At 57.9% G+C, this 57,671-nt stretch carries 49 protein-coding genes and 9 pseudogenes (2 of these 58 cut by a window edge); 33 read left to right on the top strand and 25 right to left on the bottom strand.

Annotated elements, in window-relative coordinates; all coding sequences use genetic code 11:
* A protein-coding gene (locus tag AC6I6X_RS11210; RefSeq protein WP_497930602.1) for a zinc-binding dehydrogenase crosses the window boundary here: on the top strand, positions 1–484 show its 3' portion. 653 nt of this gene lie to the left of the window's left edge; only the last 484 of its 1,137 coding nucleotides appear in the window; its start codon lies off the left edge, out of view; the stop codon is at positions 482–484.
* A gap of 523 nt (positions 485–1,007) precedes the next feature.
* Here AC6I6X_RS11210 and AC6I6X_RS11205 read toward each other — a convergent pair.
* Complete coding sequence (locus AC6I6X_RS11205; RefSeq protein WP_497930601.1) at positions 1,008–1,937, bottom strand: DMT family transporter; 930 nt, start codon at positions 1,935–1,937, stop codon at positions 1,008–1,010.
* 499 nt (positions 1,938–2,436) lie between these two features.
* Positions 2,437–3,228, bottom strand: a complete 792-nt coding sequence (locus tag AC6I6X_RS11200) for an IclR family transcriptional regulator (protein WP_497930600.1) — start codon at positions 3,226–3,228, stop codon at positions 2,437–2,439.
* Positions 3,229–3,673: 445 nt separating this feature from the next.
* Here AC6I6X_RS11200 and AC6I6X_RS11195 point away from each other — a divergent pair, with 445 nt between their 5' ends.
* The 4 genes and pseudogenes from AC6I6X_RS11195 to AC6I6X_RS11180 all read left to right on the top strand — a co-directional run.
* Positions 3,674–4,981 (top strand): SAF domain-containing protein, encoded by a 1,308-nt coding sequence (locus tag AC6I6X_RS11195; RefSeq protein WP_497930599.1) that lies wholly within the window; start codon positions 3,674–3,676, stop codon positions 4,979–4,981.
* A gap of 170 nt (positions 4,982–5,151) precedes the next feature.
* Positions 5,152–6,630: a CoA-acylating methylmalonate-semialdehyde dehydrogenase gene (locus AC6I6X_RS11190; protein WP_497930598.1), complete on the top strand. Its 1,479-nt coding sequence runs from the start codon at positions 5,152–5,154 to the stop codon at positions 6,628–6,630.
* A 193-nt stretch (positions 6,631–6,823) separates the two neighbouring features.
* Positions 6,824–7,431, top strand: a pseudogene (locus tag AC6I6X_RS11185) (IS6 family transposase).
* A gap of 41 nt (positions 7,432–7,472) precedes the next feature.
* Positions 7,473–7,798, top strand: a pseudogene (locus AC6I6X_RS11180) (LUD domain-containing protein); the annotation flags it as partial.
* Here AC6I6X_RS11180 and AC6I6X_RS11175 read toward each other — a convergent pair.
* Positions 7,785–8,012, bottom strand: a pseudogene (locus AC6I6X_RS11175) (zinc ribbon domain-containing protein); the annotation flags it as partial. The pseudogenes AC6I6X_RS11180 and AC6I6X_RS11175 sit on opposite strands and share 14 nt — an antisense overlap.
* On the opposite strand from AC6I6X_RS11175, the gene AC6I6X_RS11170 reads away from it, so the two are divergent.
* The 3 genes and pseudogenes from AC6I6X_RS11170 (at position 7,963) to AC6I6X_RS11160 (ending at position 9,971) form a co-directional block, all read left to right on the top strand.
* The gene (locus tag AC6I6X_RS11170; RefSeq protein ID WP_497930597.1) at positions 7,963–8,109 is read left to right on the top strand and encodes a hypothetical protein; all 147 of its coding nucleotides are present in this window, start codon (positions 7,963–7,965) and stop codon (positions 8,107–8,109) included. The pseudogene AC6I6X_RS11175 and the gene AC6I6X_RS11170 sit on opposite strands and share 50 nt — an antisense overlap.
* A gap of 988 nt (positions 8,110–9,097) precedes the next feature.
* Positions 9,098–9,622, top strand: a pseudogene (locus AC6I6X_RS11165) (Cdc6/Cdc18 family protein); the annotation flags it as partial.
* Between the two features lie 97 nt (positions 9,623–9,719).
* Complete coding sequence (locus AC6I6X_RS11160) at positions 9,720–9,971, top strand: hypothetical protein (RefSeq protein ID WP_497930596.1); 252 nt, start codon at positions 9,720–9,722, stop codon at positions 9,969–9,971.
* 486 nt (positions 9,972–10,457) lie between these two features.
* Here the strand turns inward: AC6I6X_RS11160 and AC6I6X_RS11155 are convergent, their stop codons facing one another.
* Complete coding sequence (locus AC6I6X_RS11155) at positions 10,458–10,973, bottom strand: PIN domain-containing protein (RefSeq protein WP_497930595.1); 516 nt, start codon at positions 10,971–10,973, stop codon at positions 10,458–10,460.
* Complete coding sequence (locus AC6I6X_RS11150) at positions 10,970–11,272, bottom strand: UPF0175 family protein (RefSeq protein WP_497930594.1); 303 nt, start codon at positions 11,270–11,272, stop codon at positions 10,970–10,972. Before AC6I6X_RS11150 ends, AC6I6X_RS11155 begins: the two co-directional genes overlap by 4 nt.
* Before the next feature lie 181 nt (positions 11,273–11,453).
* Between AC6I6X_RS11150 and AC6I6X_RS11145 the strand changes: the two genes are divergently transcribed.
* The 6 genes from AC6I6X_RS11145 to AC6I6X_RS11120 all read left to right on the top strand — a co-directional run bounded on the left by AC6I6X_RS11145 (position 11,454) and on the right by AC6I6X_RS11120 (position 18,280).
* A complete protein-coding gene (locus tag AC6I6X_RS11145; protein WP_497930593.1) occupies positions 11,454–12,674 on the top strand; it encodes a Cdc6/Cdc18 family protein in 1,221 nt (406 codons plus the stop codon).
* 75 nt (positions 12,675–12,749) lie between these two features.
* The gene (locus AC6I6X_RS11140) at positions 12,750–13,154 is read left to right on the top strand and encodes a PqqD family peptide modification chaperone (RefSeq protein ID WP_497930592.1); all 405 of its coding nucleotides are present in this window, start codon (positions 12,750–12,752) and stop codon (positions 13,152–13,154) included.
* Positions 13,155–13,914: 760 nt separating this feature from the next.
* Positions 13,915–14,517, top strand: coding sequence for a hypothetical protein (locus AC6I6X_RS11135; RefSeq protein ID WP_497930591.1), 603 nt, complete (start codon positions 13,915–13,917; stop codon positions 14,515–14,517).
* A 647-nt stretch (positions 14,518–15,164) separates the two neighbouring features.
* Positions 15,165–15,443, top strand: a complete 279-nt coding sequence (locus AC6I6X_RS11130; protein ID WP_497930590.1) for a hypothetical protein — start codon at positions 15,165–15,167, stop codon at positions 15,441–15,443.
* The gene (locus AC6I6X_RS11125) at positions 15,444–17,003 is read left to right on the top strand and encodes a sodium:solute symporter family protein (protein WP_497930589.1); all 1,560 of its coding nucleotides are present in this window, start codon (positions 15,444–15,446) and stop codon (positions 17,001–17,003) included.
* An 890-nt stretch (positions 17,004–17,893) separates the two neighbouring features.
* Positions 17,894–18,280, top strand: coding sequence for an MFS transporter (locus AC6I6X_RS11120; protein WP_497930588.1), 387 nt, complete (start codon positions 17,894–17,896; stop codon positions 18,278–18,280).
* A gap of 3 nt (positions 18,281–18,283) precedes the next feature.
* Here the strand turns inward: AC6I6X_RS11120 and AC6I6X_RS11115 are convergent, their stop codons facing one another.
* Together AC6I6X_RS11115 and AC6I6X_RS11110 are read right to left on the bottom strand one after the other, a co-directional pair.
* Positions 18,284–18,808 carry an Lrp/AsnC family transcriptional regulator gene (locus AC6I6X_RS11115; RefSeq protein ID WP_497930587.1) on the bottom strand — a complete coding sequence of 175 codons (525 nt, stop codon included), beginning with the start codon at positions 18,806–18,808 and terminating at the stop codon, positions 18,284–18,286.
* Between the two features lie 91 nt (positions 18,809–18,899).
* The gene (locus AC6I6X_RS11110) at positions 18,900–20,240 is read right to left on the bottom strand and encodes an aminotransferase family protein (protein ID WP_497930586.1); all 1,341 of its coding nucleotides are present in this window, start codon (positions 20,238–20,240) and stop codon (positions 18,900–18,902) included.
* 173 nt (positions 20,241–20,413) lie between these two features.
* Between AC6I6X_RS11110 and AC6I6X_RS11105 the strand changes: the two genes are divergently transcribed.
* Both AC6I6X_RS11105 and AC6I6X_RS11100 read left to right on the top strand, forming a co-directional pair.
* Positions 20,414–21,892, top strand: coding sequence for a CoA-acylating methylmalonate-semialdehyde dehydrogenase (locus tag AC6I6X_RS11105; RefSeq protein ID WP_497930585.1), 1,479 nt, complete (start codon positions 20,414–20,416; stop codon positions 21,890–21,892).
* A 133-nt stretch (positions 21,893–22,025) separates the two neighbouring features.
* Complete coding sequence (locus AC6I6X_RS11100; protein WP_497931282.1) at positions 22,026–22,790, top strand: SDR family NAD(P)-dependent oxidoreductase; 765 nt, start codon at positions 22,026–22,028, stop codon at positions 22,788–22,790.
* Between the two features lie 36 nt (positions 22,791–22,826).
* Here the strand turns inward: AC6I6X_RS11100 and AC6I6X_RS11095 are convergent, their stop codons facing one another.
* From AC6I6X_RS11095 to speB, 3 genes are all read right to left on the bottom strand, one after another.
* A complete protein-coding gene (locus AC6I6X_RS11095) occupies positions 22,827–23,585 on the bottom strand; it encodes a 3-oxoacyl-ACP reductase family protein (RefSeq protein ID WP_497930584.1) in 759 nt (252 codons plus the stop codon).
* 3 nt (positions 23,586–23,588) lie between these two features.
* Positions 23,589–25,130, bottom strand: a complete 1,542-nt coding sequence (locus AC6I6X_RS11090; RefSeq protein WP_497930583.1) for a sodium:solute symporter family protein — start codon at positions 25,128–25,130, stop codon at positions 23,589–23,591.
* A gap of 269 nt (positions 25,131–25,399) precedes the next feature.
* Positions 25,400–26,320 carry an agmatinase gene (gene speB / locus AC6I6X_RS11085; RefSeq protein ID WP_497930582.1) on the bottom strand — a complete coding sequence of 307 codons (921 nt, stop codon included), beginning with the start codon at positions 26,318–26,320 and terminating at the stop codon, positions 25,400–25,402.
* Between the two features lie 416 nt (positions 26,321–26,736).
* Here speB and sugE point away from each other — a divergent pair, with 416 nt between their 5' ends.
* On the top strand, positions 26,737–27,060 hold the full coding sequence (gene sugE, locus AC6I6X_RS11080) for a quaternary ammonium compound efflux SMR transporter SugE (protein ID WP_497930581.1): 324 nt from the start codon (positions 26,737–26,739) through the stop codon (positions 27,058–27,060).
* A 3-nt stretch (positions 27,061–27,063) separates the two neighbouring features.
* Here sugE and AC6I6X_RS11075 read toward each other — a convergent pair whose 3' ends face one another.
* The 3 genes and pseudogenes from AC6I6X_RS11075 to AC6I6X_RS11065 all read right to left on the bottom strand — a co-directional run bounded on the left by AC6I6X_RS11075 (position 27,064) and on the right by AC6I6X_RS11065 (position 29,789).
* Positions 27,064–27,837 (bottom strand): creatininase, encoded by a 774-nt coding sequence (locus AC6I6X_RS11075; protein ID WP_497930580.1) that lies wholly within the window; start codon positions 27,835–27,837, stop codon positions 27,064–27,066.
* Positions 27,838–27,955: 118 nt separating this feature from the next.
* Positions 27,956–28,072 (bottom strand): annotated as a pseudogene (locus tag AC6I6X_RS11070) (IS630 family transposase); the annotation flags it as partial.
* Between the two features lie 403 nt (positions 28,073–28,475).
* Positions 28,476–29,789: an NRAMP family divalent metal transporter gene (locus AC6I6X_RS11065; protein WP_497930579.1), complete on the bottom strand. Its 1,314-nt coding sequence runs from the start codon at positions 29,787–29,789 to the stop codon at positions 28,476–28,478.
* A 192-nt stretch (positions 29,790–29,981) separates the two neighbouring features.
* Here AC6I6X_RS11065 and AC6I6X_RS11060 point away from each other — a divergent pair, with 192 nt between their 5' ends.
* Positions 29,982–30,269 (top strand): amphi-Trp domain-containing protein, encoded by a 288-nt coding sequence (locus tag AC6I6X_RS11060; protein ID WP_497930578.1) that lies wholly within the window; start codon positions 29,982–29,984, stop codon positions 30,267–30,269.
* Between the two features lie 74 nt (positions 30,270–30,343).
* A pseudogene (locus AC6I6X_RS11055) lies at positions 30,344–30,754 on the top strand (ribonuclease HI family protein); the annotation flags it as partial.
* Between the two features lie 239 nt (positions 30,755–30,993).
* On the opposite strand, the gene AC6I6X_RS11050 reads toward AC6I6X_RS11055, so the two are convergent.
* Together AC6I6X_RS11050 and AC6I6X_RS11045 are read right to left on the bottom strand one after the other, a co-directional pair.
* A complete protein-coding gene (locus AC6I6X_RS11050; protein ID WP_497930577.1) occupies positions 30,994–31,395 on the bottom strand; it encodes a hypothetical protein in 402 nt (133 codons plus the stop codon).
* A gap of 80 nt (positions 31,396–31,475) precedes the next feature.
* Positions 31,476–31,754, bottom strand: a pseudogene (locus AC6I6X_RS11045) (RNA-guided endonuclease InsQ/TnpB family protein); the annotation flags it as partial.
* Between the two features lie 203 nt (positions 31,755–31,957).
* On the opposite strand from AC6I6X_RS11045, the gene AC6I6X_RS11040 reads away from it, so the two are divergent.
* A complete protein-coding gene (locus tag AC6I6X_RS11040) occupies positions 31,958–32,161 on the top strand; it encodes a hypothetical protein (protein ID WP_497930576.1) in 204 nt (67 codons plus the stop codon).
* A 368-nt stretch (positions 32,162–32,529) separates the two neighbouring features.
* Positions 32,530–33,546, top strand: coding sequence for an AI-2E family transporter (locus AC6I6X_RS11035; protein WP_497930575.1), 1,017 nt, complete (start codon positions 32,530–32,532; stop codon positions 33,544–33,546).
* Between the two features lie 119 nt (positions 33,547–33,665).
* On the opposite strand, the pseudogene AC6I6X_RS11030 reads toward AC6I6X_RS11035, so the two are convergent.
* Together AC6I6X_RS11030 and AC6I6X_RS11025 are read right to left on the bottom strand one after the other, a co-directional pair.
* Positions 33,666–34,013: pseudogene (locus tag AC6I6X_RS11030) on the bottom strand (hypothetical protein); the annotation flags it as partial.
* A gap of 20 nt (positions 34,014–34,033) precedes the next feature.
* Positions 34,034–34,810 (bottom strand): formate/nitrite transporter family protein, encoded by a 777-nt coding sequence (locus AC6I6X_RS11025; protein ID WP_497930574.1) that lies wholly within the window; start codon positions 34,808–34,810, stop codon positions 34,034–34,036.
* A 476-nt stretch (positions 34,811–35,286) separates the two neighbouring features.
* On the opposite strand from AC6I6X_RS11025, the gene AC6I6X_RS11020 reads away from it, so the two are divergent.
* The 5 genes from AC6I6X_RS11020 to AC6I6X_RS11000 all read left to right on the top strand — a co-directional run bounded on the left by AC6I6X_RS11020 (position 35,287) and on the right by AC6I6X_RS11000 (position 39,250).
* Positions 35,287–35,562: a HalOD1 output domain-containing protein gene (locus tag AC6I6X_RS11020; protein ID WP_497930573.1), complete on the top strand. Its 276-nt coding sequence runs from the start codon at positions 35,287–35,289 to the stop codon at positions 35,560–35,562.
* A 399-nt stretch (positions 35,563–35,961) separates the two neighbouring features.
* Positions 35,962–36,765, top strand: a complete 804-nt coding sequence (locus tag AC6I6X_RS11015) for a potassium channel family protein (protein ID WP_497930572.1) — start codon at positions 35,962–35,964, stop codon at positions 36,763–36,765.
* A 289-nt stretch (positions 36,766–37,054) separates the two neighbouring features.
* Positions 37,055–37,570: an Lrp/AsnC family transcriptional regulator gene (locus tag AC6I6X_RS11010; protein WP_497930571.1), complete on the top strand. Its 516-nt coding sequence runs from the start codon at positions 37,055–37,057 to the stop codon at positions 37,568–37,570.
* Between the two features lie 176 nt (positions 37,571–37,746).
* On the top strand, positions 37,747–38,103 hold the full coding sequence (locus AC6I6X_RS11005; RefSeq protein WP_497930570.1) for a DUF7344 domain-containing protein: 357 nt from the start codon (positions 37,747–37,749) through the stop codon (positions 38,101–38,103).
* A gap of 418 nt (positions 38,104–38,521) precedes the next feature.
* A complete protein-coding gene (locus AC6I6X_RS11000; protein WP_497930569.1) occupies positions 38,522–39,250 on the top strand; it encodes a DUF8127 domain-containing protein in 729 nt (242 codons plus the stop codon).
* Between the two features lie 367 nt (positions 39,251–39,617).
* Here the strand turns inward: AC6I6X_RS11000 and AC6I6X_RS10995 are convergent, their stop codons facing one another.
* Both AC6I6X_RS10995 and AC6I6X_RS10990 read right to left on the bottom strand, forming a co-directional pair.
* On the bottom strand, positions 39,618–39,977 hold the full coding sequence (locus AC6I6X_RS10995) for a DUF7344 domain-containing protein (protein ID WP_497930568.1): 360 nt from the start codon (positions 39,975–39,977) through the stop codon (positions 39,618–39,620).
* 71 nt (positions 39,978–40,048) lie between these two features.
* On the bottom strand, positions 40,049–40,705 hold the full coding sequence (locus AC6I6X_RS10990) for a helix-turn-helix domain-containing protein (protein WP_497931281.1): 657 nt from the start codon (positions 40,703–40,705) through the stop codon (positions 40,049–40,051).
* 1,130 nt (positions 40,706–41,835) lie between these two features.
* On the opposite strand from AC6I6X_RS10990, the pseudogene AC6I6X_RS10985 reads away from it, so the two are divergent.
* A pseudogene (locus AC6I6X_RS10985) lies at positions 41,836–42,003 on the top strand (IS5/IS1182 family transposase); the annotation flags it as partial.
* Between the two features lie 81 nt (positions 42,004–42,084).
* Here the strand turns inward: AC6I6X_RS10985 and AC6I6X_RS10980 are convergent.
* From AC6I6X_RS10980 to AC6I6X_RS10970, 3 genes are all read right to left on the bottom strand, one after another.
* Positions 42,085–43,632 (bottom strand): TrkH family potassium uptake protein, encoded by a 1,548-nt coding sequence (locus tag AC6I6X_RS10980; RefSeq protein ID WP_497930567.1) that lies wholly within the window; start codon positions 43,630–43,632, stop codon positions 42,085–42,087.
* A 420-nt stretch (positions 43,633–44,052) separates the two neighbouring features.
* The gene (locus AC6I6X_RS10975; protein WP_497930566.1) at positions 44,053–45,171 is read right to left on the bottom strand and encodes an outer membrane protein assembly factor BamB family protein; all 1,119 of its coding nucleotides are present in this window, start codon (positions 45,169–45,171) and stop codon (positions 44,053–44,055) included.
* A 217-nt stretch (positions 45,172–45,388) separates the two neighbouring features.
* On the bottom strand, positions 45,389–45,571 hold the full coding sequence (locus AC6I6X_RS10970; RefSeq protein WP_497930565.1) for a DUF7987 family protein: 183 nt from the start codon (positions 45,569–45,571) through the stop codon (positions 45,389–45,391).
* A gap of 425 nt (positions 45,572–45,996) precedes the next feature.
* Between AC6I6X_RS10970 and AC6I6X_RS10965 the strand changes: the two genes are divergently transcribed.
* Positions 45,997–46,341, top strand: coding sequence for a hypothetical protein (locus tag AC6I6X_RS10965; RefSeq protein WP_497930564.1), 345 nt, complete (start codon positions 45,997–45,999; stop codon positions 46,339–46,341).
* 282 nt (positions 46,342–46,623) lie between these two features.
* Here AC6I6X_RS10965 and AC6I6X_RS10960 read toward each other — a convergent pair whose 3' ends face one another.
* The 3 genes from AC6I6X_RS10960 to AC6I6X_RS10950 all read right to left on the bottom strand — a co-directional run bounded on the left by AC6I6X_RS10960 (position 46,624) and on the right by AC6I6X_RS10950 (position 50,249).
* On the bottom strand, positions 46,624–47,475 hold the full coding sequence (locus tag AC6I6X_RS10960) for an IS5 family transposase (RefSeq protein WP_497930563.1): 852 nt from the start codon (positions 47,473–47,475) through the stop codon (positions 46,624–46,626).
* 43 nt (positions 47,476–47,518) lie between these two features.
* Positions 47,519–48,424, bottom strand: a complete 906-nt coding sequence (locus AC6I6X_RS10955) for a site-specific integrase (protein WP_497930562.1) — start codon at positions 48,422–48,424, stop codon at positions 47,519–47,521.
* Between the two features lie 616 nt (positions 48,425–49,040).
* Positions 49,041–50,249 carry an acyl-CoA dehydrogenase family protein gene (locus AC6I6X_RS10950; protein WP_497931280.1) on the bottom strand — a complete coding sequence of 403 codons (1,209 nt, stop codon included), beginning with the start codon at positions 50,247–50,249 and terminating at the stop codon, positions 49,041–49,043.
* 230 nt (positions 50,250–50,479) lie between these two features.
* Here AC6I6X_RS10950 and AC6I6X_RS10945 point away from each other — a divergent pair, with 230 nt between their 5' ends.
* The 5 genes from AC6I6X_RS10945 to AC6I6X_RS10925 all read left to right on the top strand — a co-directional run.
* Positions 50,480–52,633, top strand: a complete 2,154-nt coding sequence (locus AC6I6X_RS10945) for a hydantoinase/oxoprolinase family protein (protein WP_497930561.1) — start codon at positions 50,480–50,482, stop codon at positions 52,631–52,633.
* Entirely contained in the window at positions 52,630–54,873 is a 2,244-nt protein-coding gene (locus AC6I6X_RS10940; RefSeq protein ID WP_497930560.1) for a hydantoinase B/oxoprolinase family protein, read from the top strand. The genes AC6I6X_RS10945 and AC6I6X_RS10940 overlap by 4 nt, the downstream gene beginning before the upstream one ends.
* Before the next feature lie 6 nt (positions 54,874–54,879).
* Positions 54,880–55,380 (top strand): acetone carboxylase subunit gamma, encoded by a 501-nt coding sequence (locus AC6I6X_RS10935; RefSeq protein WP_497930559.1) that lies wholly within the window; start codon positions 54,880–54,882, stop codon positions 55,378–55,380.
* Between the two features lie 45 nt (positions 55,381–55,425).
* Positions 55,426–57,018 carry a class I adenylate-forming enzyme family protein gene (locus tag AC6I6X_RS10930; protein WP_497930558.1) on the top strand — a complete coding sequence of 531 codons (1,593 nt, stop codon included), beginning with the start codon at positions 55,426–55,428 and terminating at the stop codon, positions 57,016–57,018.
* Between the two features lie 231 nt (positions 57,019–57,249).
* A protein-coding gene (locus AC6I6X_RS10925) for an HD domain-containing protein (protein ID WP_497930557.1) crosses the window boundary here: on the top strand, positions 57,250–57,671 show its 5' portion. The gene runs 244 nt beyond the window's last position; only the first 422 of its 666 coding nucleotides appear in the window; its start codon is at positions 57,250–57,252; its stop codon lies beyond the right edge, outside the window.

The following is a 57,671-nucleotide window of genomic DNA, read 5'->3' as shown; positions in this document are numbered from 1 at the left end:
GGTTATCGTCGTCGAAGGCGCCCGGAATCGGCTCGAGCTGGCCAAACGGTTCGGTGCAGACCACGTCGTAGACATGAACGAATACAGTAGTGTCGACGAACGCATCGAGAAAGTGATGGAACTCACCGACGGAGAAGGCGCGGACGTCGTAGCGGAGCTTGCGGGCGTGCCGGAGGCGTTCACCGAGGGCATCGAGCTCCTGCGAACGGGCGGGCGGTACCTGGAGGTCGGCAACATCAATCCCGGATCTGTCGTCGACTTCGACCCGGGGCAGCTCACTCGCGAGTCCATCACGGTCGAGGCGATGGTGCAGTACGACCCCTGGTACCTGCGCAAGGCGCTCGGCTTCCTCGCGGACACTATCGACGTGTATCCCTACGAGGACCTCCTAGACGAGACGTTCGACCTCGCGGAGTTCGAGGCGGCTCTCGAGGTGTCTGCGGGCAAAGGCGTCGGCCGCGCCTCGCTGGACCCGCAGTTGTAGCCGGGTAGACGAGGTGCTGGTCGCACCCACACCCCCGGTGCCAGCCATCGAGTCCGACGGTAGTCGACCCATGGAGAGTTCGCGTCGTGAGCCGCGACGCTGGCGGTTCCTCCACCCGCCTCACGGACGATTGTGGAGGTGATTGTTGCGACAGCATCCACCTCCCCGGCAGCCTCGGCCGGCGTTCACCCGACCTGTGGTGCCGTCAGTGGCCGTCGTGACAACTCGACGGTTCGAGGCGATGCCCGCTCATCCGGGATCGGACGGAGATGTCATTCTTATATATAATTTATGACTATGTATACTATATCTTATTTGTGGCACGAGAGCGGCGTCCGCGACGTCTCGGATCGGTGCCCCTGTTCGAAGAGGGAGTAGGTTCTGGACGGATGGTGCCACGGTGTCGACGGCGGCCTATGTGGGCGCAGAAGAAGCAACGGCCCTGGTACCGAACGCGGTGAGCGAACGCCATCGAGCAGAACAACCACGGCACGGTAGCTGGTCGACCGGCCGCCTGCGAGGCTTAACTGCGGCCGAGCGACTGCCAGGAAAGCTTCCGGGCTTCGGCCCGCAGTTCGTCGTGTTTCACCAGAGCGAAGCCGGCAGAGATGGTAAGAAAGCCCAGGACACTCAGCGGCGATAGCGTCTCGGCCAGCAACAGCCAGCCCAGGACCGCGGTGAAGATGGGGGCTGCGTAGGACACCAGGTTGATCTCGACGGCGCCCAGTGCGTGAAGTAGGTGGAAGTAGATGATCGCGCTGAGCCCGCTTCCGACGACGGCCAGGTAGACGATCGCGAACAGTGCCTCACCGGTGAGGTCCACGGCCGACAGTGATTCGCCGGGCAGTCCGAGGCTCACGACGTGGAGCAAGCCGGCACCCAGGAGGTTCGACCAGCCGACGAACCCAGCGGTGGACAGGTCTCCGCTGGCGCGCTGGACGAGAACGCTCCCGAACGCCAGACAGGTGGTCGAGAGGATCACGAGTCCGGCACCAACCGTTTCTGCTCCCAGGGGGCCCGAGAGGTCGGGATTCGCGACCAGACCCACGCCGACGAAACCGAGGAAGAGACCTGTAATCCCGGGTTTCGAAAGGCGTTCCGCCGGGATCAGGACCCACGCGAACATCGCCGCGAGGATCGGGTTCGTCGCCGTGAGAATCGCTGCGATACTGCTGGTTACGTCCCCCTGACCGACGAAGAGGAACGCGTTGTACAGGCCGACGAAGAAGGTGGCACCGAGGGCGACGAGCCACCAGTCCGCTCGGGACCGCGGGCGCCAACGCTCCGAAACGGCCGCCGCGTACGCCAGCGTCAGCACGGCGGCGAGATCGTGCCGGAGCGCTGCGAACAGCACTGGAGGCACGTACGGTAACCCAATCTTGATGAAGACAAACAGGGAACCCCAAATGAACGCGAGAGCGACGAACAGCGCGAAGTGTCTGTACGAACTCACGTGTGCCTTCCCGGTACTCCTCGGTGATTCGACGTTGTCGCGTGGTGTCCGGCCATCTATATACGAACAACCCGTTCTGTCAAACGTGGATTTGCTGGGCGATCACCTGAATCTTGTGGTCGATCCAGACTTCGTTCAATCGCCGGGCGGATGGTCGTGGCGGTCTGAAATTCTCTCCTGCGAAATGCCGGCTTGGTGTCGGCGGGGATAGTGGTAGCAAAAATGGGTCCACGCACATGTCCAACGCAGGACCCGCCAGCAATGCTCGTCTACCGCTGGGCGACCGCGCTGACGCGAATTCTCGCCTGGACGGAAACTGATGGACCCAGTTTGGATGACCCAAACGATACGGTTGCACCTGTTTGGACTGGCAACGTCGATCGGTGAGTTCGGGCGTAATGCCCAGCTCAGGTGAGTAAGTGCGGACAAGTTTACAGTCATACAATTGTAATGCAATTCGGGTCGCGTCATAGGCGAACGCACACCATGCAAGCGGTGCTTATCCATCGACGGCCGCGTCACCGTTATACCGGATCCGGATGATATCAGCTGTCTGGGCGATTTTTCTCGGAAGCGTTTCGTGGAAGTATTCGCCTTCGATGCGGCTGGCCGGGCCAGATATCGCTACTGCACCGATGAGACCGTCGAGCCCCTGGACCGGCGCGGCTACGCCGCGGATGCCAACTGCCGACTCCTCGTGGTCACGGGCGATGCCCTCTTTGCGGACCTGTTCGAGTTCGGTTTCCAGTTCTGCCCGGTCAGTAATCGTGTTCGGCGTCACTTGCTCCAGCTCGTGTGCGTCGAGAACGGACTCAACTTTAGTGTCGCCCATGTGAGCAAGCAACACTTTACCACTGGCACTCGCATTAAGGGGCCATCGGCTCCCCGTCGTGTACGCTCCACTCTCGACGGCGGCGTCCCCTGCCGATTTGTAGATGTAGTACCCGTGCCCGCGTTCTTCGACCATCAGCCAGACGAACTCGCCCGTATCGGCTGCCAGGTCGTCCGCAGGTTGGGTCCCATGTACGAACAGCGGATACTCCTCCCTGATCGCCGTACCGATTTCGTAGTACCGAAGCCCGGGCCGGTACCGGTTGTGCTCCTCGACGACAAATCCCCGTTCCTGGAGCGTCCGGAGATGTGCGAGGACGTTGCTCGGTGATCGGTCCAGCTTATCGGCCAGTTCAGTGATCGTTCTGGGGGGGCCCTGTTCCAACGTCGTCACGATGTCCAGCGAGACGCTGACTGACTTGATCCGGTCGTGATTCCCACTCCGTGCATTGTCGGTCATACCCAAGCCTTAGACCGGAGGATAATGAGAATACCGCTCGTTCGGACGGTGGCACGGATGACCCTATCCCCTCTCTGTCGTCTTCTCCGTCGCGTACACACTGATGACCTTCGCGCGTCCGCTGTCGACTGCGGATTCTGTCGGACCGGTTCTGTATGAGAGAATGCCGTAACGTCCGGAGAGATCGGGTATCAGCTCCCGGCCCGTGGTCGATCCCTTCACGTTAGTCGGTGCACCGGCCAGACGGTTGAAAGAGTGGTTACAGACCAGTACGGAGATCTGTCGTTTCGCAGGACCGTATCGTAGAGGGCCTGATACTGGTGTTTACGGGATATCTGGTACAAAAGGCAGCATCGCCGTCCTTGGCGGTAAACGTGGAGCAGCGGCCTTTGATATGCGGCCCGACATAACACTTAAATAACCTCTCGAAAATTGTGCTGTACAGATGGAAGTCAGAGCCCAGCTGGCGGAGCGTGTAGCAGAGCCGATCACGGTGGCGCTGATTGGTCCAGGCGTGTACGGATCGCACCTCGCGTACCAGATCGAGGAGACTCCTGGGGTCGTCCCGGCCGTCCTCGCGGACCTCGACCTGGAGAAAGCCACGGGGACCTTCCGGGAGGTCGGGGTTCCCGAGGCGGACGTGGACGTCGAGGAGACCCGAGACGGCATCCGGGCCGCCTTATCGGCCGACCGGCGCGTCGCGACGACAAACGGCGTCGCCGCTGCCGGTGCACCGGTCGACGTAGTTGTCGAAACGACCGGCGACCCGGAGGCGGGTGCCCGCCACGCCTGGGAAGCTATCGAGGCCGGCAACGACGTCGTTATGGTGAGCGTCGAGGTAGACGCGACAGTGGGGCCACTGTTGGCGCGATTTGCGGCTCATCGGGGGGTAACCTATACCATGGCATACGGCGACGAACCCGCGCAGGTCGTCCGTCTCGCCGATTGGGCACGCCTCCAGGGATTCGACGTCGTTGCCGCTGGTCAGGGTACGGAACTGACCTTCGCGCCCCACGCAACCCACGAGGACGCCCTGCAGCGGTATGACCTGCCAGACTCGTTTATTGAGGAAAACGAGCCCGACGCCCGGATGTACAACACCTTCCTCGACGGCACAAAGGTCGCGGTCGAACTTGCCGCCGCGGCGAACGCGCTCGGCTTCCCGCCGGACACGGGCGGCATCCACATGCCGGAGACCGACCGTGATGGTTTGCTCGAGACGTTGCGACCCAAGGCCGACGGAGGCGTTCTAGACCGGACTGGGGTCATCGATGCGGTCACACCGACCGGCGATAACCCCAGCGCGTTCGTGGTGACGGAGGCCCCCAACGAGGCCACGCAGATCTACCTCGACCAGCGCTACAATATCAACACCACGTCCGATGGCCGGTACCAGGTCTTCCACAGGCCGTTCCACCTGCCCCAAGAGACGCTGGTGTCCATTGCCAGGGCGGCACTCCAGGACCGGGCCACAGGCGTCGTCACCCGGCAGACCACGGAGGTGGTGGCGGCTGCGAAGCGCGACCTCGAACCCGGCGAGACGATCCAGGGAGGCGGCGGCGACACTGTCTATGGACAGCTCGAGGACGCTTCGGTCGCCGCGGAGGCCGACCTGGTCCCGTTCGAACTCTTGAGCGGTGCTGAGGTGACCCGCCCCATCGCCACCGACCAGCCAGTGTCGACGAACGACGTTACCCTCGATACGGATTCGGTGCTGTACCACCTCCGGCAGCTCCAGGACTCGCTACTCTGAGAGGGAGTGCCGTTCGAACACGACGAGTGCGCCAGTGTCCCGGACCGTCTCTGGCGAGGTGAACCGAAGCACGGGTGCATGTGCGTCGAACAGCGGTCGGTCCGTCGACCGTCCCTTCTTTACTGGCCGAAAATTTATTATTGTCCCCTACCTCACCTGAATCACCAGTGATGCTAGCAAGCCTGAGCGCTGACGGCGAGGTACAGAACTATGTGGACGGCTCGTGGCAGAAACCGGCCGGGCGTGACAGCCAGCCAGTGACCAACCCTGCGACCGGGGAGCGACTGGCGACGATCCCGTTCAGCGATGCAGCGGACCTCGACGCGGCCGTTGACGCGGCGAACGAAGCATACGACGACTGGAGAAACACCGCCGTCGAGGACCGCATTCAGCCGCTGTTCCGACTGAAGTCGTTGCTTGAGGAGCACATCGATGAACTCGCCGAACTTCTGGTCCGCGAGCACGGGAAGACTCGGGCTGAGGCCCGGGGCGAACTTCGCCGCGGTATCGAGAACGTGGAGGTGGCCTGTGGGATGCCGCGACTCCAGCAAGCCGGCACGCTTGCCAACGCCGCGCCCGACATTGACGAGAGTGCCGTCCGTGAGCCACTCGGGACGTTCGTCGGCATCACGCCGTTCAACTTCCCGGCGATGATCTCGCTGTGGTTCCTCCCCCATGCCGTTGCTTCGGGCAACGCCTTCATCCTGAAGCCCAGCGAACAGGACCCCCTCGTTACCCAGCGTATCTTCGAGCTAGTAGACCAGGCCGGCTTCCCGGATGGTGTCGTCCAATTGCTCAACGGTGGGCCCGACACCGTGAACGAAATTATTGCCCACCCAGGTATCGAGGGCGTCTCGTTCGTCGGCAGCACGCCAGTCGCCCGCCACATCTACGAGACGGCGGCGGCCAACGGGAAGCGCGTCCAGGCCCAGGGCGGCGCAAAGAACCACGTCATCGTCACCGAGAGCGCCGACCTCTCGTACGCTGCCGAGAAGACGGTCTCTTCAGCCTGTGCCTGTGCTGGTGAGCGCTGTCTCTCGAACGACGTCGTCGTTGTCGAGGACTCGGTCTATGACGCGTTTGCCGACGAGATGGTTGCGAAGATGCGCGACCAGACCGTCGGGTACGGCCTCGACGACGGAGTCGATATCGGCGCAATCATCAGTGCCGACCACGAGGAGACGATCAGGGGATACGTCCAGTCTGGCGTGGACGAGGGTGCTAAGCTCCTCGTCGACGGGCGCGACGTGACCGTCGAGGGCTACGAAGACGGAAACTTCGTTGGTCCGTCGCTGTTCGGCGAGGTATCGCCGGAGATGACCATCGTCCGTGAGGAGCACTTCGGCCCTATCGTGGGACTGGTCCGCGTCGAGGACTTCGATGAGGCCGTCGACGTCGTCAACCGGAGCGACTTCGGCAACGCCGCGAGCCTGTTCACCGACAGCGGCCACAAGGCTGGTCGGTTCAAATGCGAAGTGGAGGCCGGGAACCTGGGCGTGAACGTTGGCACGGCCGCACCGATGGCGTTCTTTGCGTTCGGGGGACGGAAGGACTCGTTCTTCGGCGACCTCCACGCCCAGGGCTCGGACCTTGTCAACTTCTACACGGACAAAATGAGCTACATCGAGCGGTGGCCGGATCAGTCCTGAGCTGACCGACTGCCCACGAAGCGATTTCCTGCACGGAGTGTGGGGGATGTGGTATTCGTCTTCTATGTATCCAGAGAGATTTGCTGAGGAAACTCGTCACCGTCAGCCGACCCGTTCGTCTCGTCCATCTATTCATCTCGCACACGGCGCTGTCCAGATTAGCGTGTGAAGGAGCAAGGCGGTGGAATTCGAGGTGACCTGGCCAGAATTCGACCGCCTCGGTGGATCTAGCGTCGAGATTCAGCTGGACTTTGTGGAGCGCGAGCAGACACCGCGCGAACTGATGGAGTTGAGTATTCAGCCCTAGCTACGCAGGTTATCACTTTTGGATACTATCTCTGTCTTATAGAGTTTCGGCGTCAAACGGGCTCGATCGATCGTCCATAATTGGGTGTAGAATGCCGATTTACAGCCGACAGACGACAAACAACCGGATCACATTGCACTCGACGAAACCGTGATCCATCTCAACGACCAGCGCTACTGGCTCTACGCCGCTGTCGATCACGTAACGGACGAATTCCTCCACGCCAGGCTCTTTTCAACGCGAAACATGGGCCTAACTAAACGATTTCTCCAGGAACTTTGCGAAACACACGACGCCGACGACGCTGAGTTTCTCGTCGATTTCGGCCCGAGGCTTAAAGCCGCACACCACGTTCTTGACCTCCGATTTCGCCGCGAGACATACGGAAATCGGAATGCAATCGAACGTATCATTCAAGAAGTGAAACATCGGATCTACCAGTTTGAAATTGTTTTAGAAACGCCGAACCGGGAACCGCCGAAACATGGTTGTAGAGCTTCACCTATGCATGGAATCAGCTAATCTAAACAATGCCGGCATGACAGGGGCAAATTTCATGATCGCCGAGACCGGTTCGCTGGCGCTTATTACCAACGAGGGAAATGCCAGGAAGGTGGCTGAGTCCAATGATGTCTACATTGCGATCGTGGGACTCGAGAAGATCGTACCGTCGGTTGCCGACCTCGCACCATTTTTCGAACTTATCGGGCGCTCGGGCACCGGGCAGGCGCTTACTTCCTATACGACAATCTTGACACCTCCGATCGACAGCCGCCCGTTGAGGCCGATGAACGCGAGTTCCATCTCTTGTTGCTCGACAACGGCCGTACCGAGATGCGCGACGACGACGTGCCCCGGGATTTTCCGATGCGTTCAGGTCGACGTGGCGTCCACGACCGCACTCCGAACACGAAAAGTGGTCACCATCACAGGGTCCCATCGAACCGCATTCCGAACACTCCTGACTGGTGTGATACGAATTGACTTTCTCGACGCGGATACCAGCGCGTTTGGCTTTGTACGTGATGAACTGTTGGAGTTGGTGGAAGTACCACGAGTGGACACCCGACCACGAACCTTACCCTGAGGCGCTCATGGAGTCGTTCACCAGCGGCGACTCCCTGCTGGACCCCACGCGCCCCGAGAGCGGGACCATCGACAGCACGTATTGACTCTGGATCAACGTCGAGCCACCCACGCTGGAGCCGAAGGACTCCTGATTCAATCACCTAACTCGCGTAGTATGACATACTACGGCGGTGGGGCAGAATGGATCTCATAGCGTGATGTTAGGACTAGCGACATCGTTTCCGCGGTGATGATTAGCGAGTGCAACGGCCAGACGAAGGCAGAGAGCGATGAAAACGTGTGCTTTGACCCTTACTCGGCCTCGGACCCTCGGGGTCCCGAGGCCGAGATCTTTGCAGACGCCGATTGCTCGCTGTGTGGTTCACGGTTGGCAGTCCCCGGCGGGGAGTGTCACTGCGGCTCAGCCCAGAATATAATAAAAATTATATAATTCAAAATCTGATGTATAATTCCATTGTGGTCGCATTCGGGAAACCAATTCCCGAGAGACGATATGGCGATTACAGCCACGCTAACTTCGGAATTCAAACGCCAATTGTCGGTGACTGTTCGATTGCGGGTGGCGAACACCACATCGAGAAAGCACCACGTCTGAGCCGCGTGCTGGGCCAAGATACGTTGATAGGCCGTGGAAATACTCCTTAGCACAGATCCCCTAGGATAAAATAGAGTATCGAGAATAGATATCGAAACTAGAAGGTACGGCCTGAACTGTTCGCCGCCGATCCCAATCGAGTTCCGTTCGTACTCGTCTATCTTGTACTCCCGGTCGCACGATCGGCGTCCACTCGCGACCGCGCTAAGACGCGACGCGCCTCGACGCTCACGAGCGGCTGTGCTCGACCGCGCCAGTGCGTTCGCCCCGCGTCGCTACGTATGCGGGCTCCAGCAGTCCGACAAGCGCCTGCCCCGGTCTGCGGCAGCCGGCTCGCAGCCATGTGCGGCCCGTCGCCGGCTGTCGCGTCGACTCCCAACCCTGGTCCGACCAGCACACCGGTCCGATCGACGCCAGTCGCGTACGGGCGATACGTTCTTTGCTAGCACGCCACTACCGCTGACAATCACGATCGCATGAGCACGTCCGACGACCTCTTCGCCGACACCGCACCGGACGAGAGCGTCTTCGGCGACAAGCGCGCGCTCGATCCGCTGGCCGACCCGGTCGAGATCGTCGCCCGCGACGCCCAGGAGCGCGAACTGGCGACCATCCCGAATGGGGTCCACGAGGGCACCCTCCCGCCGACGGTCTCGATCTACGGGCCGCCGGCGACGGGCAAGACGCTGACCACGCGCCGCGTTTGCGGGGCGTTCGCGGCGCGCCACGACGCCGTCGCCGTCGAGTACGTCACCCTGACGGAGTGCCGGACGCTCTTCAGCGCGGCCACCGAGATCCTCTCCGAACTGACGGGCGACCGGAAGAAAGTCTACGCCGGCCTCGACGGCGTCTTCGCCGGCATCTGGGCCGCCCTGGCCGACTCCCCCGCCTGGACCGTCCTCCTGTGCGACGAGATCGACCACGGCCGCCACGACACGAACGACGATCCGACCGAGTTCTTCGACCAGCAGTTGCGCAATGAGGGTACCCTCGCGTGCGGGAGCAATCGCTGTCGAGTCCGCACCTGACCGACCGACACCGTCGGACACGATGGCGTCTCCACTGCTGTGTACGGTCGTACGGAGCCAGTATCCGGCCATGGCCACGGATCTCACCGAGCGGGTACAAGAGATCGCCGACGCACGAGGGAAACCCGAATCGGAGATCCTCGAACACGCCCTCGAGCGCGGCGTCGAAGCCCTCTGGATCGAGGTCGTCCTGTCGCGATACGTGACCGACGAAATCGACCGCGAGACGGCGATCGAACGCGTCGGTCGGGATCGGGTCACACGGACAGCCCGCGAACTGCAGGCCGTTGCCGACGATGTGCAGTGGGGACTCGATGCGTGAGTCTCGCGGTCGCTGACACGGGCCCAGTATCTGACTCGACGAGATCGATCACGCCCACGACGACTCCCAGTCTGGGTCTCGAACGTGGATCGTCGTCCCTGCCGCACTGTTTTCGCTGTGGCACTCGTACAGCCAGCTATGGGTGTCTATGCGGATGACGTGACCGAATTTGCACGCTCGGCTGACGCCGCCGATGCCGATCGGGACCCGTGAGGTGAGCGGCTACGCGGCATGGCGTCCGAACTCGACGTGGATGCCGTCGATGTCGTCCGGGACCTCCGCGAACGGACCTGTGGCTCGTTCTCGATACGAACCGCTTCGTCGCCACGGTCACCGATGAACCGGAGACGGGAGGACTTGCAGCCGATCTGTTGAGCGCCGAGCACAAATTGCTGACGTCGACACGCAACCTCATGGAACTGCGGACTGTGCCGGCGAAAAACCAGCGCTTCGCACTGTTCCGGGCGAACGTCGTTCAAGCGGAAATCACTCGGCGGCTGCTTCAATGAGGGCGATCGCCGTCTCTCGCAGTTCGGCGGTCATGTGCAGGCCGTGCTCGTCGAGCCGACGAACGATCGTCTTCGCGTCGTCTTCGGTCAGGCCCTCCTCGACGGCTCTGACGATGACGCCGATCGTCCCGGTGACCGTCGCCCCGAGGCCGCGGGCGACGGTGCGCACGCGGCGATCGTCGGAGACGACCGCCACTGACTCGTCGGCGTCGATGTGGGCAAGCACCGCCGCGATCAGGCGAACGTCGCCGTTCACCGCGGGTTCGTCAAGGATCGCGTGGGCCCGCGCGTCGTCCGCTTCCGGCGGCAGCGTCGTGTCGACCGCCTCCCGATCACACAGCCGATCGAGGGTCGTCCTGGCCGGCTCGGTCGTGACTTCGTCGCGAATCGTGGGCAGGACGACGAGCGTCCCGTCGAACGCCGTGAGTAACTCCAGTTCGCCGATCGCCCCGAGTCCGATGAGCGTCGTGGCGTCGACGTAGATCGTCGTCATAGCTCGCGCGCGCTGTCGGCGTCGGCGGCGAGCTCGTCGGGCGAGAGCTGGCTCGTCAGATTCCGCTCGCGGGCGATCTCGAGCCACTCGGCGATGCTCACCCCGGCGAGCCGGGCGGCCTGATTCGTCGACACCGCGCCGGTCTGGTACTGCTCGACGGCGCGTCGAATGCGGAGCTCCGCGAGCCCCTCGCGGAGGGCCTTGCGGATCACCGTGCTCTTGTCCTCGTCCAGCAACTCGGCGACTTCCTCCAGAGCTTCCTCGTCGTCGTCGGGGACGCGGGCGCTGATCGACGGCATTGTATACAATGTAGTACAGCGCACTACATAAACGCTCCGCCCGGGATGGCGTCGCTGGGACCGCCACCTGGATGAGGCGGGCGTGAGACGCTCACCGACACCGTTCCGATCGACGCCGCTGTCGGTATCGGGGCGATACGTTCTTTGCTGGCACGCCACTACCGCTGGCAACCGCGATCGCATGAGCAAGTACGACGACCTGTTCGCCGACACCGCACCGGACGAGAGCCTGTTCGTCGACAAGGGGGCGCTCGATCCGCTCGCCGACCCGGCCGAGATCTACGCCCGCGACGCCCAGGAGCGCGAGTTGGCGACCATCCTGAACGGCGTCCACGAGGGGTATCTGCCGCCGACGGTGTCGATCTACGGGCCGCCGGGGACGGGCAAAACGCTGACGACCCGGCGGGTCTGCCGGGAGTTCGCGGCGCGCCACGACGCCGTCGCGGTGGAGTACGTCAACCTCAAGGAGTGCCGGACGCTCTTTTCGGCGGCCAACGAGATCCTCTACGAACTGACGGGCGAGCGCAAGAAAGCGTACGCGGGTCTCGACGGCGTCTTCGCCGGCATCTGGAACGCCCTCGCCGACTCCCCCGCCTGGACCGTCCTGCTCTTGGACGAGATCGACCACGTCCGCCACGACACGAACTACGATCCGACCGACTTCTTCTACCGGCTGCTCCGCGGCGAGGGCAAACGCAAACGCGGGATCGACCTCTCGGTCTGGCTCCTCAGTAACGAGTTGCTCGAGGTCGATCTGCGCCTCGACAGCCGCGTCGAGAGCGCGATGAGCGACGAACAGGTCTTCTTCCCGCCATACGATCGCGACGCCCTCGAGGCGGTGCTCGCGCCGCGGCTCGAACGGGCGTTCCGCGACGGCGCGCTCCCGGCCGACGTCCAGCAGTACGGCGTGCGGGAAGCGGCCCGGCGCTGGGGCGACGCCCGGAAGGCGCTGACGCTCTTCCGCCAGGCCGGCGAGACTGCCACCGAGCGTGGCCTCGACCGGGTGACCGCGGAGTGTATCGATGCGAACCTCGACCAGACGGAAAAGGAGTCGACGATCGAGAAGTTGCTCGACCTGCCGTTCAACCACTTCTTGGTCTTGACAGGGATCGCGGGATGGAGAGAGGACGGCGAGATCAAACAACCGGTAACGACGACCGACGTTCGTACGCTTCTCGAGGACGACGAGTATCCCGACGAGTTCCAGCTCGGCGAGCGGGCGATTCGTGACGTCGTCACGGACCTCGAGACGATGGGGCTCGTCGAGACCTGGATTGAGTCCCGCGGTCGTGACGGCCGGGCGAAGCAGATCGAGACGACGTTCGATCCGGAGTGGATCCAGAAGGCGATCGAACCCTATATCGCGGAGTCGGCGTATCTTGCCTCGTTGAAGACGAGGTGACCGCCCGGGCCACCGTGTAACATCTATTTCGCTGGAACGCGTATGTGAACGTACACGACGGGAGTGTATCCGACCATGCCCCCATCCGACCGAGATCGACGGACACGCATCTGGGAACGCCACGTGCTTCGAGGTGAACCTCGTGAGGGGGTCGTCGCGAGCGTCGCCGCCGAATTCGACGTCGACGAGGAGACGGTCAACGAGGACTTGGACTCGATCTCCCACTGGCTGCCCCGACTCGACGAATTCCAGGAAATGGGTGGCATTCCACTCCTGCTGGAACTCCGCGCGAACCGCCAACAACTCCATCAACTGGCGGGTCAAGCCCGCGAAGACGAGGAGATAACGCAGGAACGCAAGATCCGCGAGGAAATCAATCGCTCGATCAACGTTGAGCGCCAACTGCTGAATTCAGATCTCAAGACGGAACTCTCCTCGAGTGATAAGACAATCGACGAATTGGCAGAAGGGCTAGACTGAGAGTTGTACATGAGGCGGCGCGCGGTTCCGTCCCAAACTGCCTCGTTCGCCCCGTGGTTGCCGCGATCACAGCCCGCCTCCCGAGGGACCGTGGCCGCGTTCACCATAGAGATGAAACCGAGCATGCTTCCGTTGCTGGTGCGGTCCCGGTAAGCAGTCCAACTGACGTCGCCCCGGGGACGGACTGTCCCGGTCGCACTGCAGGAGGGGCCATCATGCAGAGACAATGCCCGTGACCACCTCGCGTATTGCCGTGGGGATACGCCGCCGTCGCCTCCCGCTGCGACGCGGCGTTCGCGCGCTGCCCCACTCGGTGGTCGTCGCGATTCCACTTTCGGGCGTCGTCCTCCCGCTCGCGCGACGGTACGGGCAGCTGACGCTTGGTGTCGCGTTCGCGATCGGCTCCCGCTCGTAGCTGGCGACCGACGCCGTCGTGCTCTACCTAGGTGAGCCGACAAGTGTTGAAAATGCGCTGACCGATCGTTATCCCCGGGTCGACGACCGACGCCGCCGCGAGCGACAGTGGAACGGCTGCCGAGACGGGAACCAGTCTGTTCGGCACCACCCTCACTGGCCGCGGGCGACCCGACGCGCGCGGTGGGGGTCGTCGCGCTGGCAGGCGTGGTCCGGCTCCACGATGGCCGGCCAGGCATCAGCGAAGCGCGATCCCTGAGTCAGTGGCCGATCGACGCGCTCCGACCCGTCGTCCGACGATAACAGTCAAGAAGATTTATGCGACGGCTGTGCCGTGGGAGACACATTGGAGCCCGGTTCGGACGAACTGCAGTCGGCAATCGAGAGCCCGTTCGACGAGGGCTCGCTCGAGGGCCGCCTGTACGACGCGATTGTCCACGCGCAGTCACCGATCACGGTCGCTGACCTCGCCACTCGAGGCATGGCGATGGACATCGTACAGGAGTTCGGTCCTGACGGGATCCATGTCGCACACGTCGTCATCGATGGGCAAATCGACGGCCCAGGGACCCGCGAGCTGGCTCCCGATCGCTCCGACGAGACGGTTCTCGATCCCGATGAACTGGCCGAGACATACTGGCACCTCGTCGAGCAGGATCGTATCGACACGATGCCGTGCGAAGTACACATCACGAACGGCCCCACAGAACTCGGAGTTTATCTAGTGGGATTACCGGCGGAACGAGGTCTGGCGCTGTTGTGTGACGGTGTGTGCCCTGAAAGTGTGGTGACCCGCGACCGCCGTTCTTTGACGAGAGCAGCGACCGCCTCGTCGACGGGATCGCTTTTTAACCGGTCCTGGCAGAAGTCACGAAGCGACCGGCCTCGCGCATACTCGTCGGATTCTGGTCTGCGATCGCCCGACTCAATTCGAGGCGAAGCGGTGTGAGATCCGTAACGCGGTCGTCATAGGGTCCCACCTGGTGGATCGGCCGTTCATTGCCCTCGAGAGGGCGACACTCTTTGCCGGTGATATGTTCACCGCTCAGCCCCTCGACCACCCGCGAACCGGTGCGTTTCGACCGTGTCACCAGTGATTGACGGGTTCCAGATATATAAAACGGCGTTGCGTTGCCCTCCAGGCAAGTTTCGTTCGTTGGAAATACAGCGGCTTCTGGGATTCCCCGCTGAAGCTCGGGCTATGAACTAATCGCTCCTGTACAGGATTGAAACCAACACGCTGGCCAAGAAACAGTGTTCATTTTATGCAGCGACTACGTGATCGAATGACTCACCGGATATTCTCACTCACAGGATCGGCGTCATCCTTCGTTAACGATATTGATTGTCGGTTGCGGCTCCAAGAGTGGCCAGCGACAGGTCGCCATTATAGTTGGCATCAGAAGTACTACTCACTTTGGAATCGATAGTTCTTCCAGTACTGCTATAGCGGCTATAAGAGGGACACATTCCACTAGGACCGACTACTCCTAGACGGCTGAAAGACAGAACATAGTCCGACAGAATTCCGACCTACCTCTATTTTATCCTGGAAAGACATATTTATGTGGAAATAGTCCGATTGACGAATTGGGCATGACAATGACACACAGAAGCATGGACAAGCGTCGTGTCGGACAAGGATGGTTTGGATTCATCATCATTAGCAACCTCACGCTTATCGGATACTTGTACTACTACCAGCGATCGACAGGAACCGTCGTCGGGCTACCGGAGCCCTACGTCGCACTCCTAGCGCTTATGACATTTGTCGTCGGTGCCAACTCTGTGTTCGCGTGGCTCTATCTCGGGAAACCAGACCTGCGCGAAGTGTTTACGCAGCCAAAATCGACCGATTCTACGGAGGGGACATAAATGGCGGCCTGGATTTATCTCGGTCTGGGGCTGACACTGTTATATCTCGCCGGATTGTTCGTGTTGTCTCTCCACGGAAGCCGTCTCACTGAACTCAATATTAGCGATTATTTTGTCGCAAGCGGGTCATTAAGTAGCGTCGTGATTTTTCTCACGATGATTGCATCTGCGTTTTCCGCATTTACGTTCCTTGGTGGTGGTGGGATCGCCTACGAACTTGGGATCGCCGGGCTTGTGATCATTGGTGCGATCGTCGTTACAGACTTCCCAATCATCGTCATGCTTGGGGAAAAAATCTGGAAGATCAGTAAAACCGGAAAGGACTACGTTACGCCCGCCGACCTCTTCTGTGACCGGTACGGAGGGAGTCGTAGTGTACGCGTACTCGTCGCGTTGATTTCGGTCGGCTTTACACTGTTCTATGTCACGATCCAGTTTACTGGGATGGGACTCGTCCTCAATGTCTTGACCGAAGGCATGATTTCTCGCGAGTCCGCTGTGGTGGTTATCGGAGTCGCCATGGCCGGATATATCGCGATCGGGGGGATGAGAGGCGTTGCGTACACTGACGCATTGCAGGCACTTCTGCTGTGGGCTGGAATGATTTTCGTTTCTGGCTGGGTTCTCCTTACGAGCCCGACTGGCGTGTACGCAGACGTCACACAGCAGTTCGACCGTGTCGCACTGATCACGATGGATCCGCTCTATCTCTATACAGCTGCAGCCGGATTCGGGCTCGCGATCCCCGTGTTCCCGCATATCTGGCAACGCTATTATTCATCAAAACGCCACTCAGCCGTCTGGGCCATGGGATTTGGCGATTCGTTCTCCGCGCTAGTACTTTTGACTCTGTTCCCTGGGATCATCGGGTTTGCAGGGATAACCGCACACCAGGGTCTGGAAAACGCTGATACGGTCATTCTGCAGTACATCCTCGAGATGCCAGGACCAGTGCTGGGTGTACTGATGGCCGCTGCAGTGGCAGCTGCAATGTCGACCGCAGACACGATGATCCTGATGATGGGATCGATCATCTCGCGTGACATCTACCAGGAATTGCTCCCCACAGACATCTCTGAGGAACGGTTGTCCCGCCATTCAAAGGTATTCTCAGGAATGCTCGCAATGGTGGCGCTGGGTTTCTCGCTCGTCGACCTTGGTCTGCTCGTCGGCATCGCGATTGATCTGGCAATTCCAGGCTACTTGCTCCTGCTCCCACCTGCGATAGCGGCATTCTGGTGGTCACAGGCGAACTGGCAGGGGACCGTCGCGGGGTTACTCACCGGCCTAACGACTATCTGGTACTACTCGCTTACCGAGGCTGCAGTGCCACTCGGGTTGTGGATCGGGACGCCAGGACTGATCGTCTGTGCTGTCGTCCTCGTGGGCGTATCACTTGTCACCTCGGCACCAGATGAGGATCGTGTTGAGGAGTTCGTCTACAAACTTCGCGAGTACGATCCCAAAGCACTTGAGGGTGGCAAGAAAGTCACTCTCAACCGGGACGGAATAGACGTTCCGACAACTTCTGACAAAGCTAGCGGAGGCGAGGACGACTAACAGATGTTGTACCCGGGAACTCCCCGGGTTCAATCAGCTTCAAGAGATCATAGGGTGGTGTCGACGATATCTGTCGAGTAGGCTCGATACTGCGACTCACCAGAATGCACGGTGTGACCGGAGCAACAGCGTCATTTGCCGATCGGTCGCACCGACGGTTTGGCCGAACGAGTGTTCCGAACGTACTTTCAGTGAACGAGACCATATGTCGAACTCCACGAACCGCGGGGTATTGGTGATGCACTGGCGCTATCATTATACTGTGCTAGCACTCTGTACCGTCCCGTTCTTCGCGACGATGGTTGTACGGCTGTCGATTAGTCCAGTCATGCCAGCCATCACTGCCGAGTTTGCCGTCTCGAACAAGCTGATCGATGCCGCCCTCTCCGGGATGTGGCTTACGTACGCGATTGTTCAATATCCAAGCGGGCCCTTAGCTGATCGGTTCGGTGAGCGACAGACCATTAGATCAACACCAGAATAGGAATTGCGACACTCGGGATTGCCGCTGCACCCCCGATTTAGCGTCTTTTTCGCTGGAACCATCTCACTCGGGCTCACAGCAGGATCACACTTCAGCGTCGCGATTGCGCTGCTCGCGCATACGTATGATGGTCTTGGAACTCCGCTCGGGACCCACAACGACGAAGCTCCGGCTGCAGGACTAATCATGCCAACCGTTGTGTCGTGGATAGGTGTCCGCTTTGGCTGGCGTCCTGCTGTCGCTGTTGCCACGGTCGTCGCGACAGTCGCTGCCGTACTGTTTGCTCGCGGTGTTCGCCCGATAGAAACCTCGTCAGTCCGGGCGATCAATCTGAGAGCAGATCTGAATGCGATCACTAATCGGCGTACTCTCTCGGACAGCAATCGCGTTTACCGGCGAAATTGCCGTGCTCACCGAGTTCGCGTGGACGGGTCTTGTCTCGTTTCTGCCGACATTTCTCACCACGTATCGCGGCTACTCCTCAACACCCGCCGCACTCCTGTTCGCGGCCTACTTCATGGTGCTCGGTCCCCTTCAAGTTGGCGTGGGCGCGGTTTCGGACCGGTACGGACGCAATCTCGAAACGGGTCTGTGTATGTGCACAAACATCACCGGACTCTCGTTGCTAGTGACTGTCTCCGGAATCGTCGCGTCTGCCGTTAGCATCCTGTTTATTGGATTCGGCATGGGGTGGGGCGCAACTGTATTTCCGCGGTTCATGGACCATCTCTCCGAGACCGAGCGTGGGAGGGGGTTCGGCCTGGTGCGAACCGTGTACCACACGAGCAGATAGCTGTTATTCGTTCGACGGATCGAGGACGGTCTCGCGCGCCTTCTCGGTGAGATTCGCGGATACAGATCGGTTGTTCTCGAACTCCTGCATCACGAATTTTGACGAAGTCTCGTTGACACCCTCGATTGCGACGATCCGGTCGATGAGGTCGTTTAGCTGATCACGTGTCTGAACGCGACTGATAACGACAAAGTCGACATCACCCATCGTGTAGTACACCTGCTCGACGCCCTGAAGTGCGATCAGTTCCTCGCCAATATCTTCCGAGTAGCCGCTTTCGTGCGTGACGGAAACGTCTGTGATCGCGACCATTTCTAGACCGAAAGCGAGCGGATCGACGTCGGCGGTGACGCCTTGGATCACGTCGGTATCCTTGAGCTTGTTCAGTCGATAATGAACCGCGGACTTTGAAAGGTCGAGTTCGTCGGCTAACGTTTCGAGACTGACGTCGAAATCGTCTTCTACGCGCTCAAGGATGGCAAGGTCCGTTTCATCGAGATTTGGAGCCGCCGGTAACGTGTCGTTCATACGGGTCCGTTAGTGAGACTGAGTGAAGAAACCTCCTTTCGTAATCGTATGGCAAATAGTAGCCACCCGGTGGGAGTATTCCGTGGCTCGATCAGTATTCCATTGCCTCGTCGGAGACATCAAGGCCAGCGTCGATTGCAGCTACTGCTTCGTCGATCTCGTCTTCGGTAATTGTGAGCGGAGGTGCGATTATCAGCGTATTGATCATGTTCGCTACGTACGTACCGTGTTCGGCGGCAGCCGCGGACACCTCGTCGACGACGGTATTCCCATCGCTAATTTTGTCTTCACGCTCGCCGAACGGGACGCGCTTCTCGGGATGTTTTGTCAGTTCGATCCCGCGGAATAGTCCAACACCGCGGGTGTCGCCGACGCTGGGATGTTTCTCTGCGAGGTCGTTGATCCGCTCACCGAGATATTCACCTACTTTGCTTGCGTGCTCAATCAGATTCTCCTCCTGATAGGTCTCGATAGTAGCGAGGCCTGCAGCGACTGCTGCAGGGTGACCGGCATACGTGTGGCCGTGGCAGAGCATATTCTCCTCGAAATGGTCTGCAATCTCGGAAGTAACGATCGTCGCACCGAGGGGTTGATACGCGCCAGTCAATCCTTTGGCCATCGTCATGATGTCGGGCTCGACATCGAAGACGTCGGAGCCGAACCACTCGCCAGTGCGGCCGAAGCCGGCCATCACTTCGTCACAGATGAGCAAGGCACCGTGGTCGTGGGCGATCTCCTTTAGCCGCGGGAGGTACTCCTCAGGTGGAACGAGGATCCCATTCGATCCGACAATCGGCTCGACGAGGATCGCCGCGACCGTGTCGCCCTCGAGTTCGAGCATCTCATCGATGTATTCGACGCTCTCCATCGGATCGAGCGTCGATCCGTACGCGTACGGATCGGGTGCCTTGATCGTCCCTGGAATTCCGGGTTCGGATTTGAGCCGGCGAGGGTCGCCAGTCACGCTGATCGAGCCGTAGGTAGCACCATGGTACGATCGGTACCGCGAGATGATCTTCTGTTTACCTGTATAGAAGCGCGCAATCTTGATCGCGGCTTCGACAGCCTCGGTACCGCTCGTTGAGAAGAACGTCTTCGAGAGATCTCCGGGAGTCACTTCGGCGAGTTTCTTCCCGAGTTTTGCGCGGTTCTCGGTTGTGTAACCGGGCGAGACGTACGCCGCCTCGCGCACCTGTTCGTCGATTGCGTCGGCGACCCTATCGGCAGAGTGGCCGAGATTCGAGCACATTAACTGACTCGAGAAGTCGATATACTCGTCGCCGTCTGCGGTCGTGAATCGGACGCCATCGGTGTCGACGACCTCGGTTGGACTCACTTCCTTTTGGTACGACCACGTCCCAAACACGTACTCCTTGTCGGTTTGTTCGATCTCATTCAGGTCGGGGTCGGCTGCAGATTCCTGTTTTGACATCCGTGTATGTCACCTATTGGCTTACGGTTGATTAATCTTTGCCTTAGGACGGCTATTCTAGAACAGTGTTGACCCAAAGCTAATTTTTGAGCTACTATATCCTCGCTCTAGCGCATCTTCTCGGAAATAGTAGGAAAGATTTATTGGGGGAGAGATACAGTTTCAGATGTTCAATGTCACTCGATACATCCCCCCCGTGGGACGACGTACAGAACTACATCGACGGCGATTGGCAGGCACCATCTAGCGACGATGGTCAAGATGTCGTCAACCCCTCGCTCGGTGAAGTAATTTCCTACGTCGGGTTCAGCTCCGCTGATGACGTTGATGCTGCTGTACAAGCTGGTCAAGAGGCGTTCGAAGAGTGGAGCGCGACTCCCGTGGAAGAACGCATCCAGCCGCTGTTCGAGTTCAAACAGTTGCTTGAGGACCACCAAGATGATCTCGCGGAGGTCCTCGTACAGGAGCATGGCAAGACGCTCGCCGAGGCAAAGGGTGAGCTCCGCCGCGGGATAGAGAACGTTGAGGTCGCCTGTGGCATTCCCTCAATGATGCAGGCAGGCCATCTTCCGAATGCTGCTCCGGAGATCGACGAGACAGCGGTTCGTAAGCCGCTGGGTGTGTTCACCGCAATCACACCGTTTAATTTCCCAGGGATGATCCCGCTGTGGTTCCTGCCGTACGCGGTCGCGACTGGCAACGCATTCATCCTCAAGCCCAGCGAGCAGGATCCAGTTGTCGCCCAGCGCATCTTCGAGCTGGTCGAGCAGGCGGGCTTCCCGGACGGCATCGTGCAGCTCGTTCATGGAAGCGTCGACACCGTGAACGCGTTGCTCGACCACGACGGGATCCAGGGTGCGTCGTTCGTCGGTTCCACACCTGTCGCGAAAACGATCTACGAGCGCGCTGCTGCAAACGGAAAGCGCATACAGGCCCAAGGCGGAGCGAAAAACCACATCATCGTCACTGAGACCGCAGATCTCGACTTTGCTGCAAAAAAGACGGTATCATCGGCCTGCGCCTGCGGGGGCGAACGCTGTCTCGCAAACGACGTCGTCGTCGTCGAAGAGGGCATCTACGACGAGTTCGTCGAGCGCGTTGTTGAGGAAGCAAAGGCCCAAAAGATCGGCTATGGTCTCGATAACGAGACGGACATCGGCGCGCTCATCACGCCTGAACACGAAGCCCGCGTCCGCGACATGATCGCGACCGGAATCGACGAGGGCGCGGAACTGCTGCTTGACGGGCGCGATGTCGAGGTTGATGGGTACGAGGAGGGGAATTTCCTCGGGCCGACTGTGTTCGGCGGTATTGACCCGGAGATGACGATCGCTCGCGAGGAGATCTTCGGTCCAGTACTTGGCCTCATGGCAGTTGATGATGTTGATGAGGCGATTGACGTGATGAACCGTAGTGACTTCGGCAACGCAGCCAGCTTGTTTACCGGCAGCGGTGCCGACGCGCGGAAAGTACGCCACCAAGCGGACGTCGGCAATCTCGGTGTCAACGCCGGGACGGCTGCCCCAATGGCTTTCTTCCACTTCGGCGGCTGGAAGGACTCGTTCTTCGGCGACCTGCATGCACAAGGCGAGGACATGATCCACTTCTACACGGACAAGACAGTCTACATTGAACGCTGGCCGGACACCTGATCGCAGTTCGGTACAGCTCCAGCCGTCCGCGCCGTCCCTCCTTTCCGAAGGTCGCACGCGAGCATCCAGCATGACGCGAGACGAGCTTCCACCAGCTACTTACAAATCAACCAATCACGAAACCCAGTCATTCATGACCCAACGACTTGCAGAGAAGACCGCAATTGTCACAGGCGCAGCGTCCGGGATCGGCCGCGCAATAGCGCTCCGCTTCGCCAAAGAGGGAGCGACTGTCATCGTAGCCGACACACAAAAAGAACCGCGCGAAGGCGGTGAGCCGACACACGAGCGTATCTTGGCCGAGGACGGAACGAGTAGATTCGTCCGAACAGACGTATCGTCAGTCAACGATCTAAAGGCTGTCGTGGCGTCGACGCGCGACACCTATGGGTGCCTCGACATCATGGTGAACAACGCGGGCATTTTTCCGCCCCAATCCGATATCACGGTTGTCGACGAAGAGACCTATGAGGACGTTCTGGACGTTAACCTGAAGGGCGTGTACTTCGGTTCGCAAGTTGCGATTGATGCGATGCAAAATCAGGAAAGCGGCGGCGTCATCGTCAATATGTCCTCGATCGCCGGTCTCGCCGGCTACGACCGATCGTCAGCCTACTGTGCGTCGAAAGGGGGCGTAACGAATCTTACGCGTGAACTCGCGGTCGAACAGGGCCCCCAGGGGATTCGCGTGAACGCGATTAATCCAGGCATCATCGAGACCGCACAGACGCGCCAAGATGAAGACGAGGTTATTGGTCAGTTCACGGAGGATATCCCGCTTCGACGGGATGGGCGCCCAGAAGATGTTGCCGATGCGGCCGTGTTTCTCGCGAGCGATGATGCCGCGTACGTCACTGGTCACAACCTCGTCGTTGACGGCGGCTACATGGCCGAGTAACGACCGGAAGATAACGGACTACACGGCCCTCGAGCGTCAGTACATCGCCGATCCGCCATTCGGATCGAGCACCTGTCCGGTAAAGAAACTCGCGTCGTCACTCGCAAGGAAGACGGCAACCGGTGCAACTTCGCCCGGTCGGCCGACCCGTTCTAAGGGAATTTCGGCCTCCTCTTGCTGGCGCTCCTCGGAGACGTCCTCGGTCAGCATGTCGGTAGCGATCGGACCGGGAGCGATGGCGTTGACGCGGATTTCGGGCGCGACCTCGCGAGCCACAGCGCGGGTGAATGCGATTGTCCCACCTTTTGACGCGCTATAGTGGGCAAGTTCCGGTGCTCCAAGATGTCCGAGGTCCGAAGTCACGTTGACGATACACCCTTCACCGACATTCTCCATATCCGAAAGGGCACGACGAGAACAAAGAAACGTTCCCCGAAGGTTGGTCTGGAGAACCCGATCCCACTCGTCGACGGACAATTCCGTTACGCGGGCGTGCGATAGGACGCCAGCATTGTTCACGAGGACGTCGATACGGTCGAGTTCATTTATCGCCGTCTCGAACATTTCGTCGACATCGTCTTCGTCCGTAACGTCAGCTTGCACTGTCGTCACGGAGACGCTATCAGGCGCGGCCGTGCGGGCATCCTCAGCCGTGGCGACGGCTGCCGCTTCATTTGAGTAGTAGTTGATCGCTACGTCTGCGCCCTCGCGTGCGAATGCGACGGCGATAGCACTCCCGATACCCCGGGATGCCCCGGTGATGAGCGCGGTCCTGTCCGAGAGTCGTTCGCTCACGGATCAGTCCTCGCTCGGAGCCATGGGTTGTTCAACCGTCGCGTCGCCGAACATCTCCGGCACGTCGGTGTGGTCGTGACTAGAATCATGTTGGCGCTCGTAGGCGTCCAGCGTTGCGTCGGTCGGCTCCCAAATAAACGAACCTACGACGATGGTAATCGTCGAGAGCATGACGGACGGGACCCAGTTGACCGTGCTCCACATTGAGGCAATGAGTGCAAGCCCCATGGAATCCGCGGAAAACGCCAACGGGTTACCGAACTGGTAGAGCATGACGTAGACAACCAGCCCCACCGTGATAGAAGCAAGTGTCGCCTTCGCATTGACCCGCCTCCAGTAGACACCAAGAATGAGCGCCGGTACGAGTGTCACGAAGATAAGATCGAACGTTAGCACTGCCAGGAATAGCGCCTGCTGGAAGTACGCGGCGAGCAGGGCGCCAACCAGCGCCGACAGTCCGATCAGAACCCGCGAGAGCAGCATCAGTCGATCGTCAGCTGCGTTCGGGTTGACCACGTCAAGGTAGACGTTCTTCAGCAGGCACGCCGTTCCCGCTACGTACGCAGAGTCAAGCGTCGACATAGCGGCTGCACCGATAGCTGACAGGACGATCCCTCCCATGATTGGGTGCATCGCCTCGTCGATATATTGGATGAACAGACGTTCGGCGTTGGTGGGGTTCGAGTACAGCGGTTGGAGCGCTTCACCAATGAGACCCGGAAGGAATCCGACAATGACGATGATACTGCCGGCGATGAGCATGGCTTTTCGTGCCGTGTCCGGACTGTCGGAGCCGGCGACGCGCTGGCCGATATCGGCCGCGGGCAGATCACCCACCGCGAACACGAGGTACAACGACCAGAACGTCGTCCCACCGGCAGTGAATAGGTGAGGGACGTTCCAGTGACTGGCGCTACCAAGAGTGCTCCAACCAGCGTCGCCGAATAACATGAATGCGCCGATGAACAGTCCAATGAGACCAATGATCGCTTGCAGTGAGTCGGTGTACGCGACCGCCCATAACCCGCCAAGCATGCTGTACGCCGCCGTGATAATTGCGGTGATGAAGACCGCGGTTGTGAAGCTGACGTTTAGGACAGCGGCGACGACGTACGCACCGCCGGCGGTCAGTGCACCGACCAAGAAGATGTTGAACGCTATCCACATTAACAGGCCAGCGTACGCCCCGATCATCTTGTTCTCGCCGAAGCGCCGGTAGTAATAGTCACTCATCGTCCACCCACGCAGCCGACGGAGCGGCTTCGTCCAGATGATACCGCCCAGAATCATCGTTGAACCGAGACCGGTGAGCACAGCGGTGGCCTCCCAGCCGCCTACGTTGAACCCGAGGCCAACTCCGGTGAAAAAATACGTCGCGGTCAGCAGGCTCGCGATTAGGCTGCCAGTGACAAACGGAAGCGGGAGTTCGAACCCGGCCACCAGCAAATCCTCTGCGTCGTCGATCTTACCGTATGAGTAGACAGCGACCCCGAGGACGAAGAGGAGGTACAGTAGGTAGATCCCGCTTTTGAGGTCAAACGCCATCGGTCAGAACCCTCCATTCCTGTTGTTGCAGACGACCGTTGATACGAGTACGCTGATCATTGCCCTTTGCCAAATCAACTGCCGGTACGCCGCGTTCGCAAACGCTGAGCGCAACACCACGCATGGTAGTGACTTTCACAGACATGGCACGATATCCCAATATCTGCACAGGTACTTAAATCTGATGTTTATGTAGGGACACTGTGCGGCAGAACTAACCTAAATGAGTATATCGTCCTGGTATACTAGCTTTACATTGAATATTATTTTCAGTCGAGCGCAGCGCACAGCGCCTCGAACATTACGTTCGCTGCAAGCACCGACGTTGTTCCGGCGCGGTCGTCGTATGGCGGCGCCACCTCAACAAGATCGAATCCGACTAGATCGACGCCGTGAAGTTGTCGCGTTAGGCGCAGGATCTCTCTCGACGTCAAACCACCAGGCATCTGTGTCCCCGTCCCCGGCGCGTACGCTGGATCAACGACGTCAATATCGATCGTTGCAAACGCTGGTCCCTCAACACGCTGACGGAGTCGCTCACCGAGTTCGTTCAATCCTTCGGAGATTGCCTCCTCGGTTGTGTAGTACTCGATTCCTGACTCGTCGATCATATCGACGTCTTCGGGACCGTACAGCCCGCCGCGGTCTCCGATCCGAATCGACGTCTCTGGATCGATCAACCCTTCCTCAATGGCAGTATGCACGGTCGTTCCGTGGTTGTGTTCCTTCCCGAAGTATTCGGTCCATAGATCGGAGTGAGCATCGAACTGGACGAGAGATACCGGGCCGTACTCTTCGGCAACAGCGCGCAACACTGGCAGCGTCGTAGAGTGATCGCCGCCTGCAATCGCAGGGACGGTACCGTGATCAAGCACGTATGCTACACGTTCTTGAATCTCGTCGAACGTGTCTTCGATATAGCCGGGGATCACAGGAACATCGTCATGATCAACGATCGAGTAGTCCTGCAGATTCGTTCCCGTGACCGGATTATAGGGTTTGAGAAGAGTCGACGCCTCACGGATTGCACGTGGGCCGAACCGCGCACCTGGACGGTACGTTGTCGCATCGTCGAATGGGATACCGAGGAAAGCGGCATCCGCGTCGCGGTCGTCCAGCTCGTATACGTGGGCCATCCGCATGAACGACGAGACGCCTGCGAACCGCGGGACTTCCTGGGGATCGATCACGCGACGACACCTCCAGCGAGCGGCGTCTTGGATTGCGCCGGAGAGCATATATTTATCATCCACGCGGGAAAGTTAGTGGAATGGTGTATGGGATCGGGAGTCATACGCAGGCAGTGTTTAGAGACATAGTTGATTAATCTTTGGGCGACAGCACAAACAGAATGACTGAGTTCCATATATCCCCCAACAGGAGTAAAAACATACTAAAAGCTGCCACATATAGTGGATATTATCTAGTGTGATATGACGCCTCGACTTCCCAACAGCGCACGCCCGCGGCCATGGTTCAGTCACCAACAGACGATTCGACGAGCGAACCAACTAGTTGGCCCCGCAGAAAATTGCACAGCCCGTGACAATCGAGTTCAAACGCTAAACGGAACGTTTAGTCGTGGGCGACATCCATATTTATAGAAATGTCCTGGTACCTTCTTATTCTGGCCGGCTTATTCGAGATCGCTTGGGCGATTGGTCTGACCTACGCTGACGGGTTCACGAAACCTCTCCCAACGGCTACGACAGTCGTCGCGTTAGTCATCAGTTTTGTGCTGCTCGGGAAGGCAGTAGAGACGCTCCCAGTTGGAACCGCCTATGCTGTCTGGACCGGCATCGGCGCCGCCGGAACGGCAATCCTAGGAATCGTGCTCCTCGATGAGTCGGCTAATCCAGCAAGGATCATCTTCATCGGCGTCATTGTCGTCGGCGTCGTCGGCCTCCACGCGACATCGGCCGGCCACTAACTGTCAGACTGCGTCGCCCCACTCGCTCTCAATCCCGTCGACGAGGGTTTCAACAACGTCCACTGCCACTCGTTCCCCCATCTCGGGCGTCGCATACGTTGCCTTATAATACGCACCAGACGAGGCGATCTGATCGTCGCGTGCAGGCTTGAACACGTACGGCGGCGATCGATCCGGCCCCCCGTCTACGACGCGATCTTCACGAACGAGGTCGGGACGGAAGTGCATCATGAGCGCAGTTTCGACCACTCCGGCGTGCTCGGTCGCCCAACCAGGAAACCCACCCGGGACGTCACTAAATACGTCCTCGCGCACGTCCGGGGAAAGCAGGTCCCACCAACTAGCGATCATAAACTCGCCTTCTCCTCCCTCGAGGTGGAGGTCGACCGCCTCGCGGAGGAAGTATTCGTTCTCGTAGTGACCGTTGATTGCGACGATTTCGCTGGCACCGTCAGCGACTAGGTCACCGACTACGTCACCAAACAGGCGTCTAAGGGACTCACCGTCAAGGCTTGTAGTTCCCGTGAAGTCCGGACCTCCGCCACTTCCGGCCTGTGATTTGAATCCGTATGGGAGTGCTGGTGCAACGACTCCGTCGACGCGCCTCGCTGCCCTTGTAGCGAATTCTCGGGCGAGAACTGTATCCACGTTAAGCGGTAGATGCGGTCCGTGTTGCTCAGTACTTCCTACCGGAATGAATACGGGCCCGTCGTGGATCCGGTCAGCGAACTCTTCCCATGTCAGCTCGCCCATAGGGACGGTATTATCTTCAACCATGAGAATTGTGTACTAGCGCAGTTTTATTACATCTGACGAACCTGACCGATCAATCGAGGAAGAGCGTCATGAGATCCGTTAGTCGCTCTTCCTTCCAAAGGAGATACTATAGTAGTCATTAGAAGCAATTGCCCACTTTTGAAATCGAGAGTTGATCAAGAGCGGTATCGATCGCTGTCGTGAGCTCGGTACATGAGTCGAAGAATCGGCTACTGAGAGCCGATCGCAGTAGCCTGTGGGCAGATCCACCTCGACGGACTCATACTGAAGAGGGATGGTCGCGTCGTTGACGAAGACAGCGTTTGGATCCGGGGCAGCGTCCAGAATCTCGATACCACGGTTGGCGTTTTCCTTTGCAAGTGCCACCGACTCTGCCTCATCGGCCCCTTCGGCCCGAGGGGCACGCGCGTCGAGGACGCCGTGCCAGACACCGTCGGAAATGGTAGTGAACCGGTCCAAGCGACCGCCAAGGATTCGACCGTCGCGTTCTAGTTCGGGCGCGAACTCCAGAACCACGAGCCCATCAGTACCATACCGACCGACCCAGGCCTCGAGGGCGCGGGCCGTGAGACGAGTCTTTCCGGCCTGGGACGGCCCGACGATCAGGGTCGAGCCAGTCAGCGGGAACGGAAGCCCAGTCACGCTGGGGGCACCTCCTCACGGACGTACTGTCCGAGGAGGACGAGCGTCGCGGCAGCGAGAACGAGCGCGAATGCAAACACGAGTCCGGAAAGCAGATCGAGGCCGGTCGTGATCTGCTCCCTGACGAAGTTGGCCGCGAGACCGCCCGAAACGGCGAGCAAGGCGAGCCCGCCGAGGTTCGCGAGCGTTGAGTTCGAGGCGCCGACACTCCCGGCGTTCAACAGGTAGAGGAGGACGGCGATGGCGAAGGGCGTTCCGACCGTGCCAAGGGCCAAGACGAGAACGAGCTGGCCGATGACCTCGCCGCCGATGAACGCACCGGGCACCGACAGCACGGCAAAGACCGCGAGGAGCCCGCGGTACCGCGTATCCTCGATGGTCGTGCCCCAGCCGAGTTTGTCGGCAACGAGAAACGGAGGGACGATGGTGTTGCCGCCGAGCGTCGAGACGGCCGCACCGCCGAGGCCGAGCAGGAACAGCCACATGGCGGCCGGGCCGACCAGGGGCCCGAGGGCCTGGGCCGCACCGACGGTCGTCAGATCCGGGTCGGTCAGGGTACTCGCCGTGACGAGGAAGATAGCGATGCTGTAGATGCCAAAGGCGACGAGCATCGACGCCAGAACGTCCACCGTCGCGAGGTCGTAGTCACGTTCCGTCCACCCCCGGGCACGCATCGTGTAAGAGTGCATCGTGATCAGCGTGATGTGGACCGCGCCCCCGAGGATGCCTGCAGCGACCAGTGCGCTGCCGCCGGGCAGCGTCGGTGCCAGCCCCTGGGTAGCCTGGCCGAAGTCGATCGAGACGACGAATAGCGAGGCGACGAAGGCAAGGACGACCGCTGTGACAAGCAGCTTCGCAAAGAGCTCGATGAACCGGTACCCCCGACCGGCAAGACCCAACACGAGGATACCACCCCAGGCGACGCCCCAGAGGCGTGCGTCGATCCCCGTGATCGTCGCCGAAACGGAGGCGACGGTGTTCATGATGACGAGCTGGGCGACCCCAGCCGCGATGACGACGTCCGCGACCAGGATCCATGCCCAGGTCTCCCCGAGGTGCTCCTCGACGACGCCGACGATCCCCCGCTCGGTGAGCAGACCCAGCCGCATCGCGAGGTACTGTGCCAGGGCGCCGGCGAACGCGGAGAGTACGACAACCCAGAGGAGTTGATAGTCGAAGATCGCCCCCGCAGTGATCAGACTCGCCATCGTCGCCGGGCCGGCGGCGATCGCCCCCGCGACCCAGGAGGGCCCCATCGCGCCGAGGTACTCACGGACTGTCCCGGCGTCGAGCGGATATTCTCCAGTCATATTACCCAAGAATACCACGCCTGATAAAAAAGTACGGCTCTGTCGAAACCCTCATTTAGTGATAAGTTCCAACGCCCGTGCTGTATACAACGCGCGAATGTGGCATAGATTGAGAGGCGATTTACAGACTGAGAGGCGATCTGCAAGGGATAGTGATTGGACTTATACATGCAGGCGTGTAGTATCGTTTGTATGCCTGAAGAAGTCCTGTTCAAATCCGAGAGCGGCCAGACCCGAGAAGAAATCGCGTCGTATCTTCGTAGTGTCGCTGATAAACTTGAACAAGGAGAAGCGGTCACTCTGAAATCCGGTTCTGAGTCCGTGACGATGGAGCCGCCAGCCCGCCCGACGTTTGAGGTCAAAGCCGAACGCGAGGGGCCGACAGACGGACCTGGCGAATTGAGTATCGAGTTCGAACTCGAATGGGCCGAGAACGGCAATGGGGAGGACGGTGGGAGCGGCCAGTTAGAAATCGAGTGAGCAATTCGCAGCTCTATTGAGCAGTTGGTTCACCTGCTTCGGCGTGAAACAAACGATGCCGACGTGCTGGATTCATCCTCTACGTCGACGGCAGTTCACGCGGCAATCCCGGCCCCGCAGGTGCGGGCGCTGTCATCATGGACGCTACAGAGGACCTACTCGCCCGTCTCGGCCGACCCGTCGGCTCCCGGACGGGGAACAACACTGCCGAGTACGTCGCCCTCCAGCTCGGGCTCTCCGAACTGTTGGCTCGCTACGAGCCACGCAGGCTGGACGTGCGCATCGATTCGATGACGGTCATCCGAGACGTCTGGGGTGGCGATGACCCGACGGAACCGGGCGTTGAGACATACAGCGAGGCAGTCACGGCAGCACTGTCGCGCATCCCGGAACACCAGTATACGCATCTGGCCGACAGCGACCCGAACCCCGCCGACGCACTGGCGACAGTGGGTGCCGATATCGCGGCCTTCGGACCCGGATAGGCGAGTTACGCCGCCCAAAATTCGAACGCCCGGCTCTGTTGCACTCCTCGGAAGCGAATAGAAACCACGTGCTGACTACACCCTCTGAGTCGGTCATCGCGTTTCTGTCAGTAGTTGAGTGATCCGCTCAGTGAACGCTAACCTCACAGCGCGTATCTCGTGCGGGAACGTTGAAAGTTACACCTCTCGTTGGTCGCCGGAGAAGTTCTTCGTCGAGCACGCGTAAGCTCGACCTCTCGCTACGCTTCAACCCCACTATCGGGACTCGTACCGCCCCGGACTGGGTCGGACTCCGGACTGATCGCCGCCAGAAATCGACCCATCAATCCCAGACTGATGGCCGTCAGCGTTCCAAAGATGAGAATCTGGGGCAGCGGCACGGCCTGCCCATCGAAGGTCATGTAAACGATCATTGCAAGGACGGCGCCGCCGAGCGTGGCGATCTTCACGAGCAAGACGGCGGTGAACGCGTATCCCCAGACCCGACGGTTCCAGAGCCAGTAGGCCGTCAGGGCAAATGCGGGGACGATGATGCCCAGATCCAGCGAGTAGATGACTGCCGTGGGGAGTCCCGCCTCGGCGATGGCCGCCGGTGTCGTCCCTGCGAGGGTCGCCGGTAGAATCTCCGAGAGCCATAGCAACGAGACTAATACGGCCAGCGATAACTGGAAGGCGACGTAGGGGCGGACGGACGCCTCACCCAGGTCCCGTTTCAGCGTCGCCGCGTCGAGCCGAACCAGCCGTTGAACGCTTCAGCGAGTTCTTCAAGAACACGCTGACTGGATTGAGAATGTAAGTCCGTGTAGCGTTCGTGGCCTTTGAGTTCGGCTTTGAGTTCCCCGTCATCGGGAATCTCGCCCGTTTCGTCCCACTGTTCTTGTGCGTAGTAGCGACCGACGTTCCAGAGTTTTGAGGCAGCCCATCCGAGTTGGTCGAGGTTGTCACGAACTTGTCGCTGGTTCGTAATCGTCGCCTCGAAGGTTCGGACGGTTCGACCCATATTCTGGCTTTATAAGTGGTTATGGATGCTGTTTTCTTAATAATATCGGTTGGCGTGGAATATCCAGCAATGTTGCTGTCGGTGATTTGCGTCATCCAGTGACGGCGCGTATCCCTGCGCTAAAGCGCGAGGTTTTGCGCCTGTTCATCCCATAAGAGCACAAATCAAAACGCGTTTTTGAGAGTAGCGAGTGTGTGATACACATGCCCTCTGAGAAGGTCTGTCCGGACTGTGAGGAATCATTAGAGCAGATGGAGTTACAAGGAGCCGACGTCATGGGAACGCTCTCGATCGTCTCAGAAGCGACAGACGACGGATTTCTTAGCAGCCTCCGGGCAGACGAAATCCTCACACCAGTTCCATACGTCTGTCCCGAGTGCCGACGAACGCTCGTGTATGCGGAATAGTGACCGAGAAACCGGGCTCAAGACTCCTCACGAACTGCATCGTCCGACAGAACGAGAATTCGGCCCGTTAGCTGCGCGTCCCCCTTCACTGAGCGGTTAGTGAATCTCCTTAAACGAACACAACCGGTTCGGTCGGTCTTCTCCTTGTGTCACTTTCGCGCTCTCTACGCAGCAGACGAGATCAGAACTGACGAGTCGGTGGCAAGAGCCTGCTGAATAGAGGGGCTGAGGCCAGCAGGGAGTCAGTGAGACCACGTGGTCTACTCTGCCGAACTCGGGCTCGTGTATCCACACCAACGTCAGTACCCGTAACACCGTTCTTGGGATGAGCGAGAATCTTTTTGTCACCGGTTGACCAATTCGTGGTCGTGAACCTCAGTAAAGGGTTTTTCCTCGCTCTCATCGCCGCCCTCCTCGTGCTGTCGGTCATACTGATTCAGCCGTTTCTCCAGTACGTCCTTGGTGCCATACTCCTCGCTTACGTGCTCTATCCGCTGCAAGTCCGCTTTGAGGAGTACGCATCGCCGATGGTGGCTGCACTCTTTCTCGTCGTTCTGGCAGTTGCCGGATTCGTCGCACCGTTCGTAATCGTCCTTGCGACCGTCGCGGATAGTGCCGAGCGAATCCTCCAGGACTTCGACGCTGACGCGATGCAGATTGAGGTGATCGAATCCGGAATCGAGGACCTCACCGGACGAGAGGTCGATATCGTTTCCGAACTCGTCGGCTCTGGCCGGCAAATCGGAACGATCGTGTTAGAACGGTCAACCGAAACACTCGGTACGATCACTTTCCACCTCATCGGGATTGCGTTGGCGCTCTTTCTCGTCTACTATCTCCTCAAAGACGGCAACGATCTACTTGACTGGCTCCACCGAACGGTTCCACTCCCGATGGACATCCAGCGTGACCTTTACGCCGAAATCGACGACGTGATGTGGGGCGTTCTCTTCGGGCACGTCTTCGTCGCCTTCGTCCAGGGAGTCGTCGCCGGTGTCGGACTCGCCGCCACTGGCGTTCCCAATGCGGCGTTCTGGACGGCCGTTATGATCGTTCTCGCTATGGTTCCGCTCGTCGGTGCGATCCCAGTCTGGGGTGGGGCAGTAGTCTACCTGTATCTCACAGGCGAACTATCGCTCGCCGTCGGACTGTTCGTCTACAGCGTTATCGTAGTTGGACTTACCGACGACTATCTCCGTCCGTTCGCCGTCGATAGGTATGCGGAACTCAATCCCGCCGTCATCCTCCTCGGTATCCTCGGTGGTGCGTACGCATTCGGGGTTATGGGACTATTCTTCGGTCCCGTCGTCCTTGGCGCGCTCAAAGCCACCCTCCGCGTCGGCTTGGATAACTGGACCCAACTCGACGAGGGCGACATCGGCTGACTAACCGTTCGTAGTCGGTCGAACACGCTCTTGGGAGGGAATTGTTTGCCAGTTCTTCGCAGTACCCGGGTGACTCTGCGCCGTGTATCTCGTATTGGAAACGTAAACCGTGAACAATCTTATAGAAACTGCAATTCTGAGCCCCTGAATTCGGCCACCTCTCGCCTGAAATGACGATTCGTTCGACCGTCGAACGAGAGCCTGCAGCGCCCATAATTTTGAGGCGCGATAACTGCCCGACGGCGTAAGCCGAAAAACACCGATTCAACGTTCGAGCGGAGGTTGCACTCCCGGTCAAAGACGAGCAAATTTCTCGCCCAGCCCCGCAATCCCGGCCCGCGCCGCGGAATCAGCGGTGTGACACCTTCCGCACGCAACTTTGTGCGAAGGATCTCCCAATCATATCCCTTATCCGCAGCGACAGTACTCAGCTCGTCGAGATTCCGCACCAGCACCTGCCAGCCGACCTGTGTATCATGCGGTTATTTTACTTCGCGCCACGAACGACATGGCCGTATTTCAATACGGCCACGAAGATTGTGCCGCCTACAGCGTTGCCGGCCGTAGCCAGCACCTGGAACGCCAGATAATCGCTCACCGACACGGCCGAGGACGTGAAGAGGCCGAAAAGGACTTCCACGTTTCCGGCAATAGCGTGAGGGAGATGGAGGATACCGATCGTTGCGGCCACGAGCCAGATGATAAATACGCGGCTTATCGTTTCTTGGGCGGCGGTGATCAGCCAGGCCATCAGCCCCATCAACCATCCCGCGAAGATGCCAGCGACGAACAGCCAGGAGAGGTCGTGGCTGACGAGTTTATCTGCGATAGTTCCGAATGCCTCAGGCGAAACCACGCCGAGCCCTGGCATGAGTAACACCGCCAAGAACGTGAAGACAGCCCCACCGACGATATTGCCCACGTAGACGAGGCCCCACAGTCGTCCCAACTGGCCGATAGAAGCCTGGCGGTCGAGCACCGGGATCACAGCGAGGGTGGTGTGCTCGGTGAACAGTTCTGACCGCCCAAGGATGACGAACATGAACCCGACAGCGTACGCGCTGGCCAGAAGGATTTCCGTCGAGAGGTCCCCGAAAGTTCCTGCCGACAGAGTCAGCACGACCGCCATGAGGAGCGGCCCGAAGCCAATGTCGAGTCCGGCCGAAAACGCGGAAAGCAGCAATCCCGACCGTTCCCGCTCCATCTCGTGCAGCCCACTTTCGATCAGCGAATCTAGCACCGCCGGTGACGGCATCTGTTGCATGTGGGCTAACGTCTCCCGTTTCTCGGCTTCGGAACGGTCTTCCCTCGACATCAGTTCTACCTGTATCTTCTACTTGGACAAGACAGGCGAATACAAGTTACGGCTTTTATTTCTGCTGAATACAGAGCCTGGGCCTTGTTTAGACGCGGTGCAGATCGTCCTCTACGGCTGTTGTCCAAACAACAAACCGAGTCGAGAGACGCTCACGGACTGGTTCTGTTTACCCGTCGTAACTACTAACCGGTGCCTTCTGGAGCGTCTAAACAAGGCTCAGAGCCTGTATTCAGCACGCTGTTTGTGACAGCAATCAAGTAGAAGATTCCGACGCTGCTGAATACAGGGCGCGAATGTCGCATGAGATCGGGCCCGATTTGCGAAGGTGGTGATCACTCAGTACAGGCAGTAGGCTGAGTGAGGGCGTAGTGTCACCCAGAAGGTCACAACACATATAACCGAGTGCGGTGCCACAGGAACGCATGGGGGAATCTCACACATATTCCGAGTCAGTTCAGAGCCAATACGACTGGTCCAACTCCGCTCCGAGTGAGGCCGTCATCAACGCTATAGCTTCTTTGGAAGGCGTTGAACCAACTGCCCTTCCAGTAGAACTGGGCACGACCCTATACAATCACGTCGATCCTGAAGCCCTCGATACGCTTGTCATTGGTAACAACTCACACATTATTTCGTTCATCGTCGATGAATATAAGATCCAGATCGACGGGAACACGATGGTTATCTGTTACGACTGAGACGTAGATCTCTGGTCAGTTCGCACATGTAGTGCGTGGGTGGTTCACCGGTTTCGGCGTGAAACAAACAAAGCCGTCGTGCTGAACTCATCCTCTGTATCTCGCACGCAGTTCCTGACAGGATTCGGGTAGAAAGTTCAGCCGCTGCTGAATCCATAGCGTGAACACAGCGGAAGTACAAATCACGGATCACGCGAACAGTTTAGCGAGAACGGCTTGGGCGTGCACAAACAATACAGAAGACAGCTACATGTGCATACTAAATCACTTAAGTGAAAACAACTCCAGGAGTCTTAGTCACCATTCGAAAGCTATTGAAACACATGATTTACACTCCGTCAGTAGGTCAATAGACGTGAGAACTCGTCATCAGCAGTTACCAAGGAATCACGTGGTCACATGAAGAGACCTACCCTACAATTTGGTCAATTGCTCTATGATTTAGATACTCGAAAAGGCAGATATACATCTTACTTTCTGTATATTCTGAATTTAATATTTTTATTAATATATATTATAGGAACGTATGATTTTTCCCGACCATACCAGAAATATATCATAGCTGTTGAATTCTGTCTAGCACTGGTATTTCTTTTTGAGTACCTATCAAGATTGGACTACGCTGACAGCACTTTGGTAGAAGCTACAGATTTCTACTCTATTGCTGATTTATTGGCTATTCTTCCTGCACTGCTAATTATCTTTCTTCCAATAGTCGGTCAACTAGCGTTTTTTAGAAGTATTCAGATTTTTAGAGTATTCAGATTTGTCAGATTGGGTTTGGAAAATGATAGATTCTTCAATTATGAGTTGACATCGAGACAAGTAATTACTGCAGAACTCCTTATTTTAGTATTCATTATGTTGAATCTGCACGCAGGTGCAATCTGGGGATTCGAATCCGGAATAAACGAGGATTTCAATAATTACGGAGATGCCCTGTACTACTCTGTAGTCGCGTTAACCACGACTGGATTTGGCAATACTGTGCCAAGCACCACTGGCGGTAAGATGGCAACAGCTATTGGACTTATAGCTGCTGTAACTCTTATACCTTGGTTGGTAGTGAGAGCCAGAGAAACTGGCGAGACTGACATCCAATGTAGCCGCTGTGGGAACTCGAAACATTACAGCGAATCTAACTACTGTTGGAGGTGTGGTGAAGAACTCGAAGATACTCAAACTGAACGGACGACCCAATGAGACGAGTGACCTTTTCGTTGCTTCACGACTCGTCGCATGTTTGGTCGTGCACTTCCAGGCTTACAAAATCACGGTGAAAGATATAACCTCTATATTCAGCACGCCGCTCTTGACAACAACTCGGTAGCTGGTTCAGCTTCCGCTGAATAGACAGCGCGTATCTCGCACGGTGGCAGTTCTGGAGCGTGGCAGCTGGAGTCGTTCGATACAGAGTGTATAGGTGTCACCGATGGGGTTCACAATTGGATGCTGGGAGCGACTCAAATGGTTTGACGACGAAAGAGCCAATATGGTCGATGACCCACTCAACAATCTCGATCGCCGTATCCTCCACTTGTTGCAGATCGACGCCCGAGCGGCCACCGACACGGACATCGCCGAAGAGACTGACGTGACCGGGACGACCATCCACAACCGGATCGAGCGCCTGGAGGAAGAGGGCATTATCACCGGATACAATCCGGAGATCGATTACGAGCAAGCGGGGTATCCAATGCGCGTGCTGTTCATCTGTTCGACCGACCTCTCCAGTCGGTCGGAGATAGCCAAGAAAGCCCTCGACGTGCGAGGCGTTGTCAACGTCCGAGAGATGCTGGCCGGCGCAGAAAATCTCCACGTCGAAGTCGTGGCCGAGTCAACATCCGAAGTGAAGAAAAGCACCGAGCAGTTAAACGAGTTAGACCTCCAGATCAGAAGTAGCGATATTCTGGCGGAAGAACGGATCCAGCCGTGGAATCACTTCCACCAGGAGTTTACTGGCGAGGACGCTGAGACTGCCAACGAGATCGAAGACACCGAGGAATAACCACGCTCCAGACCGACCCAAGAGTTGAATAACTGAAAAATCACTGGCACTACACAGCCCACCATTCTCCTTTTGCTTGGAAAAGTCAACCAGAACACCCCTTCTGCGCCAATTAGACAAATAGGTAAAATTGCCAGGAAAAAATGGTTAAGATGGTGCAGTCCAATCGATGCTTAATGGGATCGCCCAATACAAAGCCCCTCAACGATACGTTCGAAATCTTGATGAACCCACACCGGCGCTACGTCTTGTACTACCTGAGGCAGGATGGAGAGGTGGTAGGCCTCGAAATGCTCGCGGCTGCAATCGCAAACGGGGACGGGGTTCCATCTGGGAGAGACCGGAGCGACGATAGGGACGCCATCGAAGTGATGCTTCGTCACACCCACCTCCCGAAACTTGCCGACGCCGGCTTCATCACGTTCGACGCGGACACTGACTCCATCGAACTTGACGGAACAAATGGGCACGGCCAGTTCATCACCGAAGCAGCTCGTATCGAGGGGTACCCGCACCCCGTCGATGGCGATTGAGCGAGCGCCCATGCAACGCCGTCCCCGACACTCGTAGAGTCCGGATGACGAGTGGTGATGGCTTCGCACCCCTAGAACAGCTGTTTCAGTCGCTCGGTCTGAACCGAGGGAGGCTATCGTGCTGCATCCATCCTCTGTATTCAGCACGCCTATTCTGACAACTATTATAGAATTAGAGGGGCGCTCCGGTAACGCCTTCGCCTGTACTTACCGATCACTACCTTTCGTAGATCGAATCAGATGACGTGCGACATTCGCGCTGTGTATCTTGCAGAGACTTGCAGATCAACCTAACTGTTGTCAGGAACGGCGTGCGAGATACAGAGCATGGATGCATCACATTGTCATCGTTTATTTCACTCACTCTCGGAAATGACAATGCGAAAAGATACATGTATCCGGTTTCTTTTTTACAAATATGAACTTTCAGCATCCACAAGCAATATATCTCTTGTTGTTGGTTCTCGGGATTTCAGTTCTGTTGACCGGTGGCAGTATCGCTGATTCCGAAACGAAAGTGCAGCAGTATACGGCCTTCGAAGTAACTCATGAGGACGGTGAACTCGTTCTGACAGACGTAGACACTGGCGAGGAACGCCGAGATGCGCGAGCTTCGGTCACAAACGTCGATGAGAACATCGTTTGTCTGCCGACGGGTACCAGAGAATGCAGCCTCGCTTTCCGAGAGTACAACGGCGAGATCAATTCCACCGGCATTTCGAGTGAATTCCGCTACGCATACTTCGGTGGTGAGTTTTATCGACTTACGGCTACCAACGAATTCGAGTTCGAATTCGAGCGAACGGATACTTCGGACGCATTCGCCGCGTTAGCTCTTGACAGTGATCGACTGACGAATACAGAACGCGATGTGCTGGATAAAGGGAAGACCACCTCCACAAAACCCGTTCCCCATACAAATCACCTCGTAGAGCACGGTGGACAGTACTACACAATTCTTCAAACTGGAAGCAAAGTGTACGGCGACTCCGGTTCGTTCTGTAGTTCGAGCGGCGACGACTTCTGCGACCGAGCAGATGTGGAGCGGTGGGTTGACTGGATGTCGGGAATTGGACTCGGAATACTCGGGGTTTTCGGGACCATTGCCGGTGGCGGAGGACTGCTAAGAGAGTACCGATCAGACTAACCGAACGAGTGGTTCAGTCCAGCTTTGCCAATCATTTGGCACTCCAAATCACCATCAAGAATAACTCCGGCCAGTGATAATCCTCTTCCTTATATTGAGCGGCCCGGTCAAGCTATTGTCAAGTGACAATCCATGCAACATTCGCGCTGTGTTTCTCGCACGCTTCGCTCAATTTATCCAGCAGCTGGCAGAATGGGCGTGCAAGATACAGAGGATGAGTTCAGCACGAGGACTTCGTTCGCTTCGCACCGAAACAGGCGGACCAGTCGCTCAGTAGATCTGCATATTGTTCGTCGCCGTTATTCTCAATGGAACCATCTGGCACCAGACGAGGATAGAGACGAGAATGGAGAGCGGGTGATCGACATCAGAGTTCGATCGACGTTTCAAGTGTGGGGTCAGCATCGAGGATCGTAGACACGGTCGGCTGGACCTGCTCGAACTTCTCAGTTGGTTCTACGAGCCGTCGGTCTAAATCGTAGGTGATGAGCTCTTCTGAGGCCAGCTTTGGGAGGTGGACGTGATGAAGGGAGAGGCGAATCTCCGTTAGTACATCCTCAGAAACCTCTGTGATTACCGTCTGATGATTGTGCTTGAGGACAGTTTGAGTAAGGTCGTTCAGCGTTAGCGACCGCTGTTCTGCGACGAGCACTCCGAGCACGATCCGACGATGTTGGTGGTGACACAGGGCGAGTATCGAATCGAAGGTGGAGGAGGACTCACTCATTCTATGCAACGTAGACAACCACCGCCAATCACACTGACCTTTTCACATACAAACCGACTTTATGTAGCCGATCAGGATCGGTCTCTGGTGGCGGAGAGCGTACTTCCGAGGACGTGCTTGATCCCGCCCCGAAGTCGGGACCCAACGGCCTGCTGTGAGATGTCAAGCTCCTCACCGAGCACCTCCAGCGTGACCTCGCGGGGGGACTCGAAGTAGCCACGCTCGTAGGCGAGGACCAGCGCCTCTTGCTGGGTGTCGGTGAGGGCGGCTTCGGTCCCGGTTTCGACCGGCGTAAGCGCGTGCAACTCCGTCAGCGTAGTCGAAATATCCAGTTCTCGACAGCGTCGCTGAAAGTCAGCAATGTCACTTCGATCATCGCCGCGAATCTCGAACGTCCACTGCTGGTTCGTCCCAGTGGCCTCGATGATCGGTACCTCCGTCTCTGCCAATACGGTGAGCACGTCGTCGTAGTCCAGCGCCCATTCGACGCGTAACAGATACTCGTCTTCGACGGAATCGACGAGTCGAATCTCTTGCACGCCGGGATGCTCGATGAACGCGCTCTCGATGTCCTCGACAACGGTTCCCCGTACCCAGAAGTAGGGAACCACCACATCCTGTGCGGGGATAATACGTTCGAGTTCGACCATCACGTCCGGCAGTTGGTTGAACACCGTCCCCAGCGGGAACTGGTCAGATGGAACCGTGAACGTCGCCTCGGTAGCCATTGTCTGTACCATCGGCTCCCACCGGGAAAGGTCTACGACCGAGTACTCGTGACGACGTTGTTTTTGGATGCCTCATTCGTGGACCAGACCTCGATCTCCTCTGTATTGCTCGTTCACCACTCTTCGCAGATCTATTTTCAGATGTGCCACCTTCGCGCTGTGAGTTCAGCACGAGATGCTCGAACTATCGAACTGCTGTCAGAAGCGGCTTGCAACATTCAGAGGATTAGTGCAGTACGGTGACTCCATTTCTTTCACACTGAAATCGGTGAACCATCCGCACACTACACGTGCTTACTGACCGTAGAGTGATGACTGGGAAGCAAGGAGATGGTTAGTTTCCATTGGTTGTTTCGAGCGATGAGTTGCAGTGTTTACATTGATCTCGGTCTGGTTTGTTCGGTGCACCGCATTTAGAACAATTCGTCCGAGCCGGTGGGTCGTCAGTATCGTCCCACGACAGAATCGCCATTACGATGAGGATGAGAAATACGAACAAGAACAATCCCAATGGACCGAATGAGAGGAGAAAGATAGCAACCAAAAAAACAGGGAAGCCAACGAGTACGTACACCAAAAGAGTCGAGAGCCGATCCATTGTCCATATCCTGAATTGTAGAATTAAAAATTTTACGATCAATGGATTACGGGTGTCCGCTCACTTATTCACCTGTACTTACCGATCACTACCTTTCGTAGATCGAGTCAGATGACGTGCGACATTCGCGCTGTGTATCTCGCACACCTCACTCGGTCTCTCCAGCTGTTTTCAGAAAGCGCGTGCAACCTCCAGAGGATATACCGATCGGTAAGATCAGTCACTCTGTGAGCCAGTCTTTATAAGACTGCCAGGGGCTTTATGGGCACTGTTTGCTAAGGTAGAACTATGTCTCTTCGGGAGGTTTTGGGGCCGGACTCTCTCGATCAAATCGTCTACGTCATTCTGTTTTGGGTTATCGTCGTGTTCGCTTCTGCTTACATCCTCGACGACCAAATTGTACGGTTAGAATCCATCATCGGAACGGGGATTATCCTTGCTTGGGTTATCTGGGGTGTTAATTACCGTCTCCAGCAGGTACAACAGGAACGATATAAGAAGAGGAGATAAGGGTGTTCTATGCTGTATTCGCACTGTATATTCAGCAGATCGTTCGAACGCTGAGTCGGTGTTTTTCAGCTTACGCCGTCGGTACGGTGACACACTCTGGTCGCGAACTTGGTTCGGTCAATTCAGCGAACTTGTCATGCGATCCGGGGTCCGAAATATCGAACGGGCCATCGAGAGACTACCCCCCTGAAATCACGCATCTAAACAAGGTCAAACGTGTGTCTACAGCAGACGAAGAATGTTCTGAGAGCAGTATGCCTACTAGTGGCCGTCACTGCCGCCAAAACGTCGGTGTGAGGATGACCAGTACCGAGAGGACTTCCAAGCGACCAATCCACATCAGAAAGACCATGTAGAGTTTTGCAGCATCCGAGAACGGTAGGAAGCTGTTCATTGGGCCAACAACACCGAAGCCCGGCCCGATGTTCCCAAGCGTAGCAATGGCGACGCTCATCGCCTCAAGCCCAGACAACGACACGTCAGTTGTGCGGAGGCTATCGAGATACAGAAGCACCGTCGAGAGGGCAAATATCGTCAAAAAGAGCATCATGAACACGAGTACATCTCGGGTCGTCTCCTCGTCGACGACTTTCCGGTCGAGTCGCAGCGGTCTAACTGCCTCAGGATGGACGGACGTGAACAGCGTTCGAAAGATGGACTTTTTGACAAGAACCCACCGGACAATCTTGATTGAACCGGCTGCCGATCCCGCAGAGCCACCCAGAAAATACGCGAACAACAGTATCGTCTGTGCGGAGGCATCCCAGGTGTTGAAATCCATACTCGCGTACCCAGTCGTCGTCACGATAGCAATCACCTGAAAGAGTCCCTGTCGGAGCGAATGTTCCAGGTTTCCGGGGATGATGTCGAGGTTTACCGGCGGTTCGGCGAGTCCAACGCCGAGAAAGAGCACTGCCGAGATCAATGTTCCGAAGCCGAGGATGGCAAGTAGATACGAACGGAACTCTGTATTGTTGGTTAACCGACGAGGCTCTCCTCGAAAGACGTACCAGAACAGAGCAAAGTTCGTCCCCGCGACGACCATAAACGGCATCACTGCCCATTGGACCGCAGGCGTGAATGCCTCAACGCTCCGTGCCTCCGGAGAGAATCCACCGGTAGGCAGTGTCGTGAGTGCGTGCGCAACCGCATTGTAGAGGGTCATGTTCGGCGCTAATCCACTTAGATGCAATCCGTAATAGACGGCAATCGCGAGAACGGTGAACCCGGCGTAAATACTCCATAGCCCGCGCGCAGTCTCTTGAATGCGCGGCGTCAGCTTCTCCAGCGAGATACCCGGCGCTTCCTGATTCATGATCTGGGCACCTCCAACCGATAGCTCCGGCAGGATGGCGACCATCAACACGAGAATACCCATACCACCCAGCCATTGGGTGAGCTGGCGCCACATCAGCATCGCGTACCCATGGCGTTCAACCGAAATCTCCCCGAGAACGGTCGCACCGGTCGTCGTGAATCCACTCATGCTCTCGAACAGGGCGTTGACGGGATTTGCAACAGTGCCTGTTCCGGCGACGAGGTACGGAACCATCCCCACCAACGGCACAACCAGCCACGCAAGACTCACCAGGAGGAATGCCTCCCGGTGTTTCAACTCGCCATCGTTGCGAACTTGCTCTAAGAGGGACCCACCGCCAACCATGAGCACACTAGTGGTAATGAATGGAATCGGGTTTTCACCGTAATAGAACGCCAGAACAAGCGGGAACAACGGCGTAAGGCCAATATATTTGAGAACGGTCCCGACAAGGGCCACGCTTACCCTATAATCGACGTGGATGCTTGGTGTGCGGGCCATCGAACGTCTATGACAGTCGAACAATGAACGGATGGACGTTTCGGTTCGGCGGCTCTTCGGGGGAGACTATTCATTGGCTCATCGTGGAATCATTATAATCCAGTCGAATCTCGTGTCACATTCGAGTTATGTATTCAGTACGACTCGCTGGGCATCATCTGAAACTAGTAGGATCTTCAACGGTATGTTCGCACCTGTAGTGAGCGGCTGGTTCACTGCTTTCGACGTGAAACAAACGAAATCGTCGTGCTGCACTAATGCTCTGTATCTTGCACGCCCATTCTGCTAATTGCTGGAGAGGTTGAGCGAAGCGTGCGAGATACATGGCGCAAGTCTTGTACCGCGGTACACCACGGACACGAACAGAAGCAGTACTCGACAGACTCAGATGAATGAGTCACCGAAAATCCTTTTGCGAAGTCACCTTTTGTGACTGTTCGCCCATTCGTGGTGGTGGCCAAGCGTTCCGAGCGCGACGCGAGAATCGCCACTCGAATCGACTCCATCGACAGTCAGGGCGAGGACACCGTCGGTCCCGACGAAAATCGTCCCATCGACGATCGTCGCTCCCGAGGCGATGGGTGTGTTGATCGTCCATTCGATGGATCCAGATACGGCGTCGAGGGCGAGTAGCGTTGCGGTATCGTCCTGCCAGCCACTGAGAACGACGAGGTCGTCGGCTACAGTTGCCGGAGAAATAGTCGAGTCGTCGATATCATCGAACTCCCAGACTTCGTCGCCGGTCGCAGCCTCAAGCGCGTAGACCGTGCCGTGCCAAGACCCAATGTAGAGGGTCTCATCAGCGACAGTTGGTGACGCAAACCGCTCCGAAACGCCCGTGTCGACCTCCCAGAGAGGATCGCCAGTGACGGCTTCCAGCGCGTGGATTACCCCATCGTGACTTCCGACGAAGACGGTATCGTCCCAGACCGTCGGTGAGGAGCGGACTCGATCGCCAGTCTCGAATCGCCACTCTTCTTCACCATCCTCTGCATCGAGCGCATACACATGTCCGTCGTTGCTCCCGATGAAAACCCGCCCATCAACGACGGTGGGAGACGAGTAGATCGGGTTACCGGTTTCGAACTGCCATCGGTCTTCGCCGTCAGTCACCCCGAGCGCGTAGACAGTCGCGTCGGTCCCGCCGACATATACAGCATCCCCCGAGACCGTTGGTGAGGACCATCCCGTGCCGTCTGTTTCGAACTGCCAGTTTTCGTCGCCGGTCCCTGCATCGAGGGCATAGACGTTACCATCCTCACTGGCGACAAACACGGTCCCACCGACTACTTGTGGACTGTTAAACACAGGACTGCCGGTCTGGAAGGTCCACTCGATACTCCCGTCAGTTGCATCCAGTGCCGACACATATCTGTTTCGTGTTCCGCCACCGACGAACACCACGTCGTCGATAACTGTCGGCGGGCGACGAACACCGGAGGACGGTAATGCCTGCTGGTGCCACTTCGTCTCAGGGCGTGTTTGCCCGTCATTGAGACAGCCCGCGATCATCCCTGTAGAGAACATCCCCGTTGCCATCAGGAACTGGCGTCGATTCATGTACTGGAACTCTATTTTTTCGGGGAGGGATTATAATCGATTTGAAACCTATAAGAGCGATTTGAATTATTGTGCTGCACTTACCCTCTATGTTCACCACGACCACGAGAACGTATCACTCTCTAAGGATTTCAACAGAGCCTATTTCTTGGAATAGCACTCATTGTCTGGAAAGACAGCCGAGGCTAACAGATGATCAACTTCCTGCCTTCTGACTATCGAGATACCCATTGACCAGTAGCGGAGCGATCACACCGACACCGATTACAATCGTCCCAGAAATCCAGGTTGGCGGATCTGACACCATCAAAACAATACCTAAGATGAGGATCGAAAGCGCGATACAGAGCGCGATTACCTTGTTTTCGCGGGAAACCATGCCCGGTATATCATCAATGTAGAATAAGTCCCTTCTGGTGGAATAGAGCTAGATCACCAGATCAGGCTTTGAAATCCTCAGGGTCTGACAAGAACCAAGTGTTGAATATAGCGCGCGAGTCTTGCACGAGTGATTGGTCTGATTGAGACTGGTGCGACCGCTCAGTACGGAGTATAGACAGATCAATCTGGGAGATAAACAATCGCTCACGTATCATAGGCAAGTTGGTCGTTTTTCTCCTCGGCCTACTGTTCATGGCTCGGTAACTGTTCGAAATAGTTTTCTGTCAACCCATCAAAAATAATGAATGTATGCCCTCCAGTAGATATCGTCGCCAGATTATCCACTCTGGAGTTATCAGTCTGATCGGGTTTGCAGGCTGTAGTCTGCGAACACAATCTGAGATCCAACTCGGTGGAGTCCGAGTGGAAAATTTCACGCAACAAACTCAACAGGTCAGTATTACTGTGAGAAAAAATGGCACCTCGGTCTATGATTCCACGGTGGATGTTGAGGCGGCGTCAACGACCGATGATGGTGAGAATGTCTTTGGTACCGAGTTTATCAACTGTACATGGGATCCTGACAACATGGAAAACTTTGTCGTGACAGCACAGCATGAACGAACCGACGAAACCGTACGCATTGGAGCCGATGAAGACCTTAACGGAGGATGCTACTGGGCCAGTGTTCACGTGGATAGCGGATTGAACGCTGTTTGGAACGAATGCGAACCGTATGATGGTGCTGGCCATCTCTGTTATGAGTGAAGATCAGACCATCGCCATCATCGCTCTATACGCAGTGCTACTGAGCAATTGATTTGTCAGCGAAAGCGTGAGACCAACAGTGGTCGAGTGCTGAATACAGCCTCTAGGCCGTGTTTAGATGCGGAAACAATCGGCTCTCACGCGTTGTTCTCTACGTACGAAACTGGACCGTGAGGTGGTCACCACCGTATTCTGGTTAGACGAAGGGACTCCTGACTCGTCCATTCAGGAGCGTCTAAACAAGGCCCAGCCTCTATATTCAGCAGCCCGTTCCTCTCGGAATCACTGACATTTTCCCTCCTCGGATGCAATAGCGAGCCCCCGTTCGAGGTTGTGAACGACGCACTTGATGACGAGTTCACGGAACTGCTTCCACCAGAGACGTGAGCGCACGAAGGCCCCGTATCTCTGTTTGATTGCCGCGTTGACCGTCTTGTTCATGTTTCGGCGATGGTAGAGGTCGCTGTCCAGCCGCGCATTCCTCGCCTTGTGGAGTGAGGTGAACTCACGGTGCTTGATGAGTGGCCGAATATCGTGGTCACGGGCGAGCCGCCGGAGTTTCTGGTCGTCGTATCCCTTGTCACCGGTCAACACCGCGATGGACGCTGTGTTCCGTTTCACCATCTGTGGCGCAATCTGCGTATCGTGCTTTCGTGTCGTCGTTACATGAATGTCGAGTACTGCGTTGGTCGCCGTATCGACTAATAGCGTCGTTTTTAACTGCTGAATGGTGAGGTTCGTACGCTTCGTGTAGTGTGTTGAGGCATGTGCTCGCTCAAATCCGGAGGCATCGATGCAAGTGACGCCGTTGAGCGGCAGGTCCGCGAGTGAAACGTTCAGCAGAACCCGCCAGACCGCCATCTCCAAGCGGTCGAACGCTTTGCAGAGTGTCGAGGGGGCCGGAATCGAATCGATATCGAGAGCGTCACGAATGCGGGGCATTTCGATGAGTTCATCGACGAGGTCACGGTACGTAGTCGTCTTCTTCACCTTGAGACAGAGCAAGACAACGTGTTGCCGGAGCGTGAACCGCTTTCGCGAATAGCGAGTCGAAAACCGGTTGACAGCACGGCAAGCCAACACCATAGCCCGTTCAACGAATCGAAGAAGCCGTGACTTCGGGAGAGCATCCATCTCCTCTTTAGCTACTCACCTGTCGTGTTTGTCAGCAAGGGTTTCAACAAGGCCACTTTAACGAACGGGATCTGTATGGGTTTTCCTCACGTGTTAACCAGAGCGCATCAGTATTTTCATACGCGGAATACGCCTGGCGCTCAGATAGCCATCGAGCTAACATCTGTGCTGTCCGATTCTGAAGACTGACGCGCCAATGCTCACGATTCTTCGAACTCTCCTCCTTCGGCACGCGTAACACTCTGTTCTCAGCATCAACCCAGTGGGTGCGGGCGCGTTCAACTTCGATCGGACGCAATCCAGCGTCGAGGCTGGTCGCGACTAGCGACGGGACCTTCCAACCGTTTGCCCGCTTCCAATCCTCGGGCGTCACTTCCGATTTCGGTTTCTCGAAGCGCTGAGCGAGATGCGCCCGCCACCGATCACGGCTCTCAGGAGAGAGGTCGTTGTAACCAGGTACGCTTCCGTACTCGAGCGCTGCGTCGCGAAGTTTCCGACGCTCTTCTAGCGTGACGAAGTCGCGTGGCTGACTCGCAGTATCCGCTGAAAAAAAGGTAATCGAAGGCTCCCACGAATCCAAACCGTGTTCGTGTTCGCGCCACTTGAACAGCATCTGGACCGCTTTCTGATGGTTCGACTTGTCTGCGTTGCTCGTATCGCGGTACGCGAGCGCTTTCATGTAGTCGTCAGCGTGGTCGTGGGTGATGTCCGTGACATAGCGTTGCTCTTGTTCCCAGACCCACCGATAGAACATATCCATTCGATTCGCTCGGGTCTTGACCGTCGAGAAAGCATGCCCCTCGACGTGATCCGGATCTTTACCGAACCGTAGCAACCATCTGAGGCAGTCCTTCCGCTGGGTGCGGTAATCCACGAGCTGGCGTTCGTTGAGTTGTTGTTCCGTTGGCCCAGGAACGAGGGTGAGTTTGTCCAACTCGTCACCGCTCATCGAATCGCCCTCCTTGCCTTCGGGGAATGGGCTCTCCCCAAATGGTAGTTGGTTCACGAGGACCGAATCCCGAATCACAAACCAAACCGAACGGTGGTCGCTTCCTCGCGGCTACCCCTATGATCGCTCCCTGGGCTCGAACTCGGTCATGGTCATCAAACATCCCGAACGTCGTCCGTGTGCCGCGACACTGTCGGAAGGACTGTGGTACAATTAAAAACTCAGTCCTTAGTGAACCCGTCAGCGTCACCCGACCGAATCGATTCCCTCCGTTCTGTTGAAGAGGTATCTCACCGGTAGATGCGCTCTGGTCTGACGGATGTCGAGGCCATCGCGGGGTTCGGAATCCGGCGAGTGTGGATGCCGGACAATACGGTCGAATCGCTATACGTCGGCGGGTTATGCTAGTCCGTCTAATGTATTTGCCCTGGGGTGGCATTATCGAACACCGATCGCCACAGCTCAAAACCAGGGGACGACGGAAGGATGAGTGCTCCGACGGGGATTTGAACCCCGGTCATTGCCTCTAACAGAACAATGGGGGGATCTTAAAAGCCAGCGACACGACGCGTCGTTGCCCCGTGATGGATGACGAGACAAACGAGTAGCGTCGGCGTTAGAATCGAGTCACTGTAGCGATCTCCTCTTTGTTGACGTCTTCGAACGCGGCTTTGGCAATCGTCCGGAGGTGGACTTCATCAGGGCCGTCGAAAATACGGAACGGACGCACGTCTTCGTAAAAGTATCCGAGCGGAAGGTCCTTTGCAATCCCGTTGCCTCCACAGAGCTGGACCGTCGTGTCAATAATTTCATTTACGACGTTCGCTGCGAACACTTTGCACATCGCAACCTCGATCCGGGCTTGATTGCCACGTTCGATCTCTCCAGCGGCGTGCCGAATCATCGTTCTGACTGCGTGTAGTTGCATCTCTGCGCGGGCGATATCGAACCTTGGAACCTGTTTCTCAGCAATCTTGCTCCCGAATCCCTCTCGCTCGCTGATGTACGCTTTAGCGACTTCAATAGCGCGCTCGGCCATCCCGGAGTACCGCATACAATGGGTAAGCCGGGCCGGACCGAGTCGTTGTTGGGCGATCGTGAATCCCTCATCTCGATCACCGAGGAGGCTCTCAGCGGGAACCCGAACGTCGTCGTAGCTAACCTCTGGATGATTCATCCCCCATGAATCGCCGACGTGTGCGACGTTTCGTTCAATTTCGACACCAGCCGTCTCCGTTGGGACAATGAAGAACGAACACCCTTCGTACGGGTGTGTATCCTCGTTCGTCCTCGCCATGACGAACAAGATGTCCGCTTCGTCGCCCTGGGATGTCCACCACTTGTGGCCGTTGATCACCCACTCATCACCGTCTCGCGTGGCAGTGGTCTTCAACAGTTTCGGATCTGATCCACCGCCTTGCAGAGGCTCTGTCATCGAAATCGCAGAGGTCACCTCCCCAGCGACGAGCGGTTGGAGCCACTCGTCTTTCTGCTGTTCCGTCCCTGCGATGAGAAGCGTATGCATGTTTCCTTCGTCGGGTGCATCCACGCGGAGTGCTTCCGGCCCAAGCAGGCTCTTCCCGGCTTCTTCGAACATGAGAAGCGAATCGCGGAAACTCAATCCCTGCCCACCGTACGCTTCTGGTATCTGGGGGGCATAGATCTCTCGGTCTCGCGCTTCTTCCCGTAATTCATCGATGGTCTCGGTAGAGAGATCACCTCCCCGAAGCACTTCGTCCCGTTCCCGGGGAATGACGACGTTTCGGATGAATCGTTTCGTCCGGTCTGCGAATTTGACTGCGCTCTCGGGCTCATCGTACTCGATATGCATATGCTCCCAACCATCATAGCCGATATAACAGTGGTGACTCGGGACACTGTGACTGTTGGGTGGGAGCCGTGATCTGTCTTCAACTCTCGTGGAGACGAGTCGTTCCCTGTTCGCCTTGTACCATCTGTGACTACTAGGAAACATCTACCCTGCAATGGTCAGAATCTATAAATCATCTTTAACACCGCTGATGTGGCCGGAACTGGTGGTTGGTAGCAAAACACATGGACTCGACACGACACAATCCAGAGTTATTGGCTCTGGATACTGGTGGAACGATGACCGATTCGTTCGCTGTCGATCAGCAGGGACAATATACGGTCGGGAAGGCACAAACAACACCGGAAGACGAATCGGACGGGGTCATCGACTCGTTCAACGACGCCCTCGGAAAGTGGGACACGTCAATCAGGGACGGGTCGGGGTCACTTCGAGGGACAGTGTATTCGGGCACAGCGATGCTCAACCGATTGCTCGAACGAGAGGGGGAAGCCGAAATCGGTCTCATCACGAACCGAGGGTTCGAAGACGCTCATCGATTCGGCCGCGGCATTCAGTCGTGGGCAGACCTCTCGTATGCTGGCCGGTTGCACGCACGCGAACACGAACATCCAGACCCGATCGTCACGCGCGAGAACGTTAGAGGGGTACGGGGGCGCATCCGGCTTACGGGTACCGAGATGGTGCCGCTCAACGAGGCCGAAGCGTACGACGCGATCGAGGAGTTGCTCGACAAGGATTTAGACGTCATCTGTGTCGCGCTGCTCTTTTCATACCAGAACCCAGCACACGAACAGCGGATCAAGGAGATCGCCGAAGAGATCAAAGCCGAACGCGGAGACGAGACGCCGATTTGGCTCTCGAGCGACCAGAATCCGGTCCGTGGTGAGCTTCCACGACTTAACAGCCTCGTGCTCGAGGGATACGCCGTCGAACCTTCGCGCGAACAGTTACAGAATATCGACGATGCGCTACAAGGGCGTGGGTACGAGGCGCCCTTCCGCGTCCTGACGTCTTCCGGAGGAACGGTCGCCCCCAACCACGACTGGTTGGTCGAAACGATGGTATCAGGGCCCATCGGCGGAATCTTCGGCGGCGAGTACCTCGCCGACGAGTTGGGGATCTCGAACCTCGTCTGTTCAGACGTCGGGGGGACGAGTTTCGATGTCGGGCTCATTACGGAAGGTCACTATCCGACCCGTTGGGACCAGTCGCTCGCGAAGTTCATGGTCAACATCCCCATGGCTGCGATGGATACGATCGGCTCCGGAACCGGATCGTACGTTCGCGTCGACCGGACGTCCAATCGACTGGAAGTCGGTCCCGACAGTGCGGGATATCTTGTCGGCGTGTCCAACGAGGACTCCGGCCTGGAAACGCCGACCGTTACGGATTGCACGGCGATGCTCGGGTACATCAACCCCGACTACTTCCTCGGTGGGGACATCCCGCTGAGCGTCGAGCGTGCGGAAGAATATATCGCGGAGCAGATCGCCGAGCCGCTCGATCAGGACCCAATCGAAACCGCGCGGGGCGTACTCGATATCGTCGAACGGAACATGACGAACGAACTCCGGGGGATGATTCTGGGGCTTGGATACTCGCCGGAGAATTACACCCTCGTTTCGTACGGCGGTGGCGGACCGTTGCACGCAGCGGGATACACGCGACCGGTCGAGTTCCAGGACGTGTTGATTCCGGAGTGGGCCGCTGCCTTCTCCGCCTTCGGCTGTTCGACAGCCGACTACTCCTATCGGTACGACAGATCACTCGATCTCGTCATTCAACCGGACATGAGTAATGCCGAACAGGCCGCCGAAGTGCTCACTGAGACGTTCCAGGGCCTCAAAGACCAGGCGACTGCGGCCTTCGAGCGCGACAATATCGATCCCGACGAGACGGCGTTCAACCCCGGCGTCCGCATGCAGTACGCCGGCATGCTCGACGATCTCGAAATCGCCATCCCGGACGACATGTGGGATGGTGAGCTCGCGGCGAGCGATCTCGATCGGCTGATTGAGACGTACGAAGCGGAGTTCGCGAAGGTGTTCAAGCGCGCGGCGAAGAGCCCGGAACTCGGGTACATGGTTACCGTCGCGGTCGGGACGGGCGTCGCCCCCTCGCCGAAACCGTCGATTCCGGACGATGATCTGGTCGAAGCCGACGAACCGTCCGAGAGGGCGCACAAGGGCGAACGCGACATCTACTGGGACGGCGACTGGCATGCGGCGACGATCCTCGAGATGGAACACATCCAGCCGGGGAACACAGTGACTGGCCCCTCGGTGATCGAGGCACCGGCGACGACCATCCTCGTCCCGCCCGGCTACGAAGCACCGCTCGACAACAACCGCATCTACCACCTCACGGAACAATGAGTCACGACCCACTCTCAGACGTCACCGAAGAAACGCACCCATCCGTCGACCCCCCGATCGGCTGGGACGACCATACGCTCCAAGAGATGCTCGACGAAAGCGAGCAACTCCTGGAGGAGACCGGCCGCTACTACGGACGCGAGACGCTCGAACTAAAGGAAGAGGAGCCGTTCCGCTACGAGCGCATGTTCGCGCGGCTCCGCGGCGCTCTCGTCAACGCCCGGGAAACGGCGCTGCACGTCAGCGCGTCGGCGATCGTCCGCGAGATCGGCGAGCTCGCGTTCCAGCTGTACACGCCGGAGGGCGACTGCATCGCCACGTCGACCGGGATCATCGTGCACGTTCATACCGGTAGCCTCGCGATCAAGTACATGATCGAACAGGGGTACGAGCACGGCCGGACGATCCAGCCCGGGGACATCTTCTGTAACAACGATAACGACATCGGGAACGTTCACACCACGGACGTCCACACCATCGTGCCGATCTTCCACGATGGAGAACTGATCGCGTGGGCTGACGGCGTCACTCACGAGGTTGATATCGGCGGCTCGACGCGCGGTCACGACCAGGTCGCCTCGACGAGCCGGTACGACGACGGCCTATACGCGACGTGCGAGAAGATCGGCGAAAACGACGAGATCTATCAGGACTGGAAGGACCGCGCTCAGCGCGGGACCCGGACACCGATGTTCTGGGACCTCGACGAGAAGTGCCGGCTCGCCGGCTGCCACATGATCCGCGACGCACTCACGGAGATGGTCGAGGAAGTCGGCGTCGAGAACTACAAGAAGTTCGCCCGAGAGGCAGTCGAAGAAGGGAGACAGACGCTCGAATCCCGAGTCAGAGAGCGGCTCTTCCCCGGAACCTATCGGGATGTCAGCTTCATGCCGGTCCCCTTCAAGGAGGAGAGTGGCGACCCAGTCTCGCAGAAGGATATGCTGAATCACCTGCCGGTCGAGATCGAAGTCGACGCCGACGGGGAACTCTCACTCGATATGACCGGAGCGAGTCCGCCCGGCCCACACCCCTACAACTGTGCCGAGGGATCGATGCAAGGCGGCCTGTGGGTGTCGCTGACCCAATGTCTCCTCCACGACGGCAAAGTCAACGACGGTTCGTACTTCGCGGTTGATGCAAACTTCCCCGAAGGCAGTGTCGTCAACCCACAGGACCCCAGCTACTCCTATCACACCTCCTGGGGGTCGATCATGCCCACGTATCAAGCGGTCTGGAAGAACATCTCGCGTGGGTTCTTCGCGCGTGGATTCCGCGAAGAGGTCAATACCGGCTACAGCGAATCAGGGGACACAATTCAGGGGGGCGGGTTCAGCGAGATCACGGACGAATACTTCCCCATCGCACCGTTCGACCTCTCCTGTCAGGGCATGGGCGCGAGTGCAGTCCGTGACGGACTCGATTACGCCTACACGATGTGGAACCCCGAGACCGACATGGGAGACATCGAGGAGTGGGAACTCATCGAACAGGGGCTGCCGTTCCTGAGTCGGCAGATCAAACCCAATACTGCTGGACACGGGAAGTATCGAGGCGGAGCCGGGTGGGAGACGATCCGGGTCGTGGATCAGAGTTACGACGTCTCGGTCTACAAACACGTTCGGCCGGGGGTTACGAACAGCACCTCCGGGATGCACGGCGGCTACCCCCAGGCGACGAACTACTCCGTTCGCGCCCACGAGACGGACGTCGAAGACCAGTTCGCGGACGCCGAGTACCCGATCGGCGACAAAGTCCCTGGCGACCTCGACGAGGACGTCGACGGCGAGATCGTCCGCACCGAACGTGGCCTCTACTTCCCGAAACGGTTCGAGAACTACGACTTGGTGTACTACCACATGGGCGGCGGCCCCGGATACGGGGATCCGCTCGACCGACCGTTCGACCGCCTCAAAGCGGACGTCGAGGACGAGGTGTACACCCCGGACGTGGTCGAGACCGTCTACGGCGTCGTTGGCGACCTGGACGAGGACGAACGCGAGTTCACGATCGACGAAGAGCAGACCGAGAACCGACGCGAGGAAATCACGGAAAAGCGACGCGAGGAATCCCGGCCGGTCAGCTCGTTCATGGAAGACGAACGCAAGCGACTGATCGACGGCGATCTGAGCGAGCCGGTCACGTGGATGTACAGCGGCGTGTTCGACCGCGACGACGCGTGGGTGGACGAGTTCCGCGACTTCTGGGATCTCCCCGCAGACTTCGAAATCAACGAGGAGTGATTCACAATGGCAACAGACAAAGCCCAAATCGAGAAGCTGATCGACGGCACGCTACCCTGGTCCGAGCTCCGCGACGACGTGCTTCCGGATCCGAAGGACACCGAGCGGTTCGAAACGACGATCGAAGTCCTCCAAGACCGAGTCGACTGGGACGACACGATCCTCGTCCCGTTGAACGACCACCTCTTCGTCGTTGCAGGCGACGACGGCCGCGTCGTCAAGGCCGAATGCGGGCACGACCTCTGTACGGCCGACGACAACTGGAAGCTGGACTGCCAGATCCGCGTTCGGGAGGAGCAAGACGAAACGAGCGATCTGTATCCGGAACTGATGACGCCCGACCCGGACTGGACGTTCCAACTTCGGGAGTACTTCTGTCCGGGTTGCTACGCGCTGCTCGACGTCGAGGCGGTCCCCGCCGGATACCCGATCCTCCAGAAGTTCCAACCGGACATCGACACGTTCTACGAAGAGTGGCTCGGCGAACCGGCACCGGATAAGCAGTAGTCTCGGAACCCCGAGACTCGACGACCCGATTTCCAATTTCCGTTAATGACCACCACGAACCAACGAACGCTGAAATCCGCTTTCGAGAAGAGCTTCAGAAAATACGCCGATCGCGTCGCGGTCCGGTTCGCAGACGAGTCGCTGACCTACGCCGAGATCGACGCTCGAGCGAACGCCTTCGCACACGCGCTCGCCGATCGCGGCGTTGAGCCGAACGATCGCGTGGCGCTGATGCTGACCAATCGGCTCGAGTATCTCATCGCCGATTTTGGCGTGATCAAGGCCGGCGCGACGAAGGTGCCGCTCAACGACAGGCTCACCGCGACGGAGTTCGAGTACATGCTCAACGACTCCCGGGCCGAAACGATCGTCTGCGGCCCGGCGTTCCTCGAGACGGTCGAGGACTTGCGCCCCTCGCTGGACCACGCGGAGACGATTATCGGCGTTTCGGACGAGGGATCAGTTCCAACGGGGTTCGAAGCCTTCGAGGACCTCACTGGAGAGCGATCGGCTCCACCGGACGTCGATCCGGACCCGACCGAGTACGTGGGCCACTACTACACGGGCGGAACGACGGGGCAACCGAAGGGCGTCCTCCACTCGTACGAGAACATGACGGTGAACGCGTACTCCCACATCATGGAACTTGGGATCACCGAAGACGAGACCATGCTGTTGATGACGCCGCTACCGCACTCCGCCGGCGCGTTCTTGTGGGCAGGAGTACTCGCCGGCGCGACGGTCATCGTCAGAGACGGGTTCGATACCACGGTCGCCCTGTCCACGATCGAGGCCGAAGCCGTGACGTGGACGTTCATGGTGCCGACGATGATCTACCGCGTCCTCGATTCACCAGAATTGTCCGACTACGAGACGTCCACGATCGACACGCTCGTCTATGGCGCCGCGCCGATGACACCGGCACGATTACAGGAGGGGATCGACACGTTCGGACCCGTATTCCTGCAGTTCTACGGACAGACGGAAGTGCCGAACCTCATCACCACATTCCCCAAGCGCGAACACCAGCTCGCCATCGAGCGTGAGTTGACCGAGCGCCTCTCGTCGGCGGGCCAACCCTGTCTCATGACGGACGTCAAAATCGTCGATCCCGAAACTGGAGACGAACTGCCCGGAGGCGAGGAAGGAGAGATCCTCGCGACGGGGCCGTACGTAATGGACGAGTATTTCGAGCGCCCGGCAGAAACCCAGCAGACGCTCACCGACGACGGATGGGTTCGGACCGGTGATATCGGGACAATCGACGACGACGGGTACGTGTACTTACTCGACAGGACCAGCGACATGATCATCACGGGAGGAATGAACGTCTATTCGACCGAAGTCGAAGACGTTCTTATCGAACACCCTGCCGTGAGCCAGGTTGCTGTCATCGGCGTCCCGCACGACGAGTGGGGCGAGGCAGTCAAAGCGATCGCGATCCCAGCCGAGGACGGCCCCGACACGCAATCGCTCGAAGAAGACCTCCTCGCCTTCGCCGATGAGGAGCTTGCAGACTACAAGAAACCGAAAAGCGTCGATTTCGTCTCGGAGATCCCGGAAACGCCGTACGGAAAAATGGACAAGAACGCGCTCAGAGATCGGTACTGGGAGGATCAGGATCGAGCGATCGGCTAATCTGACTGCGGCGGGGAATGGTGTTTCTTTTAGCGTCCCGTAATATCCGGCTGGCAGCCAGGGGTGACCGAGTACGAGAACCGACCGCGGTTAACCGCAGGAGCGAAATAGCGGCGCCGACGATTCCCTCACGAGCTCCTTTCTCACATACCGTGGATCAGGTAGTCAAATGCCTCTCTAGATATTTCATAGCGACTAAGCTATCTGAAACTCAACTGTGTACTCTCTCCGATGACACCGGCAGTAAGGCCCCTTGCTCGAGAGCTGGCCGTCCCGTACTACGCGGAGGCTCTCCCAGCACATGATCGGTTCCACGCCAAGCGGGTCCATGATCTCGCACTGCGGTTAGCAACCGAGTGCGAGGGCAGTGTGAACCGAGACGTACTGTCAGCAGCGGCGTGGTTCCACGACATTGGCCGGCCACGGGAACGGACTGGCGAGATTGACAATCACGGACACTGGGCCGCAGATGAAGCGGCAACACTGCTGGCGGCCGAATCGGTGCCGGCCGAACAAATCGAAGCGATCGAGCACTGCCTTCGAGCACACAGTATTCGCCCCTCATCCTCGGAGCCGGAAACGCGCGAAGCGAAGGTGCTCTTCGACGCGGACAAACTGGATGCTGTCGGCGCCCGCGGGCTCATTCGGCTGGC

The organism is Halosolutus sp. YCN4 (assembly GCF_059736495.1).
The sequence above is the reverse complement of the archived record's forward strand: the minus strand, read 5'-3'. Positions and strand labels throughout refer to the sequence as shown.

What these genes read in the sequence shown, in the direction of transcription:
- AC6I6X_RS10935 (WP_497930559.1), top strand. Translation starts at nt 54,880, where the DNA reads ATGGCAACAGACAAAGCCCAAATCGAGAAGCTGATCGACGGCACGCTA.
- AC6I6X_RS11090 (WP_497930583.1), bottom strand. Translation starts at nt 25,130, where the DNA reads ATGGCGTTTGACCTCAAAAGCGGGATCTACCTACTGTACCTCCTCTTC.
- AC6I6X_RS11145 (WP_497930593.1), top strand. Translation starts at nt 11,454, where the DNA reads ATGAGCAAGTACGACGACCTGTTCGCCGACACCGCACCGGACGAGAGC.
- AC6I6X_RS11060 (WP_497930578.1), top strand. Translation starts at nt 29,982, where the DNA reads ATGCCTGAAGAAGTCCTGTTCAAATCCGAGAGCGGCCAGACCCGAGAA.
- AC6I6X_RS10940 (WP_497930560.1), top strand. Translation starts at nt 52,630, where the DNA reads ATGAGTCACGACCCACTCTCAGACGTCACCGAAGAAACGCACCCATCC.
- AC6I6X_RS11040 (WP_497930576.1), top strand. Translation starts at nt 31,958, where the DNA reads ATGCCCTCTGAGAAGGTCTGTCCGGACTGTGAGGAATCATTAGAGCAG.
- AC6I6X_RS11200 (WP_497930600.1), bottom strand. Translation starts at nt 3,228, where the DNA reads ATGACCGACAATGCACGGAGTGGGAATCACGACCGGATCAAGTCAGTC.
- AC6I6X_RS10980 (WP_497930567.1), bottom strand. Translation starts at nt 43,632, where the DNA reads ATGGCCCGCACACCAAGCATCCACGTCGATTATAGGGTAAGCGTGGCC.
- AC6I6X_RS11105 (WP_497930585.1), top strand. Translation starts at nt 20,414, where the DNA reads ATGTCACTCGATACATCCCCCCCGTGGGACGACGTACAGAACTACATC.
- AC6I6X_RS11190 (WP_497930598.1), top strand. Translation starts at nt 5,152, where the DNA reads ATGCTAGCAAGCCTGAGCGCTGACGGCGAGGTACAGAACTATGTGGAC.
- sugE (WP_497930581.1), top strand. Translation starts at nt 26,737, where the DNA reads ATGTCCTGGTACCTTCTTATTCTGGCCGGCTTATTCGAGATCGCTTGG.
- AC6I6X_RS11010 (WP_497930571.1), top strand. Translation starts at nt 37,055, where the DNA reads ATGGTCGATGACCCACTCAACAATCTCGATCGCCGTATCCTCCACTTG.
- AC6I6X_RS11025 (WP_497930574.1), bottom strand. Translation starts at nt 34,810, where the DNA reads ATGCAACAGATGCCGTCACCGGCGGTGCTAGATTCGCTGATCGAAAGT.
- AC6I6X_RS11015 (WP_497930572.1), top strand. Translation starts at nt 35,962, where the DNA reads ATGAAGAGACCTACCCTACAATTTGGTCAATTGCTCTATGATTTAGAT.
- AC6I6X_RS10945 (WP_497930561.1), top strand. Translation starts at nt 50,480, where the DNA reads ATGGACTCGACACGACACAATCCAGAGTTATTGGCTCTGGATACTGGT.
- AC6I6X_RS10995 (WP_497930568.1), bottom strand. Translation starts at nt 39,977, where the DNA reads ATGAGTGAGTCCTCCTCCACCTTCGATTCGATACTCGCCCTGTGTCAC.
- AC6I6X_RS11110 (WP_497930586.1), bottom strand. Translation starts at nt 20,240, where the DNA reads ATGTCAAAACAGGAATCTGCAGCCGACCCCGACCTGAATGAGATCGAA.
- AC6I6X_RS10960 (WP_497930563.1), bottom strand. Translation starts at nt 47,475, where the DNA reads ATGGATGCTCTCCCGAAGTCACGGCTTCTTCGATTCGTTGAACGGGCT.
- AC6I6X_RS11195 (WP_497930599.1), top strand. Translation starts at nt 3,674, where the DNA reads ATGGAAGTCAGAGCCCAGCTGGCGGAGCGTGTAGCAGAGCCGATCACG.
- AC6I6X_RS11065 (WP_497930579.1), bottom strand. Translation starts at nt 29,789, where the DNA reads ATGACTGGAGAATATCCGCTCGACGCCGGGACAGTCCGTGAGTACCTC.
- AC6I6X_RS11020 (WP_497930573.1), top strand. Translation starts at nt 35,287, where the DNA reads ATGGGGGAATCTCACACATATTCCGAGTCAGTTCAGAGCCAATACGAC.
- AC6I6X_RS10930 (WP_497930558.1), top strand. Translation starts at nt 55,426, where the DNA reads ATGACCACCACGAACCAACGAACGCTGAAATCCGCTTTCGAGAAGAGC.
- AC6I6X_RS11155 (WP_497930595.1), bottom strand. Translation starts at nt 10,973, where the DNA reads ATGACGACGATCTACGTCGACGCCACGACGCTCATCGGACTCGGGGCG.
- AC6I6X_RS11160 (WP_497930596.1), top strand. Translation starts at nt 9,720, where the DNA reads ATGGCCACGGATCTCACCGAGCGGGTACAAGAGATCGCCGACGCACGA.
- AC6I6X_RS11100 (WP_497931282.1), top strand. Translation starts at nt 22,026, where the DNA reads ATGACCCAACGACTTGCAGAGAAGACCGCAATTGTCACAGGCGCAGCG.
- AC6I6X_RS11150 (WP_497930594.1), bottom strand. Translation starts at nt 11,272, where the DNA reads ATGCCGTCGATCAGCGCCCGCGTCCCCGACGACGACGAGGAAGCTCTG.
- AC6I6X_RS10990 (WP_497931281.1), bottom strand. Translation starts at nt 40,705, where the DNA reads ATGGCTACCGAGGCGACGTTCACGGTTCCATCTGACCAGTTCCCGCTG.
- AC6I6X_RS11005 (WP_497930570.1), top strand. Translation starts at nt 37,747, where the DNA reads ATGGGATCGCCCAATACAAAGCCCCTCAACGATACGTTCGAAATCTTG.
- AC6I6X_RS11170 (WP_497930597.1), top strand. Translation starts at nt 7,963, where the DNA reads ATGAACTGTTGGAGTTGGTGGAAGTACCACGAGTGGACACCCGACCAC.
- AC6I6X_RS11140 (WP_497930592.1), top strand. Translation starts at nt 12,750, where the DNA reads ATGCCCCCATCCGACCGAGATCGACGGACACGCATCTGGGAACGCCAC.
- AC6I6X_RS11000 (WP_497930569.1), top strand. Translation starts at nt 38,522, where the DNA reads ATGAACTTTCAGCATCCACAAGCAATATATCTCTTGTTGTTGGTTCTC.
- AC6I6X_RS10970 (WP_497930565.1), bottom strand. Translation starts at nt 45,571, where the DNA reads ATGGTTTCCCGCGAAAACAAGGTAATCGCGCTCTGTATCGCGCTTTCG.
- AC6I6X_RS11125 (WP_497930589.1), top strand. Translation starts at nt 15,444, where the DNA reads ATGGCGGCCTGGATTTATCTCGGTCTGGGGCTGACACTGTTATATCTC.
- AC6I6X_RS11115 (WP_497930587.1), bottom strand. Translation starts at nt 18,808, where the DNA reads ATGAACGACACGTTACCGGCGGCTCCAAATCTCGATGAAACGGACCTT.
- AC6I6X_RS11130 (WP_497930590.1), top strand. Translation starts at nt 15,165, where the DNA reads ATGACAATGACACACAGAAGCATGGACAAGCGTCGTGTCGGACAAGGA.
- AC6I6X_RS10975 (WP_497930566.1), bottom strand. Translation starts at nt 45,171, where the DNA reads ATGGCAACGGGGATGTTCTCTACAGGGATGATCGCGGGCTGTCTCAAT.
- AC6I6X_RS11075 (WP_497930580.1), bottom strand. Translation starts at nt 27,837, where the DNA reads ATGGTTGAAGATAATACCGTCCCTATGGGCGAGCTGACATGGGAAGAG.
- AC6I6X_RS10955 (WP_497930562.1), bottom strand. Translation starts at nt 48,424, where the DNA reads ATGAGCGGTGACGAGTTGGACAAACTCACCCTCGTTCCTGGGCCAACG.